Source organism: Nostoc sp. DedQUE08, from assembly GCF_034530895.1.
Classification (GTDB): domain Bacteria; phylum Cyanobacteriota; class Cyanobacteriia; order Cyanobacteriales; family Nostocaceae; genus Nostoc.
Window position 1 is genome coordinate 1 of record NZ_JAVRCD010000039.1, and the last position, 56948, is coordinate 56948.

67 protein-coding genes and 1 tRNA gene (1 of these 68 running past the window's edge) are annotated in these 56948 nt (G+C 42.1%); 14 read left to right on the forward strand and 54 right to left on the reverse strand.

Features of this window, described 5'->3' with window-relative positions:
• The first annotated feature begins 172 nt into the window (after positions 1–172).
• Positions 173–991 (forward strand): DUF6745 domain-containing protein, encoded by an 819-nt coding sequence (locus tag RMY64_RS23290; protein WP_322672237.1) that lies wholly within the window; start codon positions 173–175, stop codon positions 989–991.
• A gap of 478 nt (positions 992–1469) precedes the next feature.
• On the opposite strand, the gene RMY64_RS23295 is transcribed toward RMY64_RS23290, so the two are convergent.
• The gene (locus RMY64_RS23295) at positions 1470–1928 is read right to left on the reverse strand and encodes a DUF29 domain-containing protein (protein WP_322672236.1); all 459 of its coding nucleotides are present in this window, start codon (positions 1926–1928) and stop codon (positions 1470–1472) included.
• A 203-nt stretch (positions 1929–2131) separates the two neighbouring features.
• Complete coding sequence (locus tag RMY64_RS23300) at positions 2132–2494, reverse strand: helix-turn-helix domain-containing protein (protein WP_094328443.1); 363 nt, start codon at positions 2492–2494, stop codon at positions 2132–2134.
• A gap of 240 nt (positions 2495–2734) precedes the next feature.
• Between RMY64_RS23300 and RMY64_RS23305 the strand changes: the two genes are divergently transcribed.
• The gene (locus RMY64_RS23305; RefSeq protein ID WP_322672235.1) at positions 2735–3181 is read left to right on the forward strand and encodes a hypothetical protein; all 447 of its coding nucleotides are present in this window, start codon (positions 2735–2737) and stop codon (positions 3179–3181) included.
• A gap of 9 nt (positions 3182–3190) precedes the next feature.
• Here the strand turns inward: RMY64_RS23305 and prfA are convergent, their stop codons facing one another.
• From prfA to rplC, 31 genes are all read right to left on the reverse strand, one after another.
• A complete protein-coding gene (gene prfA / locus RMY64_RS23310; RefSeq protein ID WP_322672234.1) occupies positions 3191–4288 on the reverse strand; it encodes a peptide chain release factor 1 in 1098 nt (365 codons plus the stop codon).
• Positions 4289–4391: 103 nt separating this feature from the next.
• On the reverse strand, positions 4392–4634 hold the full coding sequence (rpmE, locus tag RMY64_RS23315; RefSeq protein WP_109011936.1) for a 50S ribosomal protein L31: 243 nt from the start codon (positions 4632–4634) through the stop codon (positions 4392–4394).
• A 183-nt stretch (positions 4635–4817) separates the two neighbouring features.
• A complete protein-coding gene (rpsI, locus tag RMY64_RS23320; protein ID WP_104906415.1) occupies positions 4818–5234 on the reverse strand; it encodes a 30S ribosomal protein S9 in 417 nt (138 codons plus the stop codon).
• On the reverse strand, positions 5234–5689 hold the full coding sequence (gene rplM, locus RMY64_RS23325) for a 50S ribosomal protein L13 (RefSeq protein WP_322672303.1): 456 nt from the start codon (positions 5687–5689) through the stop codon (positions 5234–5236). Before rplM ends, rpsI begins: the two co-directional genes overlap by 1 nt.
• A 135-nt stretch (positions 5690–5824) precedes the next feature.
• The gene (gene truA / locus RMY64_RS23330) at positions 5825–6673 is read right to left on the reverse strand and encodes a tRNA pseudouridine(38-40) synthase TruA (RefSeq protein ID WP_322701291.1); all 849 of its coding nucleotides are present in this window, start codon (positions 6671–6673) and stop codon (positions 5825–5827) included.
• A 112-nt stretch (positions 6674–6785) separates the two neighbouring features.
• The gene (gene rplQ / locus RMY64_RS23335; RefSeq protein ID WP_100901254.1) at positions 6786–7136 is read right to left on the reverse strand and encodes a 50S ribosomal protein L17; all 351 of its coding nucleotides are present in this window, start codon (positions 7134–7136) and stop codon (positions 6786–6788) included.
• Positions 7137–7168: 32 nt separating this feature from the next.
• A complete protein-coding gene (locus tag RMY64_RS23340; RefSeq protein ID WP_322672233.1) occupies positions 7169–8116 on the reverse strand; it encodes a DNA-directed RNA polymerase subunit alpha in 948 nt (315 codons plus the stop codon).
• A gap of 402 nt (positions 8117–8518) precedes the next feature.
• Positions 8519–8914, reverse strand: a complete 396-nt coding sequence (gene rpsK, locus RMY64_RS23345; protein WP_069070761.1) for a 30S ribosomal protein S11 — start codon at positions 8912–8914, stop codon at positions 8519–8521.
• A 54-nt stretch (positions 8915–8968) separates the two neighbouring features.
• Entirely contained in the window at positions 8969–9349 is a 381-nt protein-coding gene (rpsM, locus tag RMY64_RS23350) for a 30S ribosomal protein S13 (RefSeq protein WP_104906411.1), read from the reverse strand.
• A 115-nt stretch (positions 9350–9464) separates the two neighbouring features.
• Positions 9465–9578 carry a 50S ribosomal protein L36 gene (gene rpmJ / locus RMY64_RS23355; RefSeq protein WP_015129703.1) on the reverse strand — a complete coding sequence of 38 codons (114 nt, stop codon included), beginning with the start codon at positions 9576–9578 and terminating at the stop codon, positions 9465–9467.
• Between the two features lie 117 nt (positions 9579–9695).
• On the reverse strand, positions 9696–9920 hold the full coding sequence (infA, locus tag RMY64_RS23360; protein WP_006276978.1) for a translation initiation factor IF-1: 225 nt from the start codon (positions 9918–9920) through the stop codon (positions 9696–9698).
• A gap of 234 nt (positions 9921–10154) precedes the next feature.
• Positions 10155–10709: an adenylate kinase gene (locus RMY64_RS23365; protein ID WP_322684761.1), complete on the reverse strand. Its 555-nt coding sequence runs from the start codon at positions 10707–10709 to the stop codon at positions 10155–10157.
• A gap of 2 nt (positions 10710–10711) precedes the next feature.
• Positions 10712–12022, reverse strand: a complete 1311-nt coding sequence (gene secY / locus RMY64_RS23370) for a preprotein translocase subunit SecY (protein WP_104906409.1) — start codon at positions 12020–12022, stop codon at positions 10712–10714.
• Between the two features lie 74 nt (positions 12023–12096).
• Positions 12097–12540, reverse strand: coding sequence for a 50S ribosomal protein L15 (gene rplO / locus RMY64_RS23375; protein WP_322684762.1), 444 nt, complete (start codon positions 12538–12540; stop codon positions 12097–12099).
• Between the two features lie 102 nt (positions 12541–12642).
• Positions 12643–13170, reverse strand: a complete 528-nt coding sequence (rpsE, locus tag RMY64_RS23380; protein WP_322672230.1) for a 30S ribosomal protein S5 — start codon at positions 13168–13170, stop codon at positions 12643–12645.
• Positions 13171–13263: 93 nt separating this feature from the next.
• Positions 13264–13626, reverse strand: a complete 363-nt coding sequence (gene rplR, locus RMY64_RS23385) for a 50S ribosomal protein L18 (RefSeq protein WP_322679497.1) — start codon at positions 13624–13626, stop codon at positions 13264–13266.
• A 2-nt stretch (positions 13627–13628) separates the two neighbouring features.
• Entirely contained in the window at positions 13629–14177 is a 549-nt protein-coding gene (gene rplF / locus RMY64_RS23390) for a 50S ribosomal protein L6 (RefSeq protein ID WP_322672228.1), read from the reverse strand.
• A gap of 93 nt (positions 14178–14270) precedes the next feature.
• On the reverse strand, positions 14271–14672 hold the full coding sequence (gene rpsH, locus RMY64_RS23395; protein ID WP_094349096.1) for a 30S ribosomal protein S8: 402 nt from the start codon (positions 14670–14672) through the stop codon (positions 14271–14273).
• 20 nt (positions 14673–14692) lie between these two features.
• Entirely contained in the window at positions 14693–15241 is a 549-nt protein-coding gene (gene rplE / locus RMY64_RS23400; protein WP_322684763.1) for a 50S ribosomal protein L5, read from the reverse strand.
• A gap of 102 nt (positions 15242–15343) precedes the next feature.
• On the reverse strand, positions 15344–15697 hold the full coding sequence (gene rplX / locus RMY64_RS23405) for a 50S ribosomal protein L24 (protein WP_322701267.1): 354 nt from the start codon (positions 15695–15697) through the stop codon (positions 15344–15346).
• Positions 15697–16065, reverse strand: coding sequence for a 50S ribosomal protein L14 (gene rplN, locus RMY64_RS23410; RefSeq protein ID WP_099101129.1), 369 nt, complete (start codon positions 16063–16065; stop codon positions 15697–15699). The genes rplX and rplN overlap by 1 nt, the downstream gene beginning before the upstream one ends.
• A 46-nt stretch (positions 16066–16111) precedes the next feature.
• Positions 16112–16360, reverse strand: coding sequence for a 30S ribosomal protein S17 (gene rpsQ / locus RMY64_RS23415; protein WP_094349093.1), 249 nt, complete (start codon positions 16358–16360; stop codon positions 16112–16114).
• 6 nt (positions 16361–16366) lie between these two features.
• Positions 16367–16594: a 50S ribosomal protein L29 gene (gene rpmC, locus RMY64_RS23420; protein WP_322701268.1), complete on the reverse strand. Its 228-nt coding sequence runs from the start codon at positions 16592–16594 to the stop codon at positions 16367–16369.
• Positions 16595–16597: 3 nt separating this feature from the next.
• Entirely contained in the window at positions 16598–17023 is a 426-nt protein-coding gene (rplP, locus tag RMY64_RS23425; RefSeq protein ID WP_069070775.1) for a 50S ribosomal protein L16, read from the reverse strand.
• An 80-nt stretch (positions 17024–17103) separates the two neighbouring features.
• Positions 17104–17886, reverse strand: a complete 783-nt coding sequence (gene rpsC, locus RMY64_RS23430) for a 30S ribosomal protein S3 (RefSeq protein ID WP_322684764.1) — start codon at positions 17884–17886, stop codon at positions 17104–17106.
• 51 nt (positions 17887–17937) lie between these two features.
• Positions 17938–18294: a 50S ribosomal protein L22 gene (gene rplV, locus RMY64_RS23435; RefSeq protein WP_069070777.1), complete on the reverse strand. Its 357-nt coding sequence runs from the start codon at positions 18292–18294 to the stop codon at positions 17938–17940.
• Between the two features lie 108 nt (positions 18295–18402).
• A complete protein-coding gene (rpsS, locus tag RMY64_RS23440; protein ID WP_012410721.1) occupies positions 18403–18681 on the reverse strand; it encodes a 30S ribosomal protein S19 in 279 nt (92 codons plus the stop codon).
• A 113-nt stretch (positions 18682–18794) separates the two neighbouring features.
• Complete coding sequence (gene rplB / locus RMY64_RS23445; protein ID WP_322672226.1) at positions 18795–19658, reverse strand: 50S ribosomal protein L2; 864 nt, start codon at positions 19656–19658, stop codon at positions 18795–18797.
• A gap of 154 nt (positions 19659–19812) precedes the next feature.
• Positions 19813–20127 (reverse strand): 50S ribosomal protein L23, encoded by a 315-nt coding sequence (locus tag RMY64_RS23450; protein WP_069070779.1) that lies wholly within the window; start codon positions 20125–20127, stop codon positions 19813–19815.
• Positions 20120–20758, reverse strand: coding sequence for a 50S ribosomal protein L4 (gene rplD / locus RMY64_RS23455; RefSeq protein WP_322672225.1), 639 nt, complete (start codon positions 20756–20758; stop codon positions 20120–20122). Before rplD ends, RMY64_RS23450 begins: the two co-directional genes overlap by 8 nt.
• 82 nt (positions 20759–20840) lie before the next feature.
• On the reverse strand, positions 20841–21473 hold the full coding sequence (gene rplC / locus RMY64_RS23460; RefSeq protein ID WP_289799260.1) for a 50S ribosomal protein L3: 633 nt from the start codon (positions 21471–21473) through the stop codon (positions 20841–20843).
• Between the two features lie 269 nt (positions 21474–21742).
• Here rplC and RMY64_RS23465 point away from each other — a divergent pair, with 269 nt between their 5' ends.
• Both RMY64_RS23465 and RMY64_RS23470 read left to right on the forward strand, forming a co-directional pair.
• The gene (locus RMY64_RS23465; protein WP_322701269.1) at positions 21743–21910 is read left to right on the forward strand and encodes a hypothetical protein; all 168 of its coding nucleotides are present in this window, start codon (positions 21743–21745) and stop codon (positions 21908–21910) included.
• A 592-nt stretch (positions 21911–22502) separates the two neighbouring features.
• The gene (locus tag RMY64_RS23470; RefSeq protein WP_322672223.1) at positions 22503–22979 is read left to right on the forward strand and encodes an NAD(P)H-quinone oxidoreductase subunit N; all 477 of its coding nucleotides are present in this window, start codon (positions 22503–22505) and stop codon (positions 22977–22979) included.
• Positions 22980–23091: 112 nt separating this feature from the next.
• On the opposite strand, the gene RMY64_RS23475 is transcribed toward RMY64_RS23470, so the two are convergent.
• From RMY64_RS23475 to RMY64_RS23485, 3 genes are all read right to left on the reverse strand, one after another.
• Positions 23092–23565 (reverse strand): GNAT family N-acetyltransferase, encoded by a 474-nt coding sequence (locus RMY64_RS23475; RefSeq protein WP_322701270.1) that lies wholly within the window; start codon positions 23563–23565, stop codon positions 23092–23094.
• 313 nt (positions 23566–23878) lie between these two features.
• Positions 23879–27190, reverse strand: a complete 3312-nt coding sequence (locus RMY64_RS23480; protein ID WP_322701271.1) for an efflux RND transporter permease subunit — start codon at positions 27188–27190, stop codon at positions 23879–23881.
• Between the two features lie 75 nt (positions 27191–27265).
• A complete protein-coding gene (locus tag RMY64_RS23485) occupies positions 27266–28714 on the reverse strand; it encodes an efflux RND transporter periplasmic adaptor subunit (RefSeq protein WP_322701272.1) in 1449 nt (482 codons plus the stop codon).
• A gap of 626 nt (positions 28715–29340) precedes the next feature.
• Here RMY64_RS23485 and RMY64_RS23490 point away from each other — a divergent pair.
• Positions 29341–29652 (forward strand): RNA-binding protein, encoded by a 312-nt coding sequence (locus tag RMY64_RS23490; RefSeq protein ID WP_322672219.1) that lies wholly within the window; start codon positions 29341–29343, stop codon positions 29650–29652.
• A gap of 84 nt (positions 29653–29736) precedes the next feature.
• Here the strand turns inward: RMY64_RS23490 and RMY64_RS23495 are convergent, their stop codons facing one another.
• The 9 genes from RMY64_RS23495 to RMY64_RS23535 form a co-directional block, all read right to left on the reverse strand.
• Entirely contained in the window at positions 29737–30138 is a 402-nt protein-coding gene (locus RMY64_RS23495; RefSeq protein WP_322701273.1) for a DUF4440 domain-containing protein, read from the reverse strand.
• A gap of 191 nt (positions 30139–30329) precedes the next feature.
• A complete protein-coding gene (locus RMY64_RS23500) occupies positions 30330–30506 on the reverse strand; it encodes a hypothetical protein (RefSeq protein WP_322701274.1) in 177 nt (58 codons plus the stop codon).
• A gap of 314 nt (positions 30507–30820) precedes the next feature.
• The gene (locus RMY64_RS23505) at positions 30821–31579 is read right to left on the reverse strand and encodes a YebC/PmpR family DNA-binding transcriptional regulator (protein ID WP_322701275.1); all 759 of its coding nucleotides are present in this window, start codon (positions 31577–31579) and stop codon (positions 30821–30823) included.
• A 385-nt stretch (positions 31580–31964) separates the two neighbouring features.
• Entirely contained in the window at positions 31965–33533 is a 1569-nt protein-coding gene (locus RMY64_RS23510; protein WP_322672215.1) for a metallophosphoesterase, read from the reverse strand.
• Between the two features lie 238 nt (positions 33534–33771).
• Complete coding sequence (locus RMY64_RS23515; protein ID WP_322672214.1) at positions 33772–34197, reverse strand: type II toxin-antitoxin system VapC family toxin; 426 nt, start codon at positions 34195–34197, stop codon at positions 33772–33774.
• Positions 34198–34204: 7 nt separating this feature from the next.
• Positions 34205–34420: a hypothetical protein gene (locus RMY64_RS23520; RefSeq protein WP_322672213.1), complete on the reverse strand. Its 216-nt coding sequence runs from the start codon at positions 34418–34420 to the stop codon at positions 34205–34207.
• 127 nt (positions 34421–34547) lie between these two features.
• On the reverse strand, positions 34548–35762 hold the full coding sequence (locus RMY64_RS23525; protein ID WP_322701292.1) for a damage-control phosphatase ARMT1 family protein: 1215 nt from the start codon (positions 35760–35762) through the stop codon (positions 34548–34550).
• A gap of 203 nt (positions 35763–35965) precedes the next feature.
• Complete coding sequence (locus tag RMY64_RS23530) at positions 35966–36367, reverse strand: hypothetical protein (protein WP_322672212.1); 402 nt, start codon at positions 36365–36367, stop codon at positions 35966–35968.
• A 254-nt stretch (positions 36368–36621) separates the two neighbouring features.
• The gene (locus RMY64_RS23535; protein ID WP_322672211.1) at positions 36622–36846 is read right to left on the reverse strand and encodes a hypothetical protein; all 225 of its coding nucleotides are present in this window, start codon (positions 36844–36846) and stop codon (positions 36622–36624) included.
• A gap of 579 nt (positions 36847–37425) precedes the next feature.
• Here RMY64_RS23535 and RMY64_RS23540 point away from each other — a divergent pair.
• A complete protein-coding gene (locus tag RMY64_RS23540; protein ID WP_322672210.1) occupies positions 37426–37710 on the forward strand; it encodes a DUF427 domain-containing protein in 285 nt (94 codons plus the stop codon).
• Between the two features lie 141 nt (positions 37711–37851).
• Here RMY64_RS23540 and RMY64_RS23545 read toward each other — a convergent pair whose 3' ends face one another.
• Both RMY64_RS23545 and RMY64_RS23550 read right to left on the reverse strand, forming a co-directional pair.
• Positions 37852–38781: a hypothetical protein gene (locus RMY64_RS23545; protein WP_322701276.1), complete on the reverse strand. Its 930-nt coding sequence runs from the start codon at positions 38779–38781 to the stop codon at positions 37852–37854.
• 83 nt (positions 38782–38864) lie between these two features.
• Entirely contained in the window at positions 38865–39440 is a 576-nt protein-coding gene (locus tag RMY64_RS23550) for a Uma2 family endonuclease (protein ID WP_322672208.1), read from the reverse strand.
• A 238-nt stretch (positions 39441–39678) separates the two neighbouring features.
• On the opposite strand from RMY64_RS23550, the gene RMY64_RS23555 reads away from it, so the two are divergent.
• On the forward strand, positions 39679–40650 hold the full coding sequence (locus RMY64_RS23555; RefSeq protein WP_322672207.1) for an ADP-ribosylglycohydrolase family protein: 972 nt from the start codon (positions 39679–39681) through the stop codon (positions 40648–40650).
• A 167-nt stretch (positions 40651–40817) separates the two neighbouring features.
• On the opposite strand, the gene RMY64_RS23560 is transcribed toward RMY64_RS23555, so the two are convergent.
• From RMY64_RS23560 to alr, 7 genes are all read right to left on the reverse strand, one after another.
• A complete protein-coding gene (locus RMY64_RS23560) occupies positions 40818–43838 on the reverse strand; it encodes a hybrid sensor histidine kinase/response regulator (RefSeq protein WP_322701277.1) in 3021 nt (1006 codons plus the stop codon).
• A 231-nt stretch (positions 43839–44069) separates the two neighbouring features.
• Positions 44070–46877: a methyl-accepting chemotaxis protein gene (locus tag RMY64_RS23565; RefSeq protein WP_322672205.1), complete on the reverse strand. Its 2808-nt coding sequence runs from the start codon at positions 46875–46877 to the stop codon at positions 44070–44072.
• Between the two features lie 61 nt (positions 46878–46938).
• A complete protein-coding gene (locus RMY64_RS23570) occupies positions 46939–47436 on the reverse strand; it encodes a chemotaxis protein CheW (protein WP_322672204.1) in 498 nt (165 codons plus the stop codon).
• Entirely contained in the window at positions 47429–47818 is a 390-nt protein-coding gene (locus tag RMY64_RS23575; protein ID WP_322672203.1) for a response regulator, read from the reverse strand. The genes RMY64_RS23570 and RMY64_RS23575 overlap by 8 nt, the downstream gene beginning before the upstream one ends.
• Positions 47819–47880: 62 nt before the next feature.
• Complete coding sequence (locus tag RMY64_RS23580) at positions 47881–48948, reverse strand: response regulator (protein WP_322684775.1); 1068 nt, start codon at positions 48946–48948, stop codon at positions 47881–47883.
• Between the two features lie 882 nt (positions 48949–49830).
• A tRNA-Leu gene (locus RMY64_RS23585) sits at positions 49831–49912 on the reverse strand.
• Between the two features lie 113 nt (positions 49913–50025).
• A complete protein-coding gene (gene alr / locus RMY64_RS23590) occupies positions 50026–51213 on the reverse strand; it encodes an alanine racemase (protein WP_322701278.1) in 1188 nt (395 codons plus the stop codon).
• Between the two features lie 452 nt (positions 51214–51665).
• On the opposite strand from alr, the gene RMY64_RS23595 reads away from it, so the two are divergent.
• The 7 genes from RMY64_RS23595 to sixA all read left to right on the forward strand — a co-directional run.
• Positions 51666–52163 carry an HNH endonuclease gene (locus tag RMY64_RS23595; RefSeq protein WP_094349059.1) on the forward strand — a complete coding sequence of 166 codons (498 nt, stop codon included), beginning with the start codon at positions 51666–51668 and terminating at the stop codon, positions 52161–52163.
• 684 nt (positions 52164–52847) lie between these two features.
• On the forward strand, positions 52848–54131 hold the full coding sequence (locus RMY64_RS23600; protein WP_322672200.1) for a bifunctional oligoribonuclease/PAP phosphatase NrnA: 1284 nt from the start codon (positions 52848–52850) through the stop codon (positions 54129–54131).
• Positions 54132–54369: 238 nt separating this feature from the next.
• Positions 54370–54840, forward strand: coding sequence for a DUF29 domain-containing protein (locus RMY64_RS23605; protein WP_322701279.1), 471 nt, complete (start codon positions 54370–54372; stop codon positions 54838–54840).
• A 105-nt stretch (positions 54841–54945) separates the two neighbouring features.
• The gene (locus tag RMY64_RS23610) at positions 54946–55356 is read left to right on the forward strand and encodes a RusA family crossover junction endodeoxyribonuclease (RefSeq protein ID WP_322672198.1); all 411 of its coding nucleotides are present in this window, start codon (positions 54946–54948) and stop codon (positions 55354–55356) included.
• Positions 55353–56399 carry a hypothetical protein gene (locus RMY64_RS23615; protein ID WP_322701280.1) on the forward strand — a complete coding sequence of 349 codons (1047 nt, stop codon included), beginning with the start codon at positions 55353–55355 and terminating at the stop codon, positions 56397–56399. The genes RMY64_RS23610 and RMY64_RS23615 overlap by 4 nt, the downstream gene beginning before the upstream one ends.
• On the forward strand, positions 56396–56656 hold the full coding sequence (locus RMY64_RS23620) for a hypothetical protein (RefSeq protein WP_322672196.1): 261 nt from the start codon (positions 56396–56398) through the stop codon (positions 56654–56656). Before RMY64_RS23615 ends, RMY64_RS23620 begins: the two co-directional genes overlap by 4 nt.
• Before the next feature lie 53 nt (positions 56657–56709).
• A protein-coding gene (gene sixA, locus RMY64_RS23625) for a phosphohistidine phosphatase SixA (protein ID WP_322684779.1) crosses the window boundary here: on the forward strand, positions 56710–56948 show its start. The gene runs 256 nt beyond the window's last position; 239 of the gene's 495 nt are visible here — the first part of the coding sequence; its start codon is at positions 56710–56712; the stop codon falls past the right edge of the window.

Genomic DNA, 56948 nt, shown 5'->3' on the forward strand with positions numbered 1-56948 from the left:
CGTCTCATGGTTAGGCGATTAGCTGCTTAATATTTACTTTACGAATCAGCTCTTAGTTTGTACAGCCATTACGTATTTCTACCAGAACCTTTAACTCAGCCAAAATTAGCGATGCGATCGCCTCGCTCATTACCAAGGTTCCAAGCGATTGTGTTCTACAAAATAATTATCGATGATTACAAAACTGACATCTCAACAAGAAGAATCCATCGCATCTTATCAGCAAAAATGGAGAGCGATTAATTTATCTATAGAGCGTATAAATCGCAATAGAGTATTGGCTGTACTAGAAGATGTATACAATTTTTATGCTGAAAGTTTTACAATGCCTGAAATCACTTTTTTTGAGAGTCCGTATGCTGCTTTTAGTGCTGAGTTAAGACTTGCAACAGCTAACTTCAACGGTCTTAGTGATGATGAAATTATTAATCAGGTAGCTAGCTTACAAACTATTTGTGGCGAAGGTAAACCAAGAACTCATTTATGGTGGGATTTAAATACGGAATTATATCCAAGCGGACTGAATCCTCAAATCAGTCTAGAAATTTGGAAAGTTTTAGATGAAAATCTTACGGATAAAGTAGGTAGTAGAATTCATACGCAATTATGGAATGTTTTATGGGATTGGCTTTGCGAAAGGTTAAGTAGTGAGTTGAAAGACTGTCCTGATGCTTTTGGTCGTTTTTACGATAACTTTATTTATCCTAATTCTGAATGGGCAAGCTACGCTGGACTATTCGACTATTGCATCAATGAACTAGGTTGCCAGCATAACCAGGAGCAATGGCAGGTTTACAAAGATTTATGTACTGAGTGTGGTTGGTGGTTTATACCAATGCCTATACATTACATAATTTGTGATAGACCTACAAAATTACTGCTTGATAATTACGGCAAACTCCATGCTGATGGAGAAACTGCAATTCAGTTTGCTGATGGTTTCGGTTTATACGCTCATCACGGTAAAGTTGATTCAATTTGTTTTCCCTAAAGTTATTTACTCTGTCTTGTCGTCAAAGGTCAGGCTCAAACCCAACGAACTAAGCATCCCGTTGTCAAGAAACTGTCAAAATCAACACCAATAAACAAAAAGCAGCGTAAATTTTCTTAGGCTTTAAGAATTTAACTCAGTTTGTAAAATAACTGCGGTAATTTATGATGCCTAGTTTTTTATTCACCCAAAATTTACGCTAACACTTATTTTTTGTCCAAAGTTTAATAATCGGGGGAACAATATTGAGTTTCGCAATGTTCCTTTTCCAAATTGAGGAAGTTTGACTAAGTAGGTGTGTGCAATTAACTTTTAGTAGCTTTTCAATCAGTACAACGTTTTCATGTCAATCTATTTATATATTTAATTCAGCTTTAATTCAGCCCACCTACTTACTTACAAATATTGGGCATCATCTGTTAGATCAAGGGATAACGTGTCTCTAAATAACAAATGAGCGTTAGAAAAATGGTAGGAATTATCCTTCCCATTCTTGACGAGTATCGCACAGAAAATTGTCTGCGATCGCATCATCAAATAAATAGGGGCAATGCTCTGGAAAAGTTCGTAATGGTAAGTTAGTTTCTCGTAGCGCCAAATCGACTCCCGCTTCAAAGCCATCTAACAAGGCTTCTTCTGTTCGAGACTTTAAACTGGGGTTCTGTCGTAAATGCCTATGGATGGCGCGGCGCTGTTCTCGAATTGTTAAAAACCAACTGCGAGAGCGTTGTTCGGGTTGATACTCCCACTTCAAGAGATGACCGAGTAATACACTCAGACGGCTCACGAGTTCCCGATACTCCTGTCTCCCTAAAGCTTGAATTTCCTCTTGCAGGTGTTGCCAGTCCAGTTCCATAACTAGCCTCTGCTCTAACGCTTTAGCCTGCTGCTGTGTCCAGCCATAGAAGTCTTGGTCATACAAAAAAGGTTTGTCCATAGAGTTAAGAAACGAGAGCTATAGCGCTTCTGGGTTCAGTCTAATACAGACCTAACCCCCAGCCCCTTCCCTACTAGCGTTGGGGAGTAAAATTCAAAGCCTCTCTCCTTTTAGGAGAGAGGTTTGGAGAGAGGTCAGAGTATACTGCATACAAACGAGAAACGTTATATTTTAATGATTTCAATTCAATTCTGAACAAATATTCAACTAGCCTTCGCCTCATCCCCGGATGCTTCAGCCACAGCCGCCAATCTCTCCGCCGCAGCTTGGACAATTTGAGCCACTTGGGCCAAAGGCATGTGCTGGATTTGTCTAAGAATCAGACTCAAATCTGAGGTTTCTGGAATTGGCTTGCCATCAATGCAGCTAATTAACTCTTCCATTGTGTAGCCTGCTTTCGATGCGATTCGAGCCAAATTTTCTGTATCTGGAACCTTCACACCTTTTTCCCACATCTGAACAGCAGTAGCAGATACCCCCAAAAGCTTACCAAATGCTCGCTGACTCATTGAACCGCGAGCTAGTTTAATGATTTCAATCAGTTTTTGTTTGCTTTCGATCTTCACTGCTTATATAGCTAGCCAACTGTATTTACAAGTCTACTTTCAATATTACAAGTTTACTTTTATATTGACAGCCTTGTGTTTTAGTACTAAACTATATCTTTGGTTGTAAATCGGCAACTACAGTCATCAAGCTAGTAGACTAACCCATCTATCTTTAATCAACCCAAAAAACTTAGTTTGCTACGGCAGTTGTGCTAGTAGCTAGACTTTGCTGCGAAGAAATAATATCGAAGGTGCATCATGTTTCGCAAGCCACGCAAAATTAACCAATATCGCCGCAAAGGTAAAAATCTTATAGCCACTAATAAAATTAAACCAGAACAGTGGAACATTTCTGAGGCAGAAACCAAAGAAGCTTTAAAAGTTAAAGGCTACGATGTTAAGCAAATCAAAAAAATCCACCTTTTGAAGCATCAAGTGTGTATTTCTTATTGGGATGCAAAAGGCAATATATGCAGCAGCTTTTTTAGCTACCGGATTTTTGCACGTTGGCAAGAAGAAGCCCAAAAGTTAATTTATACCTGTCAAACCCTGAAGGAATGGGCAAAGCTAAATTACGTCATGAAGTACGAATTTGCCTATTACCATTATCCCAGTGAAATGGAAGATGCACTCCACACGATACTAGAAAACCACCTGTGTGTGTTAAAAGCAACAGTACAACAAGTGGTTTTACAGGAATCTTAATAGCAAAAATTAGTTAGCGGCAGAAGTCGCTAACTCCGCGAGACGTTCTTGTTGGTCTAGAGATATACAAGATTGGATAAGCGTTTCTAAATCACCATCCAAAACAGGGTTAAGAGAATAATTCTGACCTAAGCGGTGATCGGTAGCGCGGTTATCTTTATAATTATAGGTGCGAATTTTTTCCGATCGCGATCCAGTACCAACCTGCGATCGCCGCATGGAAGTAACAGCTTCTTGTTGTTCGCTTAACTTGATTTCATACAACTTCGCCCGCAGAATTTGCATCGCCCGTTCTTTGTTTTGCAACTGGCTGCGTTCTTCTGTACAGAAAATGCGTATTCCCGTTGGTTTGTGCATCAAGTCAACGGCTGTTTCCACCTTGTTGACGTTTTGTCCACCAGCACCACCAGAACGAGCTGTGGTCATTTCAATATCTTTCGGGTCAATGTGAATTTCCACATCATCGACCTCTGGCATAATCGCCACGGTAGCTGTAGAAGTATGAACCCGTCCACCAGACTCAGTTGCCGGCACGCGCTGCACGCGATGCACTCCAGCTTCAAACTTTAGCTGGCTGTAAACATCATTACCTTTAATTTCGAGAATGACCTCTTTCCAGCCACCCATTTCTCCGCGAGATTCGCTCACTAGAGAAACTTTCCAACCTTGAGTCTGGGCATAGCGGGTGTACATCTGCATCAAATCGCCAGCCCAAATACTTGCTTCATCGCCACCAGTACCAGCGCGAATTTCCAACATGATATTCTTTTCATCATTGGGGTCGCGTGGTAACAGTAAGACTTTCAAGCGAGACTCTAAATGTTCTATTTTCTCTTCAAGTTCTTTGACTTCCAGTGATGCCATTTCTTGCAACTCTGGGTCACTTGCAGATTCTTTGTAAACCTGACGCGCTCCGATTAAATCTTCTTGGGCTGTTTTCCAAATTTCATAAGTATTAACGACCTCTTCCAAAGAAGAACGAGACTTAGCAATTTCTTGATACTCATCAGGATTGCTAGCGGTATCGGGGTCGCCAAGACGACGTGTTAATTCATTAAAAGTTTGTTCAACGGATTTTAGTTTGTCCAGTAAGTATGATTCAGCCATGACGATTGCGATCGCTCCTTAAAAAATAACAAATTGGCTCGAGCATATAAATGAAAATCGACCCAGCTGATGCAGGGCCGTCGTTAACAGCAGAGCCAACCCGCTACTTTTTGTTTTGATCGTCGCCAGATGTTTGAGTGCTGCTCATACCGTACTTGCGGAGGAAGCGCTCTACTCGACCTTCAGTGTCAATAATCTTCTGAGTGCCGGTGTAAAATGGGTGATTTCCAGACCAAACATCTACATGCAATTCTGGCTTTGTAGAGCCAATAGTCATAACGACTTGACCGTTGCAGTAAACTTTAGCATCTGGATACCACTTGGGGTGAATATCAGCTTTAGCCATTGTTCCTTTTGTGATGAATCTATCTTTATCAATTATAACTTTCAGGTTTCAATTGGAGCTAGGGATTAGGGACTGGGGACTAGGGATTGGGGACTGGGAAAGATGTAAATAAACAACGGACTTTTCACAATACTCAATTCTCAATACCTAATCTCCAATACCCAGTACCCAGTCCCCAATCGCTTATCGCTTAGAGTACTGAGGCGCTTTCCGAGCTTTATGTAAACCATATTTCTTCCGCTCTTTTGCTCTGGGATCGCGAGTCAAATAACCTTCGGTTTTCAAAGGTGGGCGGTTGTCTGGGTCTAGTTGGCACAAAGCACGAGCAACTCCCAAGCGAACAGAATCAGCCTGTCCGGTCAAGCCGCCGCCTTCTGCTTTTACCAAAATGTCATATTCGTTTTCTAATCCTAGAGTTTCCAGGGGTGCTTTAATCACTCCCAGGTAGTTGGGGTTGAATTGGAAATACAAGGTTCCATCTTTACCGTTCACAATCAGTTGACCGGTGCCTGGAACCAAGCGTACCCGTGCTACTGCGTTCTTACGACGGCCAGTACCCCAGTATACGGCGCGACCGCTATTAGCATCTGCTACTACCATTAATTTTCTTCTCCAGGAATTGTACTAACTTTTAGTTCTTTAGGTTTTTGAGCATCATGGGGATGCGTAGGCCCAGCGTAAACTTTCAGCTTGGTGAACAACTGCTTACCGAGGCTATTTTTAGGTAGCATACCTTTAACAGCTTGTTCTAAAATCCGCTCTGGTATGCGCTCTTGCAGTTTAGCGAAAGTTTCGGTTTTCATCCCACCGGGGCGACCAGAATGGCGGCGGTAAAGCTTTTGAGTGCGCTTTTTGCCTGTAACTGCTACTTTCTCGGCATTGATGACGATTACGAAGTCACCTGTATCTAAATGAGGCGTATATTCGGGTTTCTTTTTGCCTCTTAATACCTGAGCGATTTCGCTGGCGAGGCGACCGAGACGTTTATCGGTGGCATCTACTATGTACCACTCACGCTCAAGGGTTGCTTGAGAAGGAAGGTATGTTTTAACTATTGTCATTTGTCATTTGTCCTTTGTCATTTTTAATTTGTCATTAGTCATTTGTCCTTTGTCATTTGTTATTTGTCCTTTGCCCTTTGTCAGTTGTCCTTAGTTATTCACTAATGACCAATGACTAATGACCAATGACTAATGACCAATGACTAATGACTCTTGACTAGTGACGAACTTTGGCAAGGTGTCGTACCAAATCTCTTTTGGAAAGGGAAAATCGGGATAGCCGACTCGCAACAAGCACAAGCCTTGAGGCGGTGCGGCATATTTCACTTCTTCCCGACGTTCTTGTTTCCAGAGTTCGGTGAAGCTAGAAAGTGTTCGTTCTCCAGAACCTACTTGTACCAGCATCCCTACCAACAGCCGTACCATGCCATACAAAAATCCATCTGCCTGTATTTCAATATGGATAAATGGCCCATTGCGACGACACTCTGCTGCTTGCACCTCTACCCAGGAATGCGATCGCTTTGAGCCTGCACGGTGGAAAGCAGCTAAGTGATGCTTTCCCAAGAGAGGTTTCAAGGCAGCTTGGATTAAAGATTCATCCAGGGGTGCATAATAATAATGCCAACTGAAGGGTCTTACAAACAAGTTAAGCCGATCTTCAGTATATATTGTGTAGCGATACCGTCGATAGGCTGCACTAAAGCGAGCGTGCCAACGGTTATCGACACTAGCTGAAGCCCTGATTAATATATCTGGCGGCAGGTAGCTGTTGAGGATTGTTGCCCACTTGTGAGGCGGAATAAAACCTGTTGCTTCAAAATGGGCTACTTGAGCAGCAGCGTGAACTCCTGAATCGGTTCGCCCAGCCCCATGTAGTGTTACATGATGCCCAAGAATAGTCGCGATCGCAATTTCGATCTCTTCTTGGACTGTCCGGTGTTGTTTTTGCCTTTGCCAGCCATGAAAATGAGTGCCCAGGTATTGGATTACCAAGGCTACTCGATGAGTTTGTGTCGGCTGGTGGCTTTCTAACATACAGATTTTGTCCTTTGTCATTTGTCTTTTGTCAGTTGTCCTTTGTTATTCACTAATACTTCGACTTCGCTCAGTACAAGTGATCAATGACTAATGACGAATGACTAATGACTTAAACCAATTCAATTATTGCCATTTTTGCATTATCGCCCCGACGCGGTACGGTATGCAGGATGCGGGTATAACCGCCCTGGCGATCGCCATATCGAGTAGGAGCTTGCTCAAATAGAGCGTGAACCAGTTGTTTGTCGAAGATATAGCCAAGGGCTTCACGGCGTGCCGCCAAGGAGCCATTTTTAGCTAGGGTAATCATTTTTTCCACTTCACTGCGGAGAACTTTCGCTCTAATTAAAGTGGTGGTGATCTTACCATGACGGATCAGCTCGGTGGCGAGCGATCGCAGTAAAGCACGGCGTTGATCGGCTGGTTTACTGAGTTTTTTGACGCGACAACGGTGACGCATAATTATGCACTATGAATTATGAACGGTTTTTCTTAAGGGTGTTTAGAGCCTCTTTCCATTGGCAGGGTGATGCCCAAGCGTCGCTGCAAAGCTTCCACGACTTCTTCTGCTGACTTCTGCCCAAAGTTCTTAATTTCTAAGAGGTCTTCTTGGGTATAATCCAACAAATCTGCCACAGAGTTAACTTGTGCTCGTTTGAGACAGTTATATGCCCGCACAGAAAGTTGCAACTCTTCGATGGGTATCTGGGCAGTTGGGTCGTCTGGAATATCCGAACCTGTGTCTGTTGGTTCTAGGGAGATGTCCTTCAACGGGTTGAATAAATCTACCAAGATCGCAGCAGCAGAAGATAGTGCTTCTTGAGGAGAAACACTGCCATTTGTCCAAACTTCCAACAGTAGTCGGTCTTTTGGAATCAAGCCTTCCCCACGAGATTCTTCAACACTGTAGTTGACTTTTCGCACTGGCATAAATATCGAGTCGATTTGAAGAAAATCCAACGATGTGGCTTCTTCACGTCCTCGCTCTACAGTGCGATAGCCTTTGCCTTTCTCGATCCGAAATTCCATTTCCAGCTTTCCACCCTCAGCGATGGTGGCTACATACTGGGTAGGATCGATGATTTCTACTTCACTAGGCAAATCAAAATGCGCCGCAGTGATTGTTGTTGGACCGGTAACGAGTAATCTCCCAATCTGAGGCTGCGAAGAATAGTTTTTCAGGATAACTTCCTTCATTCTCATGAGGATTTCCAGCACATCTTCCCGCACGCCCGGAACTGTGGCGAACTCATGTGAAACGCCCGCAATCCGCACTGCTGTAACTGCTGTACCTTCTAAATTAGACAGTAAAACCCGCCGCAGTGCGTTGCCAACAGTTGTTCCTTGACCGCGTTCTAGAGGTTCCAATACAAATTTGCTGTAATGGTTCCGACTTTCTTCGGTATTCGACTCTACACATTCAATTTGAAACTGCGCCACGGATGAGCCTCCCTTTTTCTAAGGTGCTGCTAGCAGACAAATCAATTGCCTCCAGAATTGACTGCCAATTTTCGATTTTGGACTTTGGATTTTGGATTGTGCTTCTTTCGTTCATGCTCCACCTCTTAATTATTGGCGGAACAAATCTTAAATCATCAACTTAAAATCCACGAGGCCCAGCACCCTTATAGTCGGGTTCAATCTAAAATCGCAAACCTAAAATCCAAAATTGATTAATAATATTTTGGGTAGCCCGAAGTTTAACAGCTTTCCTGACGGGAAAATCTGACGTGCTTCTGGTCGCCCAACCTTTAACTCAATGACAGTTTGAACGTTAGACGCTCAAGCGGTCATTGCTGGCTGTAACTTTTCGTCCTCACTGCCCAGCCCAAGTCTTGGTATTTAAACTCGACGGCGCTTGGGTGGACGACAACCATTGTGAGGAATCGGGGTAATATCCCGAATCAGTGTAATTTCCAGTCCTGCTCCTTGAAGTGCCCGAATAGCGGTTTCTCTACCTGCTCCTGGACCACTGACCATTACCTCTATTTGGCGCATTCCTTGATCGATAGCTCGGCGAGCTGCACTTTCAGCTGCGGTTTGCGCTGCAAAGGGAGTTCCCTTTTTTGCTCCCTTAAAACCGCTAGAACCAGCGCTAGCCCAGGATATGACATCTCCATTTTGATCGGTAATGGTGACAATGCTATTGTTGAAAGTAGACTGGATGTATGCCATTCCACTGGGTACATTCCGTTTCTGCTTCTTGCTCCCGGTTTTTTTAGTTGGTTGTCTCGCCATACTTGTTTAGTTGATTTAAGGTAAAACTTGCTCGCATTAGCAAGCGTTGCAAAATTATTTCCCTGGAGCCTTTTTCTTCCCGGCCACTGTCTGCCTTCTGCCTCTACGGGTTCTGGCATTGGTGCGAGTTCTTTGTCCTCTGACTGGTAAGCCCATACGATGACGACGACCTCTGTAGGTACCAATGTCAACTAAGCGCTTGATGTTCAAAGACTCCAAGCGCCGCAAGTCGCCTTCAACTTGATAGTTGGTTTCTATTTCCCCTCGTAGGGCTGTCACATCGGCATCACTTAAGTCCTTAACGCGAGTGTCTGGGTTCACACCAGTAGCCGCTATAATTTCTTGAGAACGTGATAAACCAATTCCATAGATGTAAGTCAGACCGATCTCGACGCGCTTATCGCGTGGAAGGTCTACTCCGGCAATACGTGCCACAATGAACTCTCCCTATTGTTCTCGCAATTACTGTTGGTTGGAAAAACGTGATTAATCGCGTCTTTTCGTTTTAATGATGATATGCGTCCTGCAACTAGCTCTATTGGTAAGAGCGTTATCCTTGACGTTGTTTGTGCTTGGGGTTCACGCAAATCACCATAACGCGACCACGACGTTTGATCACGTTACATTTTTCACAAATTTTCTTGACAGAGGCTCTAACTTTCATGCCTTTTATTTTTTGACTCCAAATATAAAATTATAGCATTTTTAGGAAAATTAATCCAGTTAAATGACTAAGAAACAGTCAAAAAAATGGTTTTATGGTATAATTCTCTACATATAGTTACTTCTTTCGTAGTCGATAGGTGATTCTGCCTTTGGTCAAGTCGTAGGGGGTTAACTCTACCTTGACGCGATCGCCGGGCAAAATCTTGATATAATTTCGGCGAATCTTGCCGGAAATGTGTGCTAGCACATTAAAACCATTGTCCAAGTCAACGCGAAACATCGCATTGGGCAAGGACTCTGTAACCGTGCCTTCCATTTCAATCAAATCTTGCTTAGACAATTTGTTTTTTCCTCAACTCAACAATTTCGTGTTCAGTTGCAGCGCTTCATCTGCAAAGAAACACATTTTAAGAAATATATCAACAGTTTATTAATATATCTTAGCTAAAATTGATCTTTTTTTTGTAGAAGGGCATGGCGCATGGGGCATGGTGCATTGGGCATTGGGAAAGAATTACTGTAGGTAGCTCCTCCCATACTTCCTTGTCTCCCTCATGCCCTCGCCCTTTCTTTTTCAGGAAGCGATTACCTTTTGTAGTTCATTAGTGACATCTTCTTGGGACTGATTGCCATTGACTGTTAGGAGTTTTTTGCGATCGCCATAATAATCAATTAAAGGTGCAGTTTCCGCGCGGTACACTTCTAAACGACGACGAATCACTTCTTCAGTATCATCTTTTCGTCCTCTAGCTAGCAAACGCGCGATGACAATTTCATCTGGTGCATCTAAATTGACTACCTTTTCGCCACCTTGATATATTGCTTCGAGTAACTTCTCCAAAAAAGCTGCTTGGGTCACTTTTCGGGGAAAGCCATCAAGAATCCAACCATTTTTGGCATCTGGTCGATCGAGGCGTTCCTGTACCAAGTCCTGCACTAGCTGGTCAGGTACTAATTCGCCGCTATCAACATAGCTTTGAGCTTTTATTCCTAAAGGAGTCTGCTCTTTCATGGCTTGTCTTAATATTTCACCAGTAGAAATATGGGGGATATTCAAGTGTTCAGCCAAAGTTTGAGCTTGTGTTCCTTTACCCGCTCCAGGTGGTCCCAAGAAGATTAATCGCGTCACTATTATTTCACCATTCCTTCATAGCGCTGAGAGATGACATAAGTTTGGACTTGTTTGGCTGTCTCAATTGCCACACCAACTAAAATCAACAAAGATGTCGCACCGATGCCCCGGAAAGTTTTTACATTCAAAGCGCTTTCCACGGCTGTGGGGATAATAGCGACGAAGCCCAAAAAGATCGCACCCAAAAAAGTTAGTCGGTTGGACACGCGTTCGATATACTCGCTAGTTGCCTTGCCGGGACGAATTCCAGGAATACTAGAACCCATTTTCTTCAAGTTCTGTGCTACATCTACTGGGTTGAGAATCAACGAAGAATAGAAGTAGCTGAAGAAAACAATGGAAATCATGTAGACCAAGGCATAGACCCAAGAGCTAGAACCGCTTGGACTCAAATAAGTGTTAACTATATTCGCCAAATCGGCATTTTTAGTAAAATTGGCGATCAGCAGTGGCAAACTGAGGATGGCAGCAGCAAAAATAATTGGCATCACACCGCCTTGATTTAGCCGCAGTGGCAAATAGCTACGCTGCTCGGCTAAAACTCTCCGACCTACTTGGCGACGAGCCGAAATAATTGGGATGCGGCGCATTCCTTCCTGAACAATCACAATACCAACAATTGTTGCGAGGAAAACTAAGATCAGGACGATTACGCGACCCACTGCTTCCCGACCGCCGACTTGCACCAAGTCGATGGTATCGCCTAAAGCTTTTGGTAATGACGCAACAATGTTGACAAAAATCAACAAAGATGCCCCGTTTCCAATACCCCGTTCTGTAATTAGTTCTGATGCCCACATGACGAACATAGAACCAGCAGTCAGAGCGATCGCAGTTTCAGCGACAAAGATTGGCCCTGGCTTTAAGGCGAATTGCTGGAGGAATAATGCCGAAAAAGCTGTACTTTGAAGAATTGCCCAACCTACAGTGACATAGCGGGTAATTTGCGATATTTTTCGCCGACCTGCTTCGCCTTCATTTTTCTGTAAATTTTCTAAAGATGGAATCGCCGCAGTAAGCAATTGGATGATAATAGACGCATTAATGAAGGGCAAAATTCCTAAAGCAAAGACTCCCAAAGTCGAAAGTCCTCGCCCGGAAAATATATCCAATAAGCCAAATATGGAATTACTGCCCGATATGGCTTCGGCAAATCTTGGTCTATCAATCCCTGGAACGGGTAAGAAAATACCCAGGCGAACCAAAATTAAAATACCGACGGTGACAAGCAGCCTACCTCTGAGACCAGCTGCCTGCGCCATCTGCATAAAAGTTTCTTGAGCCGTTGGGGCTTTATCTCGACTGATCATAGAGTGCTACCTTTATAGTGAACCAAGCACTGGCAGCGAGTTGGCTTGCATTTAAGTGCGCTGTTCTGGCTCACTCATAAGACTTCACAACTACCACCAGCTGCCTCAATTTTGCTACGAGCTGAACCTGTGAAAGCTGCCGCTTGTACCTTGAGCGGAATGCTCAATTCCCCGTTACCTAAAATTTTCAATGGCCCTTTGACAGCAGTCAGGATACCTGCGGCTTTCAATGAGGTCAAAGTTACTTCCGTATTCGCGGGAAGAGAGGCTAGCTTCTCTACATTAATCGTAGTGTAAATCCTCTGATTAACAATCGGAAAGCCCTTCAGTTTAGGTAGGCGGCGGTACAATGGCTGTTGACCACCTTCAAAACCTGGTCGAGTCCCGCTACCAGAACGAGATTTTTGACCACGCATACCTAGACCTGCACTAGCACCTTGACCAGCAGAAATACCTCTAGCTACACGGCGCTTACGTTTCTTTGAGCCTTTTTGCGGCTTAACATCATGGAGTCTCATAAGTTATCAAGTTCTCATTTGTCGTTTCTCATTTGTCATTTGTCATTTGTAGTTGGTCATTTGTTCAGAACAAAGGACAACTGACTAAGGACAAATGACTAATTAAATGTAGAGACTTTCAATAGGAATACCGCGATCTTCCGCGACTTCAGAAAGAGTCCGCAATGTAGATAAAGCATTGACTGCTGCTCTAGCATTATTGAGCGGATTGTTGGAACCAAGTTGCTTGGCTAAGATGTTACGAACTCCTGCCAATTCCAACACAGTCCGCACAGCACCACCAGCAATTACCCCAGTACCAGGTGCGGCTGGACGCATAATCACTTTTGCACCGCCACCGACACCATTAATGGGATGGGGGATGGAGTTGGATTTAGTAATTGGGATATCAATGAGGTGTTTTTTGCCGTCAGCTACGCCTTTTTTAACTGCGCCAATTACATCTGAAGCTTTGCCTACTCCGACTCCAACTTGACCGCGTTCGTTACCAACGACAACGATCGCTCGGAAGCTGAGTTTTTTACCACCTTTGACCACTTTACTTACGCGGCGGATTTGGATAACCCGCTCTTGCCAAGTGGTTTCTTCTTTTTTGGCACGCTTTGTTCTACTTTTACGCTCTGTTGCCATAATCTATGCTCTGGTGAACGTCATTTGTCAGTTGTCATTTGTCATTTGTCCTTTGTCATTTGTCCAATAACTAATGACTAATGACCAATGACTTTAGAAATCTAAACCAGCTTCGCGTGCTGCATCAGCTAGTGCTTTGACACGACCATGATATAAGTTACCACCACGATCAAAGACTACTTTGGTGATGCCTTTTTCTAGCGATCGCACTGCAATCAACTTACCAACTTGTACCGATGCATCGCGGTTTGCACATGACGCTAAACTAGATTTCAACTCTGGTTCTACAGTCGATGCGGCCACGATGGTTTGATGTTGAGTATCATCAATTACCTGGGCATAAATATGCTCATTAGAACGAAATACGGATAAACGCGGACGTTCTGGGGAGCCAACAACTTTGCCACGAACGCGTCGATGACGACGGTTTTTTGATTCTCTACGAGTAAGTTTCATTTCTACTTCTTACCACCCTTACCAGTCTTACCAGCTTTGCGTCTGACCACTTCACCGGCATAGCGGATGCCTTTACCTTTGTAAGGTTCTGGTGGACGAACAGCACGAATTTTGGCGGCTGTGTTACCGACGATTTCTTTGTCATAGCCGCTAACAATGACATTAGTGGTACCTTCTACGGCAAACTGAATTCCATCTGGTGGTTCAATTTGCACCTGATGGCTGTAACCCATATTCAAAACTAGGTTACGCCCTTGAATTTGTGCCCTATAACCCACACCTTGAATTTCCAAACGGCGCTGAAAACCTTGGGAAACTCCCTCGACCATGTTGGCAACTAAAGTGCGGCTCAAGCCGTGCAATTGCTTTGATATCCGAGTTTCATCCCGACGATTTACGTGTAATATTTCCCCCTCTTGAGAGAGTGAGACATTATCTCTGAGAGTGCGAGAAAGTTCTCCTTTCGGGCCTTTCACCACAATATTCGTACCATCGATCGCCACTTGAACTTTGGCGGGAATAGTAATTGGACGTTTACCAATACGTGACATGACTTTTTGTCCTTTGTTATTTGTCCTTTGTCCTTTGTCCTTTGTCTTTCACTAATGACAAATGACTAATGACCAATGACTAATGACTAATGATTACCAAACGTAACAAAGTACTTCGCCACCCAAGTTCTGACGCCGCGCTTCGCGGTCAGTCATAATGCCACTGGATGTAGAAATAATGGCAATGCCAATGCCGCCTAGTACTCTTGGTAATTCTTTTCGATTTGAATAAACACGCAAACCAGGCTTACTCACTCGCTTTAAGGCGGTGATCAGAGGCTGACGGTTTTTTCCCTTGTATTTCAGGGAAATCACCAGATTGCGTTTTACCCCTTCTTCTGCTTCTTCGATTTCAGCAATAAAGCCTTCCTCCCGTAGCACTTTGGCAATGCTCCGGGTCAATTTTGTCGCTGGCACTTGTGTAGTTTGATGCCGCGCCAGGTTGGCATTGCGGATGCGCGTCAGCATATCTGCAATTGTGTCGTTAGCCGCCATCGTTCCCTCTATAGATGAACTTATTGATCGCGAAAGGGCATTCCTAATTCTTTAAGTAAGGCGCGTCCCTCTTCGTCGTTTGTTGCTGTGGTGATGATGGAAATATCCATCCCACGCACTTGATCGATGCTGTCGTATTCGACTTCTGGAAAAATTAACTGTTCTCTCACACCTAGAGTGTAGTTACCGCGTCCGTCAAAGCTTTTGGGGCTAACGCCGCGAAAATCTCGAATTCTGGGTAGTGACAGGCTAACTAACCGATCGAAAAAGGCATACATCCGTTCGGCTCTGAGTGTCACCATGATCCCCACAGGCATCCCTTGACGAATCTTAAAGCCAGCGATCGCCTTTTTCGCCCGTGTCACTACTGGTTTTTGACCAGTTACTACGGCAATCTCATTGATGGATGCCTCTAGTGACTTCGCATTTTGAGCTGCTTCACCCAAACCTCGGTTAATCGTAACCTTTACTAATTTCGGTACTTGATGAACGTTGGTATATTGAAACTGATTAATCAGTTTGGGGACGATCGTCTCTTGATATAAGGTTTTGAGTCTTGTTGTTGCCATAGTTTTTTGTCCTGATATCCCTGGGCTTGGTCAGGGAATAAAGTTATGAGTTATGAGTTATGAGTTAAATTTAATTCCTAACTCTTAATTCCTAACTTCTAACTACTTATCGATAATTTCGCCAGTTTTCTTGAGTTTTCTGACCTTTTTGCCTTCTGAGGTAAAGGTGTAACCAACACGACTAGCAACGTTTTGCTTGGTGGAATAAAGCATTACGTTGGAGCTATGAATCGGGAATTCTTGGGTAATAATTCGCCCTGATTCCCCTTCTTGCTGGGGTTTAACGTGCTTGGTCTTGATGTTGACACCTTTGACGATGACTTTACTCAGTTGGGGAAGTGCCTGAGTAATTTCGCCAACTTTTCCTTTGTCTTTACCAGCAATCACTTGTACGGTGTCGCCAGTTTTGACGTGCATTTTGTGGAATACTTTGGGCGTACCCTGTTTGGTTGCCATTAAAGCACCTCCGGAGCCAGAGAAACAATTTTAGTGAAGTTTTTATCGCGCAGTTCCCGTGCAACTGGGCCAAAAACCCGTGTGCCTCTGGGATTACCGTCTTTGTTGATAATTACAGCAGCGTTATCATCAAAGCGAATACTCATGCCGCTGTCACGATTTACAGCTTTCCGAGTCCGAACAATTACTGCTTCTACCACATCAGACTTTTTAACAGCCATGTTGGGTGTAGCATCTTTGACAACTGCGATAATTTTATCGCCAATAAAACCATAACGACGGTTGCCTCCGCCTAAGATGCGGATGCACATCAGTTTGCGGGCGCCGCTATTATCTGCGACATTCAGGTAAGTCTGGGGTTGAATCACAATTATTCTCCCTTGTAATGTTGTTAGTTTCTAACAACGATGAGGTTTAAGTAGGCTTGACGTTCAGGACTTCTGTGATTTTCCAGCGCTTGGTTTTACTCAGGGGTCTAGTTTCCTGAATGCGAACGCGATCGCCTACTTTACACTGATTTTCTTCGTCGTGAACTTTATATCGTTGGGTGTTAACCACAATCTTGCCGTACTTGGGGTGAGGAGCGCGGTTTTCTATGGCGACTACCACAGTTTTTTGCATTTTATCGCTCACTACCAAGCCAACTCGTTCTTTAACTGCCATAATCTCCTACTTCTCTTCTTTAGCCGATTGACTTGCTGCCCGTTTGCGTTCTGTTTCTAGCGTCAGCAATTGCGCTAGGCGGTGGCGCAATTGTCTGAACTGATGGGGCTTTTCTAATTGTCTGGTGGCTTTTTGCAAGCGCAACTGAAATAGTTGTCTTTTGATCGAGACAATTTCATCAGAGAGCTTCTCGTCGCTTAATTCTCTAGCTTCTGACATTTTGGGAAGAGGCATAAGCTACTCCTGCTCCTGTGGTTGAGAGCGCACAATAAACTTGGTTTTGATGGGCAGTTTAAATGAAGCCAAACGCATCGCTTCACGAGCTATTTCTTCAGAAACCCCACCGATTTCAAACAAAATTCGTCCTGGCTTGACTACAGCTACCCAAAACTCTGGATTACCTTTACCGGAACCCATCCGGGTTTCAGCAGGACGCATGGTTACAGGTTTATCAGGGAAAATCCGAATCCAGATTTGTCCACCCCGACGAATATAACGAGTCATTGCCCGACGGGAAGCCTCGATTTGACGCGAGGTAATCCAAGCCGGTTCTTGAGCTTGGAGGGCAAAATCACCGAAGTTGAGGGTACTACCACGGCTGGCTAGTCCTTCCATCCGTCCGCGCTGTTGTTTGCGGAATTTAGTTCTTCTAGGGCTTAACATGGTTTGTCATTTGTCATTTGTCATTTGTCATTTGTCATTTGCCATCTGCCATTTACTAATGACTAATGACTAATGACGATTTATCCTTCATTTGAGCGGTCTTCAAATTGCTGGCGACGACGTTGTTGTTGACGACGACGGGGTTCACGTTCGCGATCGCGGGGGTCACGTTCGCGATCGCGGTTTGCGGGTGGTAGCGGTTCTGGTTCCTGTCCAGGAATAATTTCTCCCTTAAACACCCATACTTTGATACCCAAAATGCCGTAAACAGTTTTTGCTGTGCAATAAGAGTAGTCAATGTCAGCCCGTAAGGTATGTAAAGGTACTCTACCTTCACGAGTCCACTCTGTCCGGGCAATTTCCGCACCGTTGAGGCGACCGCTAACTTGGATTTTAATACCTTGGACGCCAGCGCGTTGGGCACGTTGAATTGACTGTCTTACTACCCGCCGAAAGGAAACGCGGCGTTCCAATTGTTGAGCAATGTATTCAGCAATTAGGTAAGCATCAGCATCAACCCGTTGAACTTCAACTACGTTAATGCGGATTTGACGATTACTACCCAATAATCCTTGGAGTCCGGTACGTAAGGATTCAATACCTTGTCCACCACGACCCACTACTACCCCAGGTCTAGCTGTGCGTACTTCTAAGTCGATTTGGTCGGCTTTGCGCTCAATCCGCACTTCGGAAATTCCGGCGTTGTTTTGAGCTTGTCTACCCAGCTTTTGTTCTATGTATTGACGGAGTTTGTGGTCTTCTTGGAGAAGTTCTGGATAGCGATCGGGAACAGCAAACCAACGGGATTGATGTTCATGTGTAATACCCAGGCGAAAACCAACTGGATGAATCTTTTGTCCCACAAATGCTTCCTCTAAAATTTCTTACTTTACGCAATTTATTGGTTAACGTGCTTATTTTTCTGGAGCAGCTGCAACAGCTACGGTAATATGACACGTCGGTTTGCGAATTTGGTAAGCTCGACCTTGCGCTCTTGGTTGGAATCGCTTCAACGGCGGCCCTTGATCGGCATAAGCCTGAGTAATCACTAGTTGAGTCCGATCTAACCCAGCGTTGTGTTCGGCATTGGCAGCAGCGCTTCTGAGAACCTTCAATATGGGTTCAGTGGCGCGATAGGGCATGAATTCTAGGATGATTAACGCTTCTCGGTAAGATCGCCCGCGGATTTGATCGAGTACCCGACGCACCTTGTAAGCCGAGATGCGGATAAAACGAGCGATCGCTTTTACTTCAGTAGTATTAGTAGCCATAATTTTCTCCAATTTTGTCCTTCGTCTTTCGTCCTTTATCCTTTGTCCTTTGTCGAAAGTTAATAACTAATGACCAATAACAAATGACAAATGACCAATGACTAATAACTACCTACCTGCTTTCTTGTCGCTTTTTCCATGACCCCTGTAGGTGCGTGTCGGGGCAAATTCACCCAACTTATGTCCTACCATCTGTTCATTTACAAAAACAGGAACGTGTTGGCGTCCGTTATGAACAGCTATAGTGTGACCTACCATTAGGGGCAAAATTGTCGAAGCTCGTGACCAAGTTTTAATAACTTCTTTTCTGTTGTTATCGTTGAGCTTTTCAATTTTCTTTAGGAGATGATCCGCAACAAAAGGACCTTTTTTTAGAGAACGACCCATAGTTCAATTTTGGATTTAGGATTTAGGAATTACAAGTGAGGAGTGAGGAGTTAGTAATTAGGAGTTAGATTTTACTCTCAACTTATAACTCTTAACTCTTAACTCCTAACTCTTTAAGACTCACGACCACCGCGACCGCGTTTAGAAGACTTACGACGACGACGCACAATCAACTTGCTGCTAAGTTTCTTGCGATTGCGTGTTTTCGCACCCAATGTGGGTTTACCCCAAGGTGTAACAGGCCCCGATCTTCCGATAGGCGCTCTACCTTCACCACCACCATGTGGGTGATCCACTGGGTTCATGACGCTTCCTCTAACTTTAGGACGACGACCTTTCCAGCGATTTCGTCCGGCTTTACCTGCACTCAGGTTTCTCGCATCGGTGTTGCCTACTTGCCCAATGGTGGCGTAGGACTCGCGTCGAATCAAGCGGACTTCTCCTGAAGGCAACTTGAGAGTTACATAATTACCTTCTTTTGCCACAACTTGAGCGCTAGCACCAGCAGCACGGACAATTTGACCACCTTTACCAGGGGTCAGTTCTACGTTGTGAACACTAGTACCCAAGGGAATCTTCGAGAGCGGTAACGCATTACCATCTTCAAAGGGAGCTTCCGGTCCAGAAATAATTATTGTTCCAACTTTCAACCCGTTGGGGTGAAGGATGTACCGTTTTTCGCCGTCTTGGTAATACAAAAGGGCAATTCTGGCGTTACGGTTAGGATCGTATTCAATTGCTGCGACTTTTGCCGGAATATTATGTTTATCCCTTTTAAAGTCGATTATCCGATAAAGCTGTTTGTGTCCGCCACCCCGGCGACGACTAGTAATCCGCCCGTGATTATTCCGACCTTTGGCGCGATGCTTCGAGGTAGTTAAGGATTTTTCTGGTTCGCTTCTGGTAATTTCCGCAAAGTCAGAGATTGTAACTTGGCGAGTGCTGGGGGTATAAGGGCGATAAGAACGAGTACCCATAATCTATTTTGGATTTTGGATTTTGGATTTACTTAATTTTGGATTTTGAACTTTTGATTTTGAATTTAATGAGTGTTTAACTAATTGCCACCATTTTCGGTACTTATTCAGTCAACTCCTCAATCTAAAATCTAAAATCTAAAATCTAAAATTTTTAGACTTCTGGGAATAGAACTTGTCTAATCTTGTCTTCATCCCCAGGTGCGACTGTAACAATGGCTCGCTTATATTGGGGTTTATAACCAATAAATTTACCAACGCGCCGCTTTTTGCGCGGTGGTAGAGTGGTGTTGACTTTTACAACCTTGACCTGAAACAAGTCTTCGATCGCAGCCTTGATTTCTGGCTTAGATGCCTTTGGAATTACTTCAAAGGTGTACTTGTTTTGCTCCATCAAGATTGTCGCTTTCTCGGTGACGATTGGGCGACGTACTAAGTCGGCAAGGTCGCGGGGGTCAAAGCTAGGCACTGTAGACCTCCTGAATTTTTTCTAGGGCTGATGCCGTAACTACAATTTTGTCAGCGTGCAGTAAATCAAAAACATTTAGCTGGTCAGCTGCAATTAGTTTTAAATTTTCAATGTTGCGGGCTGATAAATAAACGTTATCTGTATCCGCAATTTCAGACAAAATTAACAGTGCCTTGCTTTCTGGTACTACTCCCCAACGGGCAAGCGCTGCTACTAATTCTTTAGTTTTGGGGCGAGATAGCTCGGTGCTAAATTCTTCTACTACGATCAAGTCGTCAATGCGGCTGACAAATGCTGTCCGCAGTGCTAAACGCCGCTCTTTGCGGTTCAATTTGAGGTTGAAGTCTCTGGGTTTTGGCCCAAATATTACACCACCACCACGCCACAATGGCGAACGAATAGACCCTGCACGAGCGCGACCTGTGCCTTTTTGCCGCCAAGGTTTACGACCGCCACCCCTGACTTCCGCACGAGTTTTTGTGCTGGCATTTCCTTGACGAGCATTGGTCAATTGCCGTACTAAGGCGCGGTGCACAATATGAGACGCTGTTTCTTCTTTGGCAGTGCGCAACTCGAAGGTCGTCTCGCCGACCTGTTCTCCTTGCCAATTTTTAACTACGCTTTCAACCATTTTTGTTATTTGTCCTTTGTCATTTGTCAATTGTCTTTTGTCTTTAGCCAATGACTACTGACTAATGACTACTGACTTTTGACTATCCCACTATTTTTGCAGGCACAACACTTACTAGAGCGCCTGGTTTACCAGGAATGGCTCCTTTAATTAGCAATAAGTTGCGTTCTGGGTCAACTCGCACTATGGTCAGTTTGCGGATTGTAATACGTTTTCCACCTAAACGACCTGCCATCCGCTTACCTGGATAGACACGACCGGGTGTTGTACCAGCACCAATAGAACCGGGTGCTCTGTGGTTTTTGGAACCGTGTGACATTGGCCCGCGACCAAAGTTGTTGCGCTTCTGGTTTCCCGCAAAACCGCGACCGATGCTTGTACCGACGACATCGACAATTTGACCAGCGCTAAAAATATCTGCTTTAATCTCTTGACCTAAAGCATAATCACTAGAGCTATCGGTGTGATATTCATTTAAGTGACGCAATGCTGGGGCAGATGATTTAGCCAAATGTCCCAATAATGGTCTATTTAGTGCCTTGGGTTTGACTTCGCCATAACCAACTTGAATGGCAAAGTAACCATCGGTTTCTTTCGTTTTAACTTGTGTAACGGTGCATGGCCCTGCTTGAATGACAGTTACAGGAATAGACACTCCTGCTTCGTCAAATATTTGGGTCATGCCCAGCTTGGTGCCGAGAATACCTACAGACACAGTAACTGGTTCTCCTTCTACTTGCTGACCTTGGAATTGGACTCTAGAGGACACGCTTTGTACGCATCAGTTTAGGCTGGGTTAGCCTGCGAAATTTGGAATGGCTTTAGTAAACCGCTCCAAATGCTTTTGGACACAACAAACCGTGTCCTTACTGCTTGGTAAATCTGTTTAGCTTCACTCATTAGATCGCTAGAACAGCCACAAGTCTCTTCTCGTTGGGAAGGAGTAACTTCTGGAATCAATGCAAGGCGCTACAGCTTTAAGCTGTGTGCAGCAATGCTTTTGTCCAAGCAATTGCTCTGGCACTTTCTGGAGGCAGCGCTGTCGGCAGGTTTTCCGATTTGTACACGCCTGATATAGCGGCTTCTTGGAGATTGGCTACTTGCCGTGTTGCAGTTGGACTTAAGCGGTTACTACCGCCCAGTATCCGTTAACTGAGACTGACGTAATGCCATGAAACCAACATTGCTGCTCAGTCTTTACTTCCTTAAACACTTTAAACTATTGTTTAAGCTTTTGCCTGCTTTTTTAGAGGCACAGGAGTAAACGTACCTTGGAGCTTAGGATTAACTTTAGTTATTTTTCCATAAGCTCTAATATTGACCTGAAAGCTTTCTTAGTTTACCAGTCTACGATCGCTCTGAGCTAGATTATCCAATTTGGATTTAAGTCATCAGCTTTTGATGCTAACACTACCTCAGAATGACAGTAAAAAGTTAACCTGATTTGCGTTTTTGGTCACAATCTAATAATATAAATTATTTATTTATGTTTGTCCAGTAATTTATAGAGCTATTTTTAGGGAGTAGGAAAGAAGCAAGGGAGCAGGGCGCAGGGGGCAAGGGGGAGAAATCAATTCAAAATTCAAACATTTTAGAACTCTGCCTCCTGCCTTCTGCATCCTCTTTCCCCTCTGCTCCCAGCTAAGAGCCCCTCTGCCTCTTCTCAATACCGAAAAAAAATGCTTTTAATCTATCGGTTCAGGGTAAATAATAGAAATATCTAAGTGGGATAAGACGAAAATCTATGGCACTAATTACCACTGGCAACGGTTTAATCCGCGATCTGGAAAAGTTTGGCGCTCTGGGAGTGTATGTACCTCTAGAAGGAGGTTATGAAGGTCGATATCAGCGCCGACTACGGGCAGCTGGCTATACTACCCTCCACATTACTGCTAAAGGACTGGGTGATTTAGCTGCGTATCTCACAAGAATTCATGGAGTCAGACCTCCTCATCTTGGAAAAAAAAGCACTGGTAGCGGTGCCGCAGTAGGTCATGTGTACTATTTACCCCCAATTCTCAATTCTCATCTAGAACAGCTACCACCAAAGTCTAAGGGGCTGGTCTTGTGGATTATTGAAGGGCATATTCTTTCTAATGAGGAACTTGAGTATTTGACGAATTTGCCTCAACTAGAACCACGAGTGAGAGTAATCATTGAGAGGGGTGGCGATCGCGCTTTCCGTTGGACTTCTCTAGAAAAAACTCTGTTAGCTAGCTAACACTTACAAAAGTGAGGAGTGAAAACTGCAAAAGTGAGGAGTGAAAAGTGAGGAGTTAAAAATTTAAAACTTCTAACTCCTAACTCCTAACTCCTAACTCCTAACTCATAACTCATAACTCTTTTAGCATTTCAATAATGCTGAATCGAAAACCGCAAGATGCAAATAACCGCCGTGAAGCCTCGTTAGCAATTGCTGTATCTAGCCGAATTTGCTTGACGCCCATCTGATGAAAGCGTTCAATACTTAGCATCACCATCTGCCGCGCAATTCCGTTTTGGCGATATTCCGGCTCGACCCAGATATCATGAATAAAAGCAAATTCCTGTAACCGATAAATTGGTATTTCTCGCTCAACTGTTGCTACCAGAAACCCTACAATTTGCCCTTCATTTTCGGATACTAGAAATATACTGCGTCCATCGCCGCTATTTGCCAAACGCGTCAACCATTGCTCATAACGCTGTTCTGGATGCGGTAGAAAACCATATTTGGCGGAATCCCAAGACTCATGCAAAGCACAAATTTTGGCAACCATTGGTAAAACTGTGGGTACGTCAGTTATTGTGGCGGGGCGGATCGGCATAAGCTTTCAAGCACAAAAGGCACAAACAAGAAAGAATGCCTTTCAGTGAGGTATTAGTTTTTATTCACTTACTCAGTCAAGATTATCGTTTTGTTGAGCCTGAGCGTCATAAACTTTGGAAAACTTTGTTTTTAGGATGGGAGAAGGGCTGGGCATGGTTTGAACAAGGGCGATGTCTATGTGGCTGTCTGAAATGGTTATAAGGTTGAGAAACTATGGCAAACAGTTCTCTATTTATAACCACCCCAGAAACAAACAACGATCGCGATCGCCAGTAAAATCGGTATTGCGCTATGTGCAACTTAAATGCTCATTAGCTGATAAGTTTTTTCGTAACTCCACGCAATCGGATTAACACTGGCTTTGCCCAATTTCCACCAAGCAAATCGTGCAGCAGAATATAAAAACAAGGGATGATAAATAGTGTCAGCATCGTTGCGATCGCCATCCCAAAGAAAACTACAATTCCTAAAGGCTGCAAAAATTCAGAACCTTCACCAATGCCTAATGCCAAAGGAAACAGTCCCAAGATAGTAGTGACTGTAGTCATGATAATTGGGCGCAAACGTTGAGGAGCAGCTTTCACGATCGCAATTTGGCGAGTACAACCAACTTCTTCTCGAATTTGATTCGCCAGTTCCACCATCAGAATCCCTGCATTCACCACAATTCCCACCAGCAGGACGACACCAACAATTACAGTTGCGCCAATTGCAGTTTGGGTAATGTAAAGTCCAAAAATTCCCCCAGCTAACGCTAGTGGTACGGTGAACATAATTACCAATGGGTCAATTAACGAATTATATTGCACCGCCATGACTACAAAGATTAAGAACGTTGCCAACGCCCCCAAAGTTTTTAAAGCATTCTGAAGTTGCTGATTAGTTTCTTGGGCAGAACTAGGCACAATTGAAACACCATCAGGTAAGTCTACATCTTTAAGTACCTGATTGACTTCTGCGATCGCTTCACCAAGACTTGCTCCCTCGCTGAGATTTCCGGCGACAATAAAAGCTTGGCGCTGATTAATCCGTTGCACTTCACCAGGCGCTTGACCTTCTTGAATGTTCGCAACATCAAAAAGGCGGATTAGTTGATTGTTTTCTGTAAATAGCGGTAATTGCTCTAGCTGGGAAGGACGCCCAATTGCTTCCTTATTTAGCTGCACCCGCACATCAACTAAACGATTACCGCGTTGAATTTGCGTAGGAACTGAACCTTCAATTGCTGTTTGAACTGTTGCACCAATTTGCTCGGCGCTCAACCCTAAAGCTGAAACCCTTTCCCAGTCGGGGCGAATTTGGATTTCCGGTTGTCGGGGGTCGGCATCTGGGCGGAATGTCGCTAATTTTGCCCTTTCCTGCAATGCTTGCAGCACTTGTGCGCCTGCTTGCGTTAAGTTTTCTTCATTCTCACCTTGCAGAATCACGTCAACCTCTGACCCTTGCACTGGAGAATTACTCAAAATTAAACCCCGCACCTGACCAGGATTGAGGCGCAGCAAAATTCCTGCTAAGTTGAGTTTGTTAAATTCCTGAGTTACTTTTTTGACGAAAGCTTCTACATCTGTGCCTGGTTTTAGATTGATCGTACTGCTGGCACGTAAGGGATTTTCTGTAGTACTGCTGCCAAATAAATTACCACCCACAGTTGTGAAAGCAGACTCTGTTTCTGGTTGTTTGAGCAAAATGTCATCGACAATTTGCATAACTTTTTCAGAAGTTGCTAAAGGTGTAGCGGGAGGAAACTGCGCTCTCAAGGTAGCTTGTCCGGTACTGATGCGGGGTAAAATTTCTTGGGGAATTTGACCAAACATGAAGAAGCTACTGCCGCCTAAAATTACCAAAGCAGCAGTTACTACGAGGAGCCGATAGCGTAAAACCTTGGTTAAGAAGTTACTGTATCCCCGCGTCGCATCTTCAAATCGGTGATTAAACTGTCTAAGCAGCCAAAATTCACTAATCCGACTAGACCAGCGGATTCCCAAAAGTCGAGAAGACAGCATCGGCACTACTGTAATCGCAACCACAAGAGATGCTGCGACTGCGAAGCTAATTGTCAGAATCAGTTCATTAAATAGCAGTGCAATAAAGCCGCCAATTAAGAGGAATGGCACTACAGAAACTAAGTTGGCACCCGTAGCAGCAACTAAAGCAGATTCTACTTCTTGGGAAGCAGTAGTCGCACTGTCTATAAAGAATTTGGAATTTCTCCCGTTCTCCTCTGCTCCTCTGCTCCTCTGCTCCCCTGCCTCCATCTCTCTTTGATTGGGAGTCATCCCTGTTTTTTCGGAGATGTTCTCCAAAATCACAACCGATGTATCAATTGCTTGACCGACTCCTAGTGTTAGACCTGCCAAACTAAAAACATTCAAAGTCAGGCCAAAGATTTTCATTAAAGCGATCGCTGCTAGAGTACACAGCGGAATCGTCAAACTGATAATAAATGTTTGCCTGAACGATCCCAAAAATAACAATACTGCTGCTGCTGCTAGCAATGCCCCCGAAATCCCCGAAAAGATCACATCATTTAAAGAATTGCGGATGAAGACAGATTCATCTGTGGTGGGACTCAAAGTCATGTCTGCTGGAATTAAACCTGATTGCCGTAATTGTTCGATTCGCCGCTTAACAGCATCTACAACTGCGATCGTGTTGGCCTCTGGCTGCTTTTGGACTGAAAATTTCACCGCAGGCTGACGATTCAGATAAACAAATACTCGCTGTTCTTCTGTATCATCAATTACCTCTGCAAAGTCTCGCAAGTAGACGCGGCGGGAAGGTGTAGGGGAAGTAGTGGAAGCAGGGGAGGTAGGGGAGGCAGAAGAAGCAGGGGAGGCAGGGGAGGAAACTTCTAAGGAAAGGTTTTCAATTTCCTTAGCATTTTGAAAGCGTCCGACAGTCCGAGTCAATGGCTCGGAATTTTGCCCCAGAATCCGACCTCCAGAAGTGTCTTGGTTACGGGCTGTTAATTCGTTTAAGACATCATTTAACCCGACACCCAAAGCTTGCAATCGGTTTAAGTCAACAAGCACTCGTACTTCTTCTTCTGCACCGCCGGATACATCGACTGAGGCGACTCCTGGTACTACACTGAGTTCACGCGTTAACTCTTCATCAGCAAATACGCGTAAATCTTTCCCTGGTAACGAGGCAGATGTCAGCGCCAATTCATAAACCGGCAATTGAGAAGGATCGACTTTGAATAAGCGCGGCTCCTCTATCGTATCTGGTAGTTGTCCTCGATTTCGGTTAAAAGCAGCAGTTGCATCGTTTAGGGCTTGGTCAATATCGCCCCCTGGTTGGAAGTATAAATCGAGGCTGACTTGTCCTTCACGGGTGCGGGAAAAAACTTGCACTACATTCTCAGTTGCCCTTAAAGCTTCTTCTAAGGGTCTGGTGATTTCATCTACTGCTACTTCTGGTGAAATACCAGGAGCTTCTAGCCGCACCCCAATTCGTGGATAGGTAATTGACGGTAGGAGATCGACTTGGATCGTTGTGAGAAAAAATACCCCAATGACAATTACTGCCACGGTGAGCATGAGTGTGCCAATGTGTTGGCGGATAGCGATCGCACTAAGGCTAAATCCGCCATTGCCATTATTATTATTTGCCTGCTGCATGATCCTAAGTGATAAGTGATAAGTGCTGACTACTGAGTACTTTTTTCTTTGGGATGGTGGTTATTGCTCACCCTACTATTGCTTTTCTGAAAGAATTGAAAGACTCACAGTGTCACCTTCTTTTAACGGCTTACCACTACGAACAACATAGCGTTCTCCTGCTTGTAAGCCGGATAAAATTTCCACTTTGCCATCAGCTTTTTGTCCTAAGGTGACAGCACGCGTCGCTACTTTCGTCTTACCATTTGTGTCTTTCACTACAAATAGTGTTGCCGATGAGTTTTCTTGCTCTTTCTGTGCTGCCTTTGCTGCCCCTGCTTGTTTTTGAATAGCTGTTTGCGGCACTACTACCCGCTGTTGAGTCTGGTTTTGAAAGTTGACTCGCGCCAGTAGTCCGCTACCAATCTTACCTTGAGTGTTGGGAATCACTACTTCTATAGGTATCAAGCGAGCTGTGGCATCGGCAGCAGGGGAAATGCGCGTAACTCTGCCAATTAATACTTCTTTGGGGAAGGCATCTAAACGGACTTGTACAGATTGCCCAACCTGAATTTGTGCTAGTTCTAATTCCGAAACTTGGACGACGACTTTGACACGGCTAAAGTCTCCAATTTTCAAGACTTCGTTGCCTGCTTGCAGCAGGTTGCCTGGTTCTGTCACCTTTTCTGTGACTACGCCAGCGATTGGAGATACCAGCCGAGCATAAGACCTGCGTTCTTTGGTTTGGGCAACCAATGCCTGTTGAGCAAGTACTCTACCTTGGGCAGCTGCAACGGCTTGCTGTTCTGTCCGTACTTGTTCTTGGGCTGCCCGGAGTGCTTGGGCGGCTGTTTTTGCCTGGGTACGCGCCTGTTGCGCAGTTTGTTCCGCGATCGCTCCAGCCTTAAACAACCTTTGCTGCCGCTCTGAATCTGCTTGAGCTTGTACTACTTCTAGGCGCGCCCGTTCAACGTCTGCACGAGCATTGCTTACCTGATTGGTTGCCCTGGCTACTTCTGATTTAAGGGCTGCTAGCTCTGCTTCTGCTTGCTTTAATTCGGTCGAAAGTATGGCATCATCTAACCGCCCGACGTTTTGCCCAAGCTTGACTGCATCGCCGACATCAAGGTTCAAAGCCAACAACCGAGCTTCTACTTGCGATCGCAGTGACACAATTCGGAAGGGTGTTGTATTACCTGTGTATTCTGGTTGTGTTTGCAACGTATCAGTTCGAGCGATCGCCGCATCTACAGCCGTTGCACCGCCACGTTGTCCGCTACCAGGACTCTGAGATTGTGCGTCAGCCGCTTCTTCCTTGGGTAGCGCTCCACAATTCGCTGTCAGCAGTCCTATGCCTAACAGACAGGGAATCAATAATTTGGATGCTAAAGGGGAAGACACCTTTGTGTCAAAACTATTTTTTACATCTGCAACAGCCACATCAGTCTTCATAACTGAATTTAACTTGGTATTAATTACCTGGTTAGCGGCTGCCAAAGGTGAGATTTTCGCCTGCTTGTGCGGCTTATTTCTGTCCAAAATCATTTATTTTTCTCGTATTTGGTGAGCTTTTTGGGTTAAACAGCCATGCATTACCAAGTAATTTTGAGACATTATGAATAGTGAAAAGCGGCGAGAGTCAATTGGCTATGTTCTTGCAGAATTTTGTATCAAAAATTACTTTTTATTTGAAAAAATTTCTCACCACTTTAACTCATTAAATTGAGTCGCCCGCTTTTTAGCTGACGATGCAATTCTTAACTCAGTATAAATATTTTTAAATTTCTTGCAATCTGCCCTTAGTAGAAGACTTGTATTTACTGAAGATACGGAACTTTCACACCCCTACTTCTAATCGTGGCAGTATTAAGTAACTAGACTTAGGCTGACATAACTAGATTTAATGTAGCAATTTCGTGGGTGCGGTTCACTTAGCCTCACCCGTTTTTAGACTAGCCAGCATCTAGCTATTAACCGCTTATATAACTTTTTATAACAGTTTTTCAAACTTTTACCCAGAAAGTTGGTTGCTATGTCATCATGGCAAGTGAAATGAGAATTAATTCGGCGACAGTGTTTGTTTTTAGTATTGACAGGCTTTTTCCTTTTGGTATTACAGACTTCTCTCCGAAATCTAAATCTCTACAAACTTATGATTTTGGAGACATTTGATGTCAATTTACGTTGGTAACCTCTCCTATGATGTTACACAAGATGCGCTGAGTGCTGTATTTGCAGAATATGGTGCTGTAAAGCGCGTTCAACTACCCACTGACCGTGAAACAGGTCGTTTACGCGGCTTTGCTTTTGTGGAAATGAGTTCAGAAGATGAAGAAGCGAAAGCTATTGAAGCTCTTGATGGTGCTGAATGGCTTGGTCGCGACCTCAAAGTAAATAAAGCCAAGCCCAAAGAAGACAGAAGTGGTGGTTCCTTTGGGAACCGTGGTGGCGGCGGTTACAACCGTAGCAACAACCGCTACTAAGGTTAATTGAATTTAGAAAAGGCTCAGGCAGAAATGCTTGAGCCTTTTTTATGCAAAACTTTGACTCTAAATAATTTTGGCCAGTTACTCATCATACTGCACTGATGATTCTCTAACTAAAGTGTCTTGATGAAAGATCATTTTCCATCGATCGTTGTTTAATTTCCAGATGGAACTTCGCAACGAATGAACAGGTTGTTTCCCAGATATATGTCTGACTATACGATAAGTTACTAAAACAACCCCTGTGACTAAAACTAATGTTTTGAATTCTGTTATCAATCTTTGAGTCAGAGGTTGGATGGATTCATTCTGCAAGCTCTCGATAATTTGCTGTTTATTAAAAACACGCCCTGAGCTTCCGAATTCAATGAACTCGTCAGCAAGTAAATCCATGATATCTGTCGCTGACTTTCGGACATCGGGTTGAAGCAAACGCTCCTCCAACTCACGAAAAAGTGATTCTTCTAAATAATCTGCTTTCATATATGTTTTGAAGACTAAATTGAATGGTAGCAGATAGGATTAGACGATCGCACCCTTGAGCAAGTTAATAAAAAAACCCGCTGTTGGTAGGGATTCCAGCGGGGTTAAATAATACAGTTATCTTTTCAGAGAAACCAACACTAAACTTGATTACAGAACTACTAGAAAGTTTTACGACTAATAGTAACTATTTATAAGTGTTTATGAACTAGTTTTTTAGCATGATGTCTGTGATGTTTAGTGTGATGAACTTTAGCAGATTTTACGCTAGGATGATGGATAGTTTTAGCTTGAGCTTGAGATGCAAAAGCGGTTACAGGTGCAGCAAAAATTAGAGCCAAAAGTAAAGCTTTAGCGAACTTATTCACTTGAAAAATCCTCATTAGGTAATCAACAATTTAACTATCCAATAGAGGTATGTCATAAGTTTGTAATTGAGATGAACCTTTCATGTCTATTTTTATATTCGTCAAATGTAGGATTTACTCGGTTAAAGCAAGAGACGCGATGAATCGCCGTCTCTACAATCTAGAATTTTCGTCAAAAAAGCTTAATTGAATCCTATGGGCTGACATGGAATACTTAGCTAAAAAATACTTGTTGGTATTTCAATCTTAAATGTAACAATCTGGACATCATCCAAATAGCTGTAATTTAGCTATGATACTTGGGTTAATTTTGATTAAGAAATGGTAATAGACATCAATTCTTCTGATATTTCAAAGTTAGCTGTGACATTTTGCACGTCATCTAAGCCTTCTAGAGTATCAATTAACTTGAAAAGCGATCGCGCCCGATCGGGATCGGTAACTTCTACACTATTACTAGGAATCCAGCGCAATTCGGCATCAATTACCTTAAAACCTTGATTTTTTAGCGTCTGACTAAGGGTTTCTAAATTTCCAATATCAGTAAAAATCTCAGCCATCTCATCTTCAGTCATCTCATAAGACTGGGCACCGCCTTCGAGTGATGCTTCTAAAAGCTGTTCTTCGTCAATTACACCCTGCACAACACAAACGCCTTTTTGTTCAAACATCCAGCTAACGCAACCTGTTTCACCAAGATTGCCACCATTTTTACTAAAAGCTACACGCAAGTCAGCAGCAGTGCGATTGCGATTATCTGTGAGGGCTTCGATTAAAATCGCTACACCACCGGGGCCATAACCTTCGTAGCGAATCGCTTCAAAAGTAGCACTATCGCCGCCAAAAGTGCCTGCACCTTTAGCGATCGCTCGTTCAATATTATCATTGGGAATACTCGCAGCCTTAGCCTTGTCAACTGCTGTTCGCAGTTGAAAATTCAGCGCCGGATCTGGGACGCCGCTTCTAGCCGCAACGATAATCGCCCTGGATAACTGAGTGAAGGTTTTTCCCTTTTTTGCATCTACTAACGCTTTCTGGCGCTTAATATTTGCCCATTTACTATGTCCTGCCATAATTTGAGACGATCGTAACTCTATTCAAGATTAGGATATACCTAGCTTTTATCTGAATGCAAAGGTGCATTTGGTAAAAGTTCGCTAAGATGCAGCACTAAGATTTGATTTTCAAGTGAGATGAAAAATGTGTAGTTCAATAGACCTGCCTTAAAAATAGGGACTGGGGACTGGGGACTGGGGACTGGGAACTGGGAATTGGGGAAGAGATATTTTTATTGTTCCTTGTGAGTTCCACTCATGGAGTCTCTTGCAAAAAAGACTGTTGCAAGAGTTGGGAAAAGGAAAAAGGTTAAAGGGGAAGAGGACAGCACAAAACCTTTACCCTTTCCCCCTTCTCCTTTTCCCGACAAATGCCAAGAAGTCTAATTACTTCGCATCTCGTTTAGATCGCAAAAGGTTCCAGTTCCGTGTCATGCCACTCTTGTTCAAACCGTTCAGTAATCAACGGTCTAATGATAAACTTGGGCGGGCTACCATCTTGAACATCAATCCGCACACATGAATAAGGCAGTCGGTTCTGGAAATTGTAATTATGACGGCCCACAAATAACGTTGAATCAGCAACTTTCCGAGTGGGTTTACCTGAAATCTCAGCAAAAGTTTCCATTAATTCAGTCCCTTCTCGCCGTTGATAGCGGGGACGATGACCGCTCCCACCAGAGATAATACAGTTAATATGCGAGTCTGCAAATCCGGTATCAGTTGTGCAAAGATGCTCCAAACAGTGAGCGTGACCGTTTAAAATCAAATCGACTATGGGACGTTCTTTAATTAGAGTACCAAGAGTTTCTGCTACTTGTTCAAACACCCAGCGCAAACGATGACGAACCGCCAAGGTTTGTGCCTGATTCCACTTGGTAGCTTCTGTGACGTAGGGAGGATGGTGGAAAAAGATTACACGTCCGCGCACTTCGGAGGTGTTCCAAGATTCGATTAGTCTGCTTCGCAACCATTCAAGTTGTTCAAAATCGATCGCAGGCATTTGATGAGATGCTAGTTGTTTTTCAATGTCGATTTTGATTTCGTTTATTTGGTCTAATTTGGCACTGAGGTCATCCAGTTGTTCCGCTTCGGTGGGTTTATCTGGGTTGAGGCGATTATATATTCCCAAAATCTCCAATTCTTCTCGATCTATTTCCTGGCGACGCTTTTGTAATTCCCGACGGTAAATTTCTCCCTCTTGAGTTGCAGGTAATGGTGATGGTGTATTAAAGGTATTAGAATCCAGTGCAAAAAAGTCAATCCCGCCGTAACGAAAGGTGTAATAGCGATTGGGTAAACGGGTAAACTGTCCAGGTTCATAACGCAAACAGCGCCCTGTGTCGGTCTTTGCGGTGTAGTGCCGATCTAAATGACGTTCTAACTCTGGTGGAGACATCGCCTGAGTGTAGTCCATAAATGCTCGTGCATAAGCATTACCTTGATACGATCCATGCCAGCCAATCTCGATATCTTTGTAGCGGAACAGACGACGCAGTGACGATGTTGTGCCAGTAAATAAACGGTACATCAAAGGCACATCGTAGTAATCATGATTACCAAGTACTGGCAAGAACGGCAGGTTAAACACCATACGGTCATAAGGAACGCCTTTCGGGTTGCCACCACCAACAAGAAATTCCCGATAAGGCTCAATAAAGTTTGTTGAATAATATTCTTGGGAACCCACCACATAGATGACATCGCCAGTATGCAACACAAAGCTGCAATCATCGCGGTGAGTTAGCATCAGTTCGGCAACTTTTCGTTGGGGGTGGTGTCGAGAATGAGATTTAGTACCAGAATCGCCGATAACCATAAAGGAAAATTCTGGATTATCCTGCCTGCGATCGTCAATAACTAGACTGGTTTGGTCAATTCCCCGTTGCACAAAACTTGGATGCATCCACCGCACCCGTTCCTTCATCTTTTGAATTTTTACAGGAATGGGTGGATCGGAAATCAATTTCATGGCTAATAACTCTTGAATGCCTAACGCACACGCCGATTGTAACGAAATATTTAATTGTCATTAGTCATTTGTCATTTGTCATTTGTGAATAACCAATGCCCTTAATGAGTGCTGAGTCTTGAGTGCTGTTAGCAGATAGCTATGGTTTAGCGCTTGCTGAGTGGGAATCTCACTTTTTTTACTCGCAACTTGGAACTGTTTTGCCCAATGCCAATGCCCAATGCCCCATGCCCAATCTTTAAGGTAAATTTTCTCGCAATAATGCTCGAAAGCCTGCTTGTTGAAAATGCTCATCGGCAGTTAGTGCTTCAGTGATGCCGCTATATTGCATAACAATAAAAGATACGCAATCGACAAATCCCCATTCTTTCTCTGTTTGTTCGCGATATAGCTGGAAAGCGCGTTCGTAGAGTTCTTGAGAAAGGGGGACAATTTCTACTTTGGAGTCTGCTACTAGAGAATTTAATAATATGATTGCCGCCTGACGATAAGGTTGTTGGGATAAGGCATTGCCAATTTCTAACATTACCGCCTGTGTTGTCACCAAACGAGTTTCTGCTGCTTGTAACATTTTAGCCAGATGTAAGGCTCGGTCATGCAAGCGATCGCTCGGTGCAGATAAGGCAATGGCAAATGATGTATCAAGAAAGACTTCAGAATGCATGAAAAGTTTATTTACTGTACAAATATTTATCTATATTGGCAGACCAATCAGGCGGCCCTTCAAGGTTGAGCGATCGCGCCGTTTGCAAAAATGATACCGTTTCCTGTTCGCTGGGCGGTAAAATTTCAATACTGATTCGCACGTGGGTATTGATTGGCAGTGCGACCGGTTCAGCTGGATAGAACACTTTGCCATTAAATACAGCTGTGATTTTTTCTACCATTTTCCTTAGAAAGTTCTTCTAGTCTATCCTAAGCTGGTTATGGTAATACTGGTAGAGTAAACGACCCTATAAGTAGTGAAGATACGTATACTTGTTTTACAAATTATCTCGATTTTTCAAAAATTGCCTAAACCACCAACTGAATTACACCCCACTGTCCATTTGTCAACCAAGAAGAGTCAGATTTTGCTACTTTCTCAATAACTTCTGGCTTTAAACCAACTGCTACTTCTGATTTTAGGGTGCGTAGAGCTACCATTGGCACGGGTAGGTAGCAGACTATATCTGCAATATCAGTGGTAAATTCCCAATGGCGATCGCCTAATAATCGGCGATAATTGGCATCTCCTTTGACTATAACCAAACTCGCATTGGCTAACTCATTTTTGAGGGAGTTGGGTATTTCCCAAAAGGCTAAAGGCGATGTCCAAAAGTAATCTTCAGATAGTACTAAACGCCCTGATGCAATATTGTCTCGGAGTCTTTGGCTAAAGAATATAAGTTGTTGATTTCCAGTAGCGGCTAAAAAACTTATTGTGTCATGTACATCCTTAATCATGGCATCAGATACAAAAGTCGGATGTGGCTTTAAGTGTAGGTAAATCCGATTAGCCAATCTGCTATTTAATAAAAAATCTACTAAACATAAATCACAAACGAGTTCAAAGCCAGCATTATCTACAACAAAATCAATCCGTCCCCCTTGAGAGTTGATTAATAATTCCGTGACTTGGGAGGCATCATTTACTAAAATGTGAGCTAGTTGGGTTTGAATATCAAAACGACTGCGATCGCTCTCGGATGCTGACCATAAACTCAAGTCAACTCGATTTCCCCACAAAGCAAAATATAACAGCGCTATTAAAGCTGTTTGATTGGATTCTCCCTTCAGTTGAGAATTATTTAACCAATTGTTAGACCGATCGCACAATAGAATAATCGAATCCAAAGATGCTTCTAAACTTTGAGACTTTTGTAACTCAAATGGATCGACACCTTGCCAGACACCAGAGCGAAAATAATTAGTAATTTCTAGAATCAACCGAAAAAAATAAGTTTCAGCAAAAAACCAAGGAACATCTAGCCAACGCTGACCTTTATATAATTCTAAATATGTATTCCAGGCTGAAAAATCTACAGCAGTCTTATCAAAAAGAGGTTGCACATATCCTGCGGGCAATTCTTTTGCCAGATTTTCTAAGCTGGTATTAGTTGCAGACGAGAAATTATTTTCAGCAATAACTTTGCGAGCGATCGCAGGCATTCGTTGAGTAACTGTAAACTCAGTAAAAGAACCAACTTCTGACCCCAAAAGAGACGGTGGTATGGGTAATTTGGGCATGTGGAATATATTCGCCACAAACTTTGATTTTCCTAATCTTTTCAGTTATTCTAACTCCGGATGCGACTTTCTTTCAAATCTAATCAACTCAAAAGTGGCATAAATCGCCGTCAAGACAAAGACTGATTATTGTCTTGACGGCGATTTATCGCGTCTAAAATTATAGTGAGATGCAAAGATTGATTCCAGCACCCCTAAATTGTCTATTGTGAATCATTAGTATCGCCAAATGATTTCATCTGTAACTCGACTGCGTTGACGTAACCTCGATCGTTCAAAACTTCCGCTGGTAACTTATTAGCCCTGATAGCAGCTTGAACCACATCTTTTGCAGTCAAGTATCCGGTTTGGTATCTGAATAACAAAGTGCCCCCACTGGGAATACCCTGCTCTCTTAAATAACCTTGATAAGCGAGAAAGGCAATATTGAAGGGTTGCAGATATTTAGCATCTGTAGGGTTTTTACGTAAAGTATTAGAGTTGACATCTGTATTTATTTGTTCACCGCCATTGTTAGTATTAACTGTTTGAGCGCCAGCAATTCCAGGTATAAAAGCGATAGAAGTAATGATCAGTGCAGAATTGAGCAAAGTTGTGAATTTCATGATTTTATTTTTAGTAGAGATTAATTAGTGTTTTCAATGAAAAAAGTCTTATTTCTTATGATTTTGAAGCTTTTATAATTAACCCATCATACTTGTTGATTTATTACTCACATATTTAAGTAAAATAATTTTCTAAGAATTTTAAAAAATCATTAAGAGAAGTATTACAAGTTAAAAATGGAGTATTTTGGGAACAAAACTGTAATTAATCAAACAATCGAAGCTACATCTCAAAAGCACAGAAGTAACTTAGCTCATTTAAAATTCCCAAAACCCATCATGTAATAGGCAATAGAAGCAGTATCAAAAGGTTTGAGATAATTGACATTTGTGGAATAGCTAAGAGAAATTTCAGAGTTGGCGGCTGTGTTTATTGATGGGCTATTGTGATTCTTGGCTCGATGAAAGCAAGTAATTTTAGGCATAGAATTAATCCAAGCAATAATATGTGCAGATTTTAGCAATTTTGTGAATTTCATAGAGTTATTCTCAATTAGAACCAAGTGTAATTGCAATCAGTATTTTCTAGTAATAGAGTCCACTGTTTTATTAATCTCAATCTTTTAGGTTCAGTTCATCTGATGGGTTAATTTGTTAATTACCCAAACGGATTAGTCAAATTCACCCAACTTGGATAAATTTAACATTCGAGAAAGTTTAGTGAGAACTGAAAAGAACCAAATATATGCTAAATAAAATCCTTAACTGACAAGTATTTATAGAATATGCGTTAGCGTAGTTTGCACTTCGACAAATCGCTTACTCACATATCTATAGATTTTTTAATTGATGCTATCAACCGAAGTCTAATTTTGTTTTGGCTAATAAACTTTCCATACCAATATGCTAGAAAATCTTGATGATGGAAGCAAATGCTTTTAATTCTCAATTTGATAAATAAAAGTGATTGCAATTAATTTCTAGAGGAAAATCCTGTAACTCATTGCCTATTCGTGACTTCTGAACTATTTTGTCAGCGTCACAGGTTCCATAAATTCACTACAAATAAGCTGATAGTGTAAAAATGTTATATGTATCGTTTATTTACAAAGTCATTTATGCCGAAAGCAATTTGGAATGGAGCTACTTTAGCCGAGAGTGATAATACTGTAGTTGTGGAAGGCAACCATTATTTTCCTGTTGACGCCATTAACAAGCAGTACTTTACTGAAAGCAACACCCACACTACTTGTGCTTGGAAAGGTGTTGCCAGTTACTACAGTATCGAAGTTGATGGGCAAGTCAACAAAGATGCTGCTTGGTATTATCCCAGCGCTAAGGAGAAGGCTAAGAATATTGAAGGTCATGTCGCCTTCTGGAAGGGTGTAAAAGTCGAGGCTTAATAAAGGTTCCTGGAAGTATTTTAGTTTCAGGGACATTAATATTACGTCTGGCTAATTGCCCATAAAATACTTAGCCCGCGCAGAGAGAAGTCTAAGCGGGCTTCGTATTTAAACTATTTGCAAATTTATTTTAATACGTAATTATACCTTCGCCTTGCGAAATGCTGCTTGCTTTGTCTTCGCCAGCCAAGCTAGACTACCAGCAAGTATAGTACCAGCGATCGCACTTGGTTCGGATACTGGTTTCGATATAGTAGCACCAGGATTCAATATCAAAGTATCAGAGTTGATAGTTATGTTGCCTGCTGCTCCTGAATTATGGCTACCACTGTTAATTTGCCCAGAATTGCCGTTGACTGTGCTGATAGGAATCGTTACCTGACTACCACTTATTACGACAACGTTATCGGTTGTAACAGTTAAACTACCTGCTGCTTCTGAATTATTGCTACTAGCCTTAATTCGCAGGCTACGAGTAGAGACAGTAAAAGTGCCGCTAGAACTAGTTAAATTGCCGCCGAAGGTGATGCTATCAAGAGCTGTTACATTACTATCATCGATTCCCGTTAGTCCACCATCGATCGCCAAATTCTCGCTGTTGATAGTGCTATTGATAAGTGTTAGGTTACTATCTATATTCACATTGTCGCTGCTAATGGTGCTATTGCTAAACGTTAGATTACTAGAATTATAAGCGTTGATATTACCAGCGATCGCAAGCCCAGAAAGTGTAACATTCGCGGCGTTAATGTCAAACACGGGTAAGTGATTATTGCTACTAATGGTAAGTAAGTTAGCACCTGGGCCATTAATAGTGAGATTTTTGGCAATCGCAAGTGCCCCACTTGTCAGGGTAATTGTACTAGGATTACTGCCTAATAAAAACTCTACCACGTCATTGTTACTTGCAATGTCGATCGTATCTCGCAACGAGCCAACGCCACTATCATTGAGATTATTAACCACCAAGGTAGCAGCTTGTGCTGATTCCACTTGCATTATCACCAAACTCAGAGCAACGGCTGTAGAAATAGCTTGAGCAATAGCCTTTTTTTTATTGTTTTTTGTCACCGAAAACCCCTTAGATTAATTTTTCAAAATTCAAAAACTCTGAAATATTAGTCTTACATCTTATAATTGAATACTAATCATCTTTATGAATTAATTTTTGTTGGTTTTAGCCATGCAAAAACCTGCGTAACTGTTAAATTAAGTTGTAAAAATTCAGGTACAGGCAATACTTCGTCTCCAGTCATCTCTATAGGTTGCTGTCCTGGCAAAAATACTAATACTAAGCGTTCATCTGGATCGATCAACCACCCTAATCGAGTGCCATGTTTTAGACAGTGAAGAATATTTATAATTACCTTGGTTGTATTCTGTTCTGGTGAAAGAATTTCAATTGTCCAATCAGGATAAATTCCAAAGGTATTTTCAATTTCTCCATTAACATCAAAGGGAATCCGTTCCCAAGCAAATACACTCACGTCTGGGACAATCGAACGTCCGCCAAACGTACAGCGTAATTCTAGAAAAGCCAAGGCAATTTCTTGTTCTTCAGCAATTTGGTTAATTGCATTACAAAGTTTTAGTTGTAGCCGGGAATGTTTGCCTTGTGGCATTGGTTTCTGGTAGATACGATGACTGTCTATAAATTCACTAGGAGGCTTGGTTTCTGGCAGTTTGAGGAACTCTGCTAAGGAGATTGATTTGTGCAGCGTGGGTGTCATAGCTATGCAAATGCCATATTTTATTGGAATCTTAGCATTTTCTATCTTGGTATTTTAGGGAGCGAGTCTATTCTCCTTGATGTTGCTGCTGCAACATTGCTTAAATTATAGTGTAGAGGATTTTCTTTAAGCTTTGCATGGCACGAATAGCAAAATTATGATGATGCCAAGCTTTAATATTGTACGCAGAATTTAGTTCTTTCTAAACTATATTAATCTTTCTTGAAGGAATAATTTTATGGATTCGGTCATTTTTGATAAAATTCATGGTGTAATTTTTGGTCAAGCAATAGGAGATGCCCTGGGTTTTGGAACAGAATGGATACCAAAGTCTCAAGTTCGCAAAGAGTATCCAGATGGATTGAGTAGCTATAGTCAAATTGTTCGCTATCGCAATGTAAGTGGTTGGACACCTGGAGATTGGACAGATGATACTGACCAGATGTTGTGCATCCTCGATAGTTTGCTGGAAAAACAGCGAGTTGACATACTCGATATTGCTGCACGCTTTCATCATTGGGCAGTTACAGATGGCATGGGTATGGGTCAAACTGTGTATTCTGTGGTGTATTCTCCTGATTTTTTGCAAAATCCGCTTGCTACTGCTAAACAGGTTTGGGAAGCATCTGGACAGAAGGCTGCTGCTAACGGTGGTGTGATGAGAACTTCTGTATTAGGTATTTGGGAATATTCCTTTCCTGAAAAAGTTAAACGCAATGCTGAGGAGGTTTGTAAAATTACGCACTACGATTCGCGTTGTGTTGGTTCATGCGTGGCGGTAAGTCTTGCAATCAGCGCTTTATTACGCCAAGAGAGTGATATTAATTCTTTAATAGAATCAATAGCGATCGCTGTACAAGACTACCATCCCTCTATTCAAGAGTATTTTGACAAAGCTGCAACTTTATCCTTAGAAGCACTAGATTTAGATGAAGGTTTAAATCCAGGAGAAAAAGGTGGAACTGGGTACACCCTTAAAACAATGGGGGCTGGATTTTGGGCACTTCAACACGCACAATCTTATGAAGATGGAATTTTACAAATTATTCATGAAGCAGGCGATGCTGACACGAATGCTGCCGTAGCAGGAGCATTGTTAGGAGCGCGTTTTGGATACCAAAACATTCCCCAACAGTGGATAGAAGAATTGGTGTACAAACAAGAATTGGATAACAGAGTTGAGAGGCTGATAAATCTAGTTAAAGGATAGTTGTAGTTTGGGTTGAACGAACGCGAACAGCGTCCCCTAAAGAAGTCAAACCCAACAAATCAGCGTATTGATCCCTAAGGCAGTAGAAGTTAAAATCAATGGTGCGTTAACCTTTGGCATAACGCACCTAAGAAAATATCTAAAACCTAATTATGAATTAACAATTTTTAATTAGAAGCTGCCTGTTCTGCAACCGAATGAATTATTTCCTCCAGCGTTTGCAATAACTCTTGCTCGTTATAAGGTTTAGAAAAGTAAGCCCGCGCCCCCAATTGTATAGCTAGTTGCCGATGTTTATTGCTGCTACGAGAAGTCAGCATTGCCACTGGAATATTTTTTGTATCCACGTCTGAATTTACCTTACCTAAAAAGCCATAACCATCAAGGCGAGGCATTTCAATATCGCAAATTACTGCCTCCACTTTTAATCCACTATGGAGTTTTTCTAAGGCATCTTGACCATCTTTAGCTTGTTCTACTTGATACCCTCCTTTTTCAAGAGTCAGAGCTAAAAAGCGGCGTACATTAATCGAATCATCTACGATTAAAATTGTACCTTTCTGCTTAATAGATGCTGCTGATATTTTCTCTTCATCAAATATCAGGAACGGTGTTTTTAACCTTGCTGATGGTAATTGAGTTCCTCTCGGTGTCTTTTTATTTGTAGCAATCCAATACAGCAACTCATTAACATTAACTAATGGTACTACTCGACCATCACCGAGAATTGTACAATTGCTGAAGCCTTCAGGTAAGGGTATATTTCCTTCAACTTGGCGAATTGCAACTTCTTGTTCGCCCCAGCAACGATCTATTTGGATTGCGACTGGCTGATTATTACCTTTGACTACTAACACACTGTTAGTACTAATGGCTGCCGGAATTTCTAACTCTGCGCTATCGTAGCGTAGGCAATTAAACTCTAAATAACGAGTTAAGCGAATCAGTGGCAGCATGGTTCCTTGCCAATTTAAAACTTCGCTACCAGCCATTTCAAAAACTCGCTCATCTTGGAGTAAAGATATTTCTGAAATCACATCTGTGGGAAATGCTAATAGAATTTTGTTGATTTCTACCAGCAAAACTCGCGCAACGGAAAGTGTAAACGGTACTGATAAAGTGAAGGTAGTACCAACTCCTGGTTCTGTATCAACTTTCACATCTCCTCGAATTAGTTTGAGGTTGTTGCGAACCACATCCATACCGACACCGCGGCCAGATAATGCTGTAACTTGCTCGGAGGTGGTAAAACCTGGTTCAAAAATTAGTGATAATAGTTCTTCATCACTAGCATTAGCGAGTAAAGAAGCATCCAATCCCATAGTTAGGGCGCGGGTGCGAATTTTCTCCAGAGAAATGCCCCAACCATCATCACGGATAGTAATGATGGTGCGATTACTGCGGTGAGTAGCTGTAATTTCAATTAATCCTTGTTCTGGTTTTCCTAAAAGGCGACGCGTGGCAGAGTCTTCGATACCATGATCGAAAGCGTTCCTTAATAGGTGCATTAAAGGTTCGTTTAAAGCTTCTAAAATGCTGCGTTCAATTAAAGTGTTGCCACCTTCGATTTTTAACTGAACATTTTTGCCATACTCGACATTTAAATCGCGTAAAGCTCTCGGAAAACGTTCGATTAAATCAGACAGCGGTCGCATTCGGATGTGATTTAGTTTTGTTTGTAACTGTTTCGATGTTTTGTTTAGTTTACGAGCAATATGGTCTGTATCATCTACACTGAGTTGCACATCTGTTGTGACTTCCTGTACCTGAACAATGGTTTCCATAACTTCCTGCGATCGCAGGTTTAATTCGTTATAGCGATCCATTTCTAAAGCATCAAATTCTGTGTTCGTACCTTCTAATTGGTGGCTATTTTCAGCTTGTATCTGCGCCCCATTAAACATGGTAGCTTGAGTGGAAATCTTATCGGAGACTATGCGTAATTCCTGGTTTTCGCGGTCGAGAATTTGAACTCGCTGGTTGAGGTTCCGAACGAGTTTGCGTAATCTTTCTAGTTGTGAGTTTAAGCCATTTCGTTGAACAATCAGTTCGCCAAATAAATCATTAATTTGCTCTAACTGTTTGCTAGGAACTCGGACGCTATTTTCATGAGTTTCTCGTTCTTTAGCAACGGCAACTGGCTCTCCTTTACCTTCGCTAAATTTGCCATCTGGGGGATTCTCTTCTTTAGCAAATATTGTATTGTGTTCAGGTACATTGACAGCATTTACATCATCAGCAAATTCTGCATCTACAAATGTAAAATTGGCTGCGATCGCTTCATCTTTCACCCAAGTTTCTGGAGTTATCTCTGCTTGCCAAACAGCTGTTGACGCTACTTCTGTGTCGATGACATCTGTGGGGAGAAGCTGTGGTATCACTTCTGCTGGTAATAGTGGCTGGGATTGCAAACTACTCAAGTCAATAGCTGTAGGTAAGTTATCTAGCTGATTTGTCAGCACCAAAGCTTGCGATCGCCGCCATGCTTGCAATGCTAACTGGGCAACTTCGGGAATGCGTTCTCTATTAACAGTTTCCAAATGCTGCGTTACCGACTCACAAAGCTTGCTAAAAGCTTGCAACTGAAGCATTTCTCCCAAACCGCCTAATTCAGCTGCCAGGATCGCAATATTTTCATGCAATCCGGCTTGTTCGCTATCTGCCAATATAGATTCTAGACGTTGCAAACACTCTTCTACTTCTGTGGCAAATAGCAAAGGAATAACGTCTTGCCCGTCCTCTGGGGATAGCATAGTTGAGGCATCTTCTGGGGTGGGGTCGCCCAAGCGATCGTGCAACTCATCGAAGATGGGATAACAAAAAGTTGCTAACCACTGATCTTCGACAACATTCCCTTCTGCAAGCAATTCTACAATTTGACGCAGCCAGTCAACTCCAGATAGCAATAAACTTTGCAACTGAGTATCGATTTCTAAAGAATTTTTTTTAGTTTTTAAAACTTTAAAAGAATCTTCCAGACGGTGAGATAAATCACTTAGCGATTTAAATCCCATCATTCCCGCACCACCTTTAATAGAATGAGTGGCCCGGAGTGCAGCATTGATTTTATCCAAATCGATGCGGTTACTAGTATCGATTTCCAGCAATACCCCTTCTAAGGTATTTAAGTAATCTGTTGCTTCTTCTAGAAACTGCATCTGGATTTCTAGTTCTTTGTCTTGTAGCATGGTTTTTGTCCTTAGTCATTGGTCATTGGTCATTAGTCATTGGTCATTAGTCATTGGTCATTGGTCATTGGTCATTAGTCATTAGTCATTAGTCATTGGTAAAATGACAAAGGACAAATGACAACGGACAAATAACAAAAGTTATTAGTCATTAGTCATTGGTAAAAGGACAAAGGACAAAGGACAAATGACAAATGACAAATAACAAATAACAAATGACAAATGACAAACTTAACTAACTTTGAAAGCCTCGACAGTCTCTTGCAACTGTTGGGAAATATCCACAGTTTGTTGCAGAGATTCAGAAACTTGGCGAGAAGAATCGCTGCTACGTTGTGATATAGCAGCGATATCTTTCATCAATTGGCTAACACTTTGGGATGTTTCAACCTGAGATGCAGTCGCGGTAGAAATCGACTGCACTAAGGAGTCAATTTGAGAAGATACATCCAAAATTTCACTCAGACTTTGTTTAGCTTCCTCCACAATTCGAGTACCTTCTACCACTTGGGTAGTGCCTATTTCCATTGCTTGCACTACTTCACTGGTTTCTCGTTGGATATTTTCAACAATTTGTTCGATTTCTTGGGTTGCGGCGGCACTCCTAACTGCTAGTTCGCCGACTTCTTCAGCCACTACGGCAAAACCTTGACCTTCTTCACCCGCACGCGCTGCTTCAATACCGGCGTTAATGGCAAGCAAGTTGGTTTGAATCGCAATTTGGTTAATCAAGGAAACCACGCGAGAAATTTGTTGCGAAGACTCTCCCAAACGTTTCACTTTCTTGGCAGTTTCACCCACAGTTTCCCGCAAAGAGAGGATGTTTTGTACTGTCAAATCCATTGCGTGTCCACTCTTGGTAGCGGTGTGAGCAGCATGGTTAGCAATGAAGGCAGTTTTTTCGGCACTTTCGGCTACGGCTTTCATAGATTGGGTCATGTGGTCAACAGCATCAAGGGTGCGGTTGATTTCGGCAGCTTGGGTTAGCGCTTCTTCTGCTAGGTGGCGGATGGCTCCTTCGTTAGAGCCAATGGCACTATTTACATGGATGGCAGCTTGTTTAACTTGGGTAACAATATCTCGGAGGCTTTCCACAATGGAGTTGAAGAAGTCGGCAACAGTACCGATTTCCCCAGCAGTTACGTCTGCACGCACTGTTAAATCGCCTCTGGCTGCACCTTCTACGTCGTTGAGTAGTTGTAAAAGTTGTTGTTGCAGTGTTTCGTCTGACCCACTTATAGTTACATTTCTGACTTTTTCTATCTCTTCTAATAACTTAGCTTGTTCTAAAGCATAGCCGACTTGAGTTGCTATCTGTTGAAACAAGTCAATTTCCGGCTGTTGCCAAACACGAGGAGTTTCGCAATGATGAGCAATTAATAAGCCTAAAAGTTTTTCTTGGGCAAGAATCGGTACAATTAAATGACTTTTGACAGCAAATTTTTCCAACAGTTGGATGTAACTGTCGGCATTTTTCAGGCTTTGGTCTTGATGAATATCGGCAACTGCTTGCACGTCTGTGTCGCGATCGCTTTCTAGATAATGTTCCTTAAAATAAGGGTCGTCAATTTGTACTCCCAGCATTTTGGGCCAATTACCAGTTCCCGATTCCGCAACGACGACACCAGTCAAAGTACCTGGATTCAGACTATAAATGATTACCCGGTCTGTTTTGAGGATTTGCTGAACTTCTTTGACTGCTGCGTGATAAATATCTTCAGTTTTGAGAACTTTCCGAATCCGTAGGGTAATATCTGCTAGTAATTTTGTCCCTTCAACGTCTAGTTCCTGCTGCTGTTCTTTAACTAAGACCTGCAATTGTTCGGCCATCAGATTGATATTTGCACTCAATACCCCTAATTCGTCTTCTCTTTCAATTTCCAGACGGGTATTAAATTTACCTTGACCTAACTTTGCTAATGCCGCAGTTGCATTAAGAATTGGTAGTGTAGTCAGTTTAGCTAATCGAGATGCGATCGCACCCACAATCAGTGCTGTCACTGCTGTACCGATGGCTATAGTCCACAACAATTGTCTTTGCGGCTCAAATACAGTTGCAGTATCTGTAGCTAAAAGTACCTGCCAATTTAGATCGGGTAAGCCATCTAAGGTACTAGCTGGTACATAACTGACTAGTTCTTGTTTTTTCTGAGTTTTCGGAACTTCTATAAAACTATTTACCTTTCTAGCTGCTAACAGTTTAGGTAAATTAGAATACTCTGCCTTGGCCTCTTTCCCCAATAATTCCTTTTGGGGACTCAAGAAAACTGTTCCCGCAGCATCAAGCAAATAGTATTGTTGTCCGTTGGCTGCGTAGTTTTTGGTAACTTCCTCTAAAGATTTTACGGGCATACGTGCTTGTACCACGCCAATAGTTTGACCCGTTCTTGTCTCTTTCACAGGTGCGGCTAGATAAATACTCACAACACCAGTATTTGCTGCTTCCGGTTTGCTGATGACAGGAGTATCTTTTTGTAAAGCGTCTTGAAAAAAGGTGCGGTCTTTTTGATTTTCCAGGGGTTCGCCTGTAGACTGGACAATCAAGTTACCTTGGCGATCGAAAACAGCAATACTGTCATAAGCTTTGTAGGCTTCGACAACCCGATCTAAAACTGCTTGCTTTTCTTGAGTACTAATACTAGCTTGAGAATTTGTCAAAAATAGTAAGTTTGATATTACTTGAATATCACCGTAGCGTCCCAGCATGAAGCGGTTAACTTTATCACTCAAGCCAGTGGCTTCGGCTTGTTGAGATTGGGTAATTTGCTTAGTAATGGATTTGTTGGCCAAACCAAAAGCGATCGCACCGATGCCCAAAACTGGTATTGTACCAATTGCGATCGCTAAAATAGTCGCTTTCTTAACCAATCCCAGCCTAGTAAAATAGGCAATCCCCTGATTCCAAGAAGAATTATTAGCACTTTCAGTAGTCAGCTTAGTTGGTAGCTTTACTACAGTTCCAATGGCTTTTTGAGATGAAATCAGCGATGCTCGATTTTGAGCGCTATTACCTTGATTCGTGTTAGTTTTATTAAACATAAAAGTAGTTCTCCTAAGTATGTGAATAAGAACACTAAAAAGCTGTTTTTAGTAGTAAAACCTAATCACTGCGGAGAATAGAAGATTGTACAATCGCCTGTGCATCTAATACCAGTAATATTTCTTCCTGTTGCACAACGCACCCACATAAATAAGGAACTAAACTGGATGTCACTTGTCCGATAGGAGAATGAATATCATCAACTATGAACTTGGTTGTACCTTTTATTTCTTGTACAACTAATCCCAACACCAATGATTCCACTTGGATAACGATCGCATTGTATTGTCGCAGTCGATAATCTAGGGATTCTAAATTGAGCATTCTTGGTAAATCAACTACCCAAATTATCCGACTCCGCCAATTCATTAATCCTAATATGCAGGATGGCATATTCGGTATTGACGTAATAGATTCAACAGGGACAAGAATTGCTTCTTGCGTATGCTTCATTGATAAAACAGCAGTTGTTTGTTGATTTAGCTGAAATTTCAGATAACTATCTGCTAAATTATTTGGCGTTGGTTTTGAAGAAAGAATAATGTTTGTACTAGTCATTGATTAAAATTACCACTGATTTAATAGTACGTAGGAGATGTTCGCGGGTGTAAGGTTTAGTTATATAGGCATCTGCACCTTGTCTCATCGCCCACAAACGATCAATTTCTTGATTTTTGGAACTACAAACCACAATCGGTACTTTTGCAGTAATTGGATTTCTTCTCAGAGAACGACACAATTCAAATCCACTCATTTCTGGCATTACTACATCAGTAACGATCGCATCTGGTTTTTCTAACACAGCTTTTTCTAAACCCTCTTTTGCACCACTTGCTTTAATTACGTTATAACCACTCTCTTTAAGATAATGGCTCATTAATTCCAATTCGCTGGGAGAATCTTCTACAATCAAAATTGTGCCAAGCAAAGTCAGGCTCACTATCAAATCTCCTAAAAAAATCAATTAAACATATTTTGTTATTTTTATTTGCCTTATTTCAATCAACCAAGATGCTTAAAAACCATTTTTAGCAATTCGGATTGTGTAAAAGGCTTAGTCAAATATCCTGACGATCTGACCATTTTAGCTTTTGCCCTGTCGATAAATCCTGTTCTACCAGTCACCATAACGATCGGTGTATTTTTAAAAGCTGAATGTTTACGTAATAAGGAACATAGCTCATAGCCATCCAAACTTGGCATTTCAACATCTAGCAAAATCAGATCGGGCTTACTCCGTAGAATTTGCATTAAAGCTTTTACCGGATCGTTGATCGTTACAACTGAAAATGTGTTTTCATCTAAAAAGTGTTTGATAGAATTCAAAACAGTTTGGCTATCATCAATGCAGGCAATTGTATATAGTTTTTTGCCAACAGGTGGCTGAGTAATTGTCTGATTCTCAGGAATATCAAAATTGATTGGTATTGGCAAATTTTGCCCGATCTTGATTTGCAGATGTGGCTGAACTTGAGACGATTGTGTTGTAGAAAAAACTTGCGAACTCCCACCAGCCGGAATTGATGACTGAATATTTTGCCGATTTCGTAACTGTTTTTGGCAGTGTTCAACAAGCAACCTTAAATCCAGGTGACAGAACTTTGGTAGTTCATCCAAAGAGCTTTCTGGACTGAATTCATAGCTACCTTCTTTTAAACACAGAAATGATTCCATTACTTCTTTTGCCAATTCGTCTATCAGGCTTCCTGCTTGCACAGAGGTAATATAGTCCTGATTGACTAACCAACAAATAGCTTGGTAATCCGCATTTGGTATTGATTGATGTTCATTTTTCGTCTCAAACATCAGCCGCATCTGTACGCGAGTGGCACTGTTGAGAGCAGGAATTTGCTGACTCAAACGCCGTAAGTGACTGTCAAGGCGCTCAAATAGTTTATCTGAATAGGAGGCATAAGTAAGTTTACCGTCCTCTAGATAGATTGACCAAGAAACTATCCCGGTAAATACGCTTAAGCAACCCGTAGCACGCCGACTTGTTAATTGTGCCAACAGAGATAGCGGATGTAGTTTCTGGAACAACCTGTAGCTACCTATAGGAGTTGTGCTCATTTTGCTTTTACTTCAGCTAAAATTCGATACGTGTAAGCTAAATTCGTGTAAAGTTATTCCACAATCAAAATCAAGTAAAAAGCATTAAACTTTTGCATTTTAAAGTACATCAGTTTACATCTAGGTTTGTGGTGAAACTCAACGAGAGTAGCGTTATTTTCAGATGAGCAAATCTTAGTAAATTCGTAAATTGTGATTAATCTACTTAGTGTTACTGAGATTTATCAACATCTTTCGAGAAATAAGACATAAAAATGTCAAGACTAGATGAAGCCACTTTCCATTGAGTAACCCCAATCTGACCACAGGAATAATACTGATTTTATTAATGGCGATCTCTTTGAGCTTCTGTATTTACACTTATTTAAAATTTATTTTTTAAACAAGTAAGGACTGAATGAAGCCACTTTGCATCGAGTAATTTCAAATTGACCACAGTAATAACACTTATTTATTGAAAGCAATAAATGTATTTTTTCTTATTTGTATTTAATAACTTAGATGAAACAGAATGCAAAACTTATTTTTTGCAGAGTGTTTTGCCGCCGAAAATAGGTACTGAAAGTTCTCAGAATGGTACGTTATGTCCCTAACACATCTTACCTATGAAAATTGTAGGTTATTAAATCCATTAGGACTTATGCACTTTGACACATTTACTATCATTTGGAGAACAGACTTATTAAGTTAAAAGTCTTTCCCTGTCTTGTTCACAGGCGCATTTTACCACACACAAATTTTCAAATATCCTCTTGTATTTGAAGCTATGCTGGCGAAACATATTTTTATTTAAGCGATATTTAAATAGGCTGGTAACTATTCTTGAACTTTTAACTCAAGTATAAGTACCAGCCTAGATAGGGCAATTTAATTTATTAAAAGTGCGGATGAAAGGACTTGAACCTTCACTCCTTTCGGAACTAGAACCTAAATCTAGCGCGTCTGCCAATTCCGCCACATCCGCATCAGTTTATTATCATACCATAAGAAATTATTTTTGGGAATAGGGAATGGGGACTGGCAAGCTGAAAAAGAATAACAATGCCCCATGCCCCATGCCCCATGCCCCATGCCCAATTACATAACTGCAACACGAGGCAGACGATGCTTGAATCCACAGAGAATTTCCCAAGAAATAGTGTTTAATTGTTTTGCCCAGTCATCCGCTGAAATTTGTTCTTTTCCCTGTTCTCCTAATAAGGTGACTACTTCTCCTTCTTGGATATTGGGTATGGCACTTACATCCAGCATTAACTGATCCATTGTAATTGTCCCAATTTGTGACACGCGCTGACCGCGAATTAACACCTGCATTTTGTTGGAAAGACTGCGAGGAACACCGTCAGCATAGCCAATTCCCACAACAGCAAGGCGAAGTTCGCGCGGGGCAATAAATTTATGACCATAGCTAACAGCTGTTCCTGCGGCAATTGTTTTAACTTGGGTAACTCTTGCCTTAAGTTGCAAAACAGGCTTGAGATCGATCGCATTTTGTAAATGCGGTGCTGGATAGAGTCCGTAAACAGCTAAACCTACACGCACCATGTCGTAGTGCAATGCTGGATTTGTAAGTGCGGCGGCTGAGTTTGCCAAGTGCAAGCAAGGCGGTTCAATTCCCATTGCTTTGATTTGAGCGATCGCATCCTCAAATCGTTTATGCTGTTCTTCCATTACCGTGGTATCGGGATCGTCTGCTGTCGCTAAATGAGAATAAATGCTGGCAATATCAAGATGTGGTAAGCGCTGCACTAATTGCACAAATTCGCCAGCTTGCCGCCAATCAGTCCCCAATCTAGACATTCCCGTGTCTAATTTAATATGTACGGGCACTGGAGAACCATGATTCATCGATTCTAAGGTATCAGAAAATACTAAAGCTTGTTTAGGGCTATAGAGTGTAGGCTGAAGTTTCCATTGGGCGATCGCATGAATCTGCTCTAGTGTATGAGTTGCCCCTAAAATCAAAATAGGAGCTTGAATCCCGCCTTCTCGCAATTGAATAGCTTCTGGAACTGTAGCCACTCCCAGGCAACTAGCTCCCGATTGGATGGCAATTTGGGCAACTGTTACTGCTCCATGTCCATAGGCATCAGCTTTTACTACTGCCATTAACTGGGTACGCGGCGATAAAAACTGCACCAATTGCTTGACATTGTATGACAACGCCTCTAAATCAATTTCTACCCAAGCTCGTTGTGAAAACCATGCGTAGGTATCGCACTGCTGATTAGGAACTATACCAGGGATTTGTTTGCGACTTAACATTTGTACTGACTCCTATCCCGCCACGGCTAAACTTTCAAGTTATCTATCTATACACGCTCCTAAAAGCGAGATCAGATTAAATAGGAAGTTTAACCTTCAGATTGGAACTGATACAAGATGTTACGGCGCTAAAGTAAAAGTTATGAGTTATGAGTTATGAGTTATGAGTTATGAGTTATAAGTTATAAGTTATGAGTTAGAAGTAAATCTTACGGCTCAACTTTTCACTTTGTTCTTGTCTACGAGACGCTGCGCGATTGCGTCAGTCTAAGTAATAATTTTGATGAAGTAATAAATTTGACTTTTCAACTCCTAACTCCTCACTCCTAACTCTTGACCCTTTACTCATAACTTAATTTTCAAATTCTTCCGAAAGTATAATTTCTTCTCATCTCCCTAGCAGGGTGTATTTGTGTTAATATATTGTAAAACTCATACCCTGAGCGCAAATAATGGGGAAGGTTTTAGTCTTAAACGCCTCTTACGAACCTCTCAATATAACCAGTTGGCGTCGTGCTGTAGTTCTTTTAATCAAGGGCAAAGCAGAACGCGTGGAACACAACGGTAAATTTCTGTACACGGATTTCCCGTTGCCGACCGTGATCCGGTTGCGTCATTATGTACGCGTTCCTTATAAAGAAATCCCTTTAACTCGCCGAAATATATTGCACCGTGATGGTCATGCTTGTCAATACTGTGGTTACACAGGGGATGAATTGACACTAGACCATGTAATACCGCGATCGCGCGGCGGAGGCGATACTTGGGAGAATATTGTTACCGCTTGTGTCCGTTGCAATGTCAAAAAAGGCAGTCGGACTCCCCACGAAGCTCACATGCCTTTGCGTCATCCCCCGCGCCAACCTTATAGCAGTCTCTATTTCGAGGTCAGTAAACATCTTAAGAGTGGACTGCATACAGAGTGGCAAAAGTATGTTATAGGTCTTTGAGCAAAAAACAGAGGAGCAAAGAAAAAAGGAGAAATACCCTCTTTCTTTAGTAGATAACCAATAACTAAAGTTATTGGAGTTTTAAAAAATTGGTAGCTATAGGCTTGCAACAAAGATGATTGCATCAACTATCAAGCTTTGAAATTTGTTGTATGTATTTTGTTGTATGTATATAGAGTTTCCCTTTTGCTCTTTACTCCCCCTGTCTTTTGCCCTTTTCCATTGGACTTTACTCTAAATTTGCAGAAGCAGAATTTTCAAAGGGGATACAAAACAGACGTTATTCATCAAAAATAATTGTTAATTGCTCAATAGTCACAATAATGAGAATATTAAGCATAAGAATATTTCAAATATCAAGGACTAATTCTAAAGGATAAGATAGAAAGTATACCCTAAGTTAGATAAAAATCTCCCTGATTGAATTTACGAAAGAGAACAAAACTCCTAAAACATATTTATGCTGCCAGATACAGCCTGATATCCTAAACTTCCTTGCTGTATGCCCTTTAGTGGAAGTTAGTTGATGTTGAGCGGTGTTACTGACAAGAAATATACTTAGATGTATAGTGCAATGTCTTGATATTTTTGCGAAGATCGTAATTAATGTGGCTAAATTCAGTGAATTGCTGCTCGTAAGTATTTCTGAATTAAAGGAGCCTCACACTTTAAAAAAAGTTCCCTATGTACTTTAATTCTCCCGTTACTCAGTTTGAGAGTTTGTCATTGACCACAGAGCCAAACCCAGAGGAACCTGAAATCGAGAAAGCGCCAGTGGAAGTTGCATTTAAGAGTCCGTCATTACCGCCATCGGTAGGTGATGGAGCTATATATCTCAGTAACCGTGGTAACTCTCTGGCACAACAAAAGTCAGAAGAACTGCAAAGAACCCTTTTGGCACACCGACACGATCGCCAACTAGTAATTCTGCAAGATTTTCCTGACCCTGATGCCCTTTCCTGCGCTTGGGCTTATCAGTTAATTGCCCAGCAATATGATATCAAATGTGAAATCATTTATGCTGGTGCATTGAGCCATCAAGAAAATATTGCCTTGGTAAGACTGACTAATTTACCTATCCAACGCTGGACAACGCAAACCTTGAAAACTAAAGATTTGTCATCTTATCAAGGTTTTGTATTAATTGACAACCAGGGAACCACTTCACAGCTACTGTCAGCAGTGCAGCAGGCTGGAATTCCTTTAGTGGTACTAGTCGACCATCACAGCATCCAAGGCGATCTGCAATCAGAGTTTGAAGATATCCGTCCTTACGTAAGAGCGACGGCAACAATTTTTACTCAATACCTCCAAACAGGATTATTAGCATTAGATAGCAGCATAAATCAACACGTCAAATGCGCTACTGCTTTGATGCATGGCTTGCGATCGGATACAGATCGGTTAATGCAAGCGCAAGAAGAAGATTTTATGGCAGCGGCGTATTTAAGCCGATTTTATGACGCTCAACTGCTAAATGCCATTTTACAGGCGAACCGTTCCAAGCGGGTAATGGATGTGATCGAGCGATCGCTGAAAAACCGCATCGTCCAAAATAACTTTTCCATTGCTGGTGTTGGCTACTTACGCTACGAAGACCGTGACGCCATCCCCCAAGCGGCTGATTTTCTCGTTACCGAAGAAAACGTCCACACCGCCGTAGTTTACGGCATTGTTCACGATGAAGACGAAGAACTGGAAATAGTCATCGGCTCCCTGAGAACTAGCAAACTTACCCTTGACCCTGATGAATTCATCAAAGAAGCTTTTGGGCAAGATAGCACAGGGCGCTTTTTCGGCGGTGGAAGGACAAGCGCAGGCGGCTTTGAAATTCCAATGGGCTTCTTATCTGGCAGCAACGAAAATTCCGCTTATGCGAAAATGAAATGGGAAGTATTCGATGCTCAAATTAAGCAAAAACTGTTGAGGTTAGTTAATCCTAGAGACAACCCGATCCAGTCGGAGTAGGGAGAAAAGGAGATGGGGAAAACTCCTAACTCATGCAGCAGTGAAAGGGTTTGGTTAGATAGTATCTGTAAATCATTCGTGATAAACATATTTCCCGACTTTTCTAAAAAGTCGGGAATTTTGGTCTTTTCACAGACGCTGAACTGATTGAGGATGTAGTTCGTGCTTAATGTTAAGTAGGTAGGCACAAATAAAATTAACTCGCGCCTACCTATTTTATTTACGAACAAGGAGCGCCATGAAGTCTATAGAACTGCAAATGTTACAAACTCTGTATGAACAAGATTTTTGTGCGTGGGTAGAGCGGACAGCAGAGCTTTTGCGATCGCACCAGTGGGACACGCTGGATTTAGAACACTTAATAGAGGAAGTGGTGGACTTGGGTAAAAGTCAACAACGGGCGTTGCAAAGTGCGTTGCGGTTAATCTTATCGCATTTGTTGAACTGGAAGTATCAACCAGAACATCGCAGTCAAAGTTGGCAAGTGACCATTACCCGTGAGCGACTGAATATAGATGAATTGCTGCAAGAAAGTCCTAGCTTGAGGCGTTTTTTAAATGATGCCGAGTGGATAAATACTACCTATCAAAGAGCGCGGCGAGAGGCAATGGTGGAAACAAGTTTATCAGAAGATAATTTTGCGATCGCTTGTCCCTTTTCTGTCGATGAGATTTTAGACTTAGACTTTTATCCTAACGCTGACAAATAACTATGTAGAATTTTTGTATAAATGTAGATATGTTCAATATGATGAGTAATCATCTGTGAAAATTGCTGTAACTTTGTTAATTAATTATAAAGATATGCACTTGGGATGCGAATAATACCTTTTGAATTTCTCATTCCCAGACGACCTGTTTCGTTACAGACAAAGAAAAAAGAAAACCTTCAGGCATGGAAAAATTTTGTACGCGTTGAAGCTCAAAAACTTTGGAAAGATCGCAGCGTCATTAAACAAGGTGATCTACAACTAACGCTAGTTTACCTTTGTGATGAGTTCCCGGCTGACACTGATAACATTATCAAGCCAATTCAGGATGCACTTGTAAACTTAGTTTTTGAAGATGATAATTTAGTATCAGATGTAGATAGTCATCGTAGATTTATATCTGACCCGATTGATATTAGAAATCTACCTTCATTATTACAGCGTGCTGTAATCACAGGTAAAGAGTGTGTTTATGTAAAAGTGAGTGAATCTCAACCACTGGAAAAATACTTATGATTAACAATACTAAAACTCTATATGATGAAAAAGTAAAATCTCTGGCAGAGAAGTACGAAAGCCAAGGATTTCGTGTTTCCATTGAACCTAAAACAGATGAATTACCATTCGAGTTGGGTAACTACCAGCCAGATATGATTGCTATTAAAGACGACTCAGGTTTGGTAATTGAAGTAAAAACCAGCCTCAGCCGAATGTCAGTTGATCGTTTACAGGCTTTAGCAGAGGAAGTGAGTAAACATCCAGGCTGGCGTTTTTTATTGCTAACACTTGAAGACATAGAAGCTAAGTCATTACCTGGAACATCCGAACAATTTCCTTCATGGCAAGAGCTAACCCATCGGCTTATCCAAGCACATAAGCTTATTGAAAATGATGAAATTGAGCCTGCTTTTCTTTTGATGTGGAGTATATTTGAGGGGGCTTTAAGAAAGCGAGCAGTCGATGTTTCAATTCCTATTGAACGTTTCCCAGTTATAGGATTACTAAGACATCTGTACTCTTTGGGAGAGTTATCAATCTCTCAATTCGAGCTTGCTCAAGCTTGTTTTGAAGTTTGGAATCGGCTTGCTCACGGATATATTGAAAACCTAAATTTGCCAGTTGTACATAATTTTGACAATTTGGTTCGTGAATTATCAGGAAAATGGACAGTCGAACTCGCTATTAGTCAACTTTCATCAGAGGAGCTAGCTGCTTTTCGTGCGTGGTTTGCGGAATTCGATGCAGCATCCTTGGATAAACGAGAAGAATTAAGGAGAAATTTAATCAATCAGACAAGCCTTCTTTTAGCGCAAGAATTAATAATAAATGAGAAACTAAAGAAAGAATTAAACGTAAACGACGAAGAGGTTATAAACGTCGAATTCGCTGTTAGTCTACTTTCACCAGAGGATCTCGCCGCATTTCGTACCTGGTTTACGGAATTCGATGCAGCATCCTGGGATAAACAGATTGAAGAAGATGTCGCTGCTGGTCGGTTAGATGCATTGGCAAAAAAAGCACTCAAACATCTCCGAGAAGGGCGTTGTACCGATCTGTGAAACATCGAGCAACCCCTGATTTTTGGTATTACTATCGCCAGTTACCAATTGATATCCAACAGCTTGCTGACCGATGTTATGAGTTGCTTCGGGAAGATCCTAAGTATCCATCATTGCATTTCAAAAAAGTCGGTCAGTTTTGGTCAGTGCGTATTGGTATATATTATCGGGCGCTTGCTGTAAAAGAAGATGAAAATTTTGTATGGTTTTGGATTGGATCGCATCCAGAGTATGACAGATTGCTAAGTGGTGGATAGCGTTCTAACATTAGCCTAAGAGCAGCCTAACTGAATCTCTCACAATACAAAGTATGGAACTATACTTAATTCGTCATGGCATCGCCGAAGACAAGGGATTAGGCATTAAAGATGAGGAGCGCAACCTAACCAAAGAAGGAAGGCAAAAAACTGAGAAAGTTGCCCATAAACTTGTTAAATTAGGTTTAAACTTTGATTTAATTCTCACCAGTCCCTTAGTGCGGGCGCGCCAAACGGCTGAAATCCTCATAGCAGAAAAACTAAGCTCCCAGTTAGAGGAATCTAGCCACCT

Bases quoted from the DNA above. Each gene is read 5' to 3' on its own strand.
- RMY64_RS23290 (WP_322672237.1), top strand. From the start codon at position 173: ATGATTACAAAACTGACATCTCAACAAGAAGAATCCATCGCATCTTAT.
- RMY64_RS23295 (WP_322672236.1), bottom strand. From the start codon at position 1,928: ATGGACAAACCTTTTTTGTATGACCAAGACTTCTATGGCTGGACACAG.
- RMY64_RS23305 (WP_322672235.1), top strand. From the start codon at position 2,735: ATGTTTCGCAAGCCACGCAAAATTAACCAATATCGCCGCAAAGGTAAA.
- prfA (WP_322672234.1), bottom strand. From the start codon at position 4,288: ATGGCTGAATCATACTTACTGGACAAACTAAAATCCGTTGAACAAACT.
- rpmE (WP_109011936.1), bottom strand. From the start codon at position 4,634: ATGGCTAAAGCTGATATTCACCCCAAGTGGTATCCAGATGCTAAAGTT.
- rpsI (WP_104906415.1), bottom strand. From the start codon at position 5,234: ATGGTAGTAGCAGATGCTAATAGCGGTCGCGCCGTATACTGGGGTACT.
- truA (WP_322701291.1), bottom strand. From the start codon at position 6,673: ATGTTAGAAAGCCACCAGCCGACACAAACTCATCGAGTAGCCTTGGTA.
- rplQ (WP_100901254.1), bottom strand. From the start codon at position 7,136: ATGCGTCACCGTTGTCGCGTCAAAAAACTCAGTAAACCAGCCGATCAA.
- rpsK (WP_069070761.1), bottom strand. From the start codon at position 8,914: ATGGCGAGACAACCAACTAAAAAAACCGGGAGCAAGAAGCAGAAACGG.
- rpmJ (WP_015129703.1), bottom strand. From the start codon at position 9,578: ATGAAAGTTAGAGCCTCTGTCAAGAAAATTTGTGAAAAATGTAACGTG.
- secY (WP_104906409.1), bottom strand. From the start codon at position 12,022: ATGATCAGTCGAGATAAAGCCCCAACGGCTCAAGAAACTTTTATGCAG.
- rplO (WP_322684762.1), bottom strand. From the start codon at position 12,540: ATGAGACTCCATGATGTTAAGCCGCAAAAAGGCTCAAAGAAACGTAAG.
- rpsE (WP_322672230.1), bottom strand. From the start codon at position 13,170: ATGGCAACAGAGCGTAAAAGTAGAACAAAGCGTGCCAAAAAAGAAGAA.
- rplR (WP_322679497.1), bottom strand. From the start codon at position 13,626: ATGAAACTTACTCGTAGAGAATCAAAAAACCGTCGTCATCGACGCGTT.
- rplF (WP_322672228.1), bottom strand. From the start codon at position 14,177: ATGTCACGTATTGGTAAACGTCCAATTACTATTCCCGCCAAAGTTCAA.
- rpsH (WP_094349096.1), bottom strand. From the start codon at position 14,672: ATGGCGGCTAACGACACAATTGCAGATATGCTGACGCGCATCCGCAAT.
- rplE (WP_322684763.1), bottom strand. From the start codon at position 15,241: ATGGCAACAACAAGACTCAAAACCTTATATCAAGAGACGATCGTCCCC.
- rplX (WP_322701267.1), bottom strand. From the start codon at position 15,697: ATGGCAACCAAACAGGGTACGCCCAAAGTATTCCACAAAATGCACGTC.
- rpsQ (WP_094349093.1), bottom strand. From the start codon at position 16,360: ATGGCAGTTAAAGAACGAGTTGGCTTGGTAGTGAGCGATAAAATGCAA.
- rpmC (WP_322701268.1), bottom strand. From the start codon at position 16,594: ATGCCTCTTCCCAAAATGTCAGAAGCTAGAGAATTAAGCGACGAGAAG.
- rplP (WP_069070775.1), bottom strand. From the start codon at position 17,023: ATGTTAAGCCCTAGAAGAACTAAATTCCGCAAACAACAGCGCGGACGG.
- rplV (WP_069070777.1), bottom strand. From the start codon at position 18,294: ATGGCTACTAATACTACTGAAGTAAAAGCGATCGCTCGTTTTATCCGC.
- rpsS (WP_012410721.1), bottom strand. From the start codon at position 18,681: ATGGGTCGTTCTCTAAAAAAAGGTCCTTTTGTTGCGGATCATCTCCTA.
- rplB (WP_322672226.1), bottom strand. From the start codon at position 19,658: ATGGGTACTCGTTCTTATCGCCCTTATACCCCCAGCACTCGCCAAGTT.
- rplD (WP_322672225.1), bottom strand. From the start codon at position 20,758: ATGGTTGAAAGCGTAGTTAAAAATTGGCAAGGAGAACAGGTCGGCGAG.
- RMY64_RS23470 (WP_322672223.1), top strand. From the start codon at position 22,503: ATGGCACTAATTACCACTGGCAACGGTTTAATCCGCGATCTGGAAAAG.
- RMY64_RS23475 (WP_322701270.1), bottom strand. From the start codon at position 23,565: ATGCCGATCCGCCCCGCCACAATAACTGACGTACCCACAGTTTTACCA.
- RMY64_RS23480 (WP_322701271.1), bottom strand. From the start codon at position 27,190: ATGCAGCAGGCAAATAATAATAATGGCAATGGCGGATTTAGCCTTAGT.
- RMY64_RS23485 (WP_322701272.1), bottom strand. From the start codon at position 28,714: ATGATTTTGGACAGAAATAAGCCGCACAAGCAGGCGAAAATCTCACCT.
- RMY64_RS23490 (WP_322672219.1), top strand. From the start codon at position 29,341: ATGTCAATTTACGTTGGTAACCTCTCCTATGATGTTACACAAGATGCG.
- RMY64_RS23495 (WP_322701273.1), bottom strand. From the start codon at position 30,138: ATGAAAGCAGATTATTTAGAAGAATCACTTTTTCGTGAGTTGGAGGAG.
- RMY64_RS23505 (WP_322701275.1), bottom strand. From the start codon at position 31,579: ATGGCAGGACATAGTAAATGGGCAAATATTAAGCGCCAGAAAGCGTTA.
- RMY64_RS23510 (WP_322672215.1), bottom strand. From the start codon at position 33,533: ATGAAATTGATTTCCGATCCACCCATTCCTGTAAAAATTCAAAAGATG.
- RMY64_RS23515 (WP_322672214.1), bottom strand. From the start codon at position 34,197: ATGCATTCTGAAGTCTTTCTTGATACATCATTTGCCATTGCCTTATCT.
- RMY64_RS23520 (WP_322672213.1), bottom strand. From the start codon at position 34,420: ATGGTAGAAAAAATCACAGCTGTATTTAATGGCAAAGTGTTCTATCCA.
- RMY64_RS23525 (WP_322701292.1), bottom strand. From the start codon at position 35,762: ATGCCCAAATTACCCATACCACCGTCTCTTTTGGGGTCAGAAGTTGGT.
- RMY64_RS23530 (WP_322672212.1), bottom strand. From the start codon at position 36,367: ATGAAATTCACAACTTTGCTCAATTCTGCACTGATCATTACTTCTATC.
- RMY64_RS23535 (WP_322672211.1), bottom strand. From the start codon at position 36,846: ATGAAATTCACAAAATTGCTAAAATCTGCACATATTATTGCTTGGATT.
- RMY64_RS23540 (WP_322672210.1), top strand. From the start codon at position 37,426: ATGCCGAAAGCAATTTGGAATGGAGCTACTTTAGCCGAGAGTGATAAT.
- RMY64_RS23550 (WP_322672208.1), bottom strand. From the start codon at position 39,440: ATGACACCCACGCTGCACAAATCAATCTCCTTAGCAGAGTTCCTCAAA.
- RMY64_RS23555 (WP_322672207.1), top strand. From the start codon at position 39,679: ATGGATTCGGTCATTTTTGATAAAATTCATGGTGTAATTTTTGGTCAA.
- RMY64_RS23560 (WP_322701277.1), bottom strand. From the start codon at position 43,838: ATGCTACAAGACAAAGAACTAGAAATCCAGATGCAGTTTCTAGAAGAA.
- RMY64_RS23565 (WP_322672205.1), bottom strand. From the start codon at position 46,877: ATGTTTAATAAAACTAACACGAATCAAGGTAATAGCGCTCAAAATCGA.
- RMY64_RS23570 (WP_322672204.1), bottom strand. From the start codon at position 47,436: ATGACTAGTACAAACATTATTCTTTCTTCAAAACCAACGCCAAATAAT.
- RMY64_RS23580 (WP_322684775.1), bottom strand. From the start codon at position 48,948: ATGAGCACAACTCCTATAGGTAGCTACAGGTTGTTCCAGAAACTACAT.
- alr (WP_322701278.1), bottom strand. From the start codon at position 51,213: ATGTTAAGTCGCAAACAAATCCCTGGTATAGTTCCTAATCAGCAGTGC.
- RMY64_RS23595 (WP_094349059.1), top strand. From the start codon at position 51,666: ATGGGGAAGGTTTTAGTCTTAAACGCCTCTTACGAACCTCTCAATATA.
- RMY64_RS23600 (WP_322672200.1), top strand. From the start codon at position 52,848: ATGTACTTTAATTCTCCCGTTACTCAGTTTGAGAGTTTGTCATTGACC.
- RMY64_RS23605 (WP_322701279.1), top strand. From the start codon at position 54,370: ATGAAGTCTATAGAACTGCAAATGTTACAAACTCTGTATGAACAAGAT.
- RMY64_RS23610 (WP_322672198.1), top strand. From the start codon at position 54,946: ATGCGAATAATACCTTTTGAATTTCTCATTCCCAGACGACCTGTTTCG.
- RMY64_RS23615 (WP_322701280.1), top strand. From the start codon at position 55,353: ATGATTAACAATACTAAAACTCTATATGATGAAAAAGTAAAATCTCTG.